This window comes from Azoarcus indigens, assembly GCF_004361735.1.
In the GTDB taxonomy this organism is placed as follows: domain Bacteria; phylum Pseudomonadota; class Gammaproteobacteria; order Burkholderiales; family Rhodocyclaceae; genus Azoarcus; species Azoarcus indigens.
The window spans coordinates 1-54,799 of the sequence record NZ_SNVV01000031.1 but is presented as its reverse complement, the minus strand read 5'-3'; the positions used below and the strand labels follow the sequence as shown (position 1 = coordinate 54,799).

Here is a 54,799-nt window from a genome sequence, read left to right as displayed (position 1 = left end):
CCGAAACCGCGAAATCTGGAGAAAGGGGGGCGTCTACGGCCCGTCCCTCTACAGATCAAGTTCATTAAAAATCGGCTGGAGAGAAACATACAAGGGGCCGGGGGAGAGGGGGCCGCCCCGCGGGACCACAACGTAGCCGCCCCTTGCAGGAGAAGCCGTGCTTCGCTTTTTCCGCCTACGCCCCGCGAGGGGAGAAGCAGTCCGCCTCGCCGCTGGTCCGCGGTTCAATTCAGCTGCGCCCAGGCACCTCGAAGGCCTCCCCGGTGACAAAGAAATGCCCCCCGGCCACATGGTGGATGGTGCGCTGCGCCGGGCTGGGAAATTGCCAGTGGCTGTCGGGGAAGACCTCCGCTTCGGCCCAGGCGGCGATCACTTCGCCGAGGAAGAGGTCGTAACGCTGCTGGATGTGCGGTTCGGGAATGAGCCTGCATTCCAGCCAGGCGACGCAGCCGGCCACCAGCGGCGCGGCCACCTTGGCGGCCGGGTAGCTCTCCAGCCCGAGTTCGGCGAACTTGTCGCCGTCGTGGCCGGTGGTGGAGCCTACCTTCACCACGGTGGCGGCCATCGCCCGCGACGGCAGGCCGATGACGAATTCGCCGGAGGCTTCCAGCAACTCGCGGGTGTAGGTGCTGCGGTCTATCACCACCGCGATCTTGGGCGGCTCGAAGTCCAGGGTCATGTTCCAGGCCGCCGCCATGACGTTGCGGCGGCCGCCGTGGGCGCTGGAGACCAGCACCGTGGGGCCGTGGTTGAGCAGGCGATGGGCCTTGGGCAGGGGAACCGGAACGATGTTGGAGGGAAGCGACATGGGCGTGGCCTCGGACGGGGGTGACGAGAGCGGATTATCAGCGGAAAGCGTGCCCGGCGCGGCGCTCGCGGGGGGCTGCCCATGAGGCGCAAGCGCGGGCGCTGGATAGGCGCCTGGTTCGATCTCGCCCGCAGCGGCGCACGCGCCGCCGAGCAGCTGAGCCGCGTTGGCGGGCGGGCCAGCGCCAGCCGGGGAAAGGCCTTGCGCAAGGCGGCCACGCAACTCGCCAGCGGGGTGGTGACGCCGGCCGCGCCGGCGCCCGCCACCGCCAAGGTGCGCGGCGGCGGCCGCTGGGTGGAGGGCCGCTGGGGCCTGGGGCCGCTGGCGATGCGCCATTACCGCCTCTACCTGCCGCCCGGCGCCAGCCTGCGCCGGCCGCTGCCCCTGCTGATGCTGCTGCACGGCTGCGGCCAGGATGCCGCCAGCTTCGCCATCGCCACCGGCGTGGCGGCGGTGGCGCGCGCCGCCGGTTTCGCCGCGCTGCTGCCGGAGCAGGCGCGGGAGGCGAATCCGCAGCGCTGCTGGAACTGGTTCCGCGGCGAGGCGGTGCTGCGCACCGAGGAGGCGACGCTGATGGCCATCGTCGACCACGTCTGCAACTTGCATCCGCTGCGGCGCGACCGCCTGTTCGTGCTCGGCCTCTCCGCCGGTGGCGCGATGGCGGCCAGCCTGGCGCTGGCCTACCCCGGGCGCATCGTCGCCGCCGGCAGCCATTCCGGCGCGGTGCCCTGCGCCGCCAGCAATTCCACTGAAGGCCTGCAGGCGATGCGCGGCCGCCGCGCGCCGGACCTCGCCCGCGCCCGCCGCCAGCTCGCCGGCAAGCTGCCGCCGCCGCTGATCCTGATCCACGGCGAGTCCGACCACAGCGTGGCGCCCGCCAGTGCCGAGGCCACCGCCCAGCTGTGGCGGGAGCTGGCAGCGGCGCAACGGCTGAAGGTGAGCGCGCCGCGCATCGCCCGCAGCGGCCGCCGCCACCCTGCCACCGTGGCCGACTGGGGCTGTGCCGGCCGGCCCTACCTGCGGCTGGTGCGCATCGCCGGCCTGGGCCATGCCTGGAGCGGCGGCCACCGCCGGCAGGCATTTTCCGATCCGCAGGGGCCGGATGCGCTGAAGCTGGCCTGGCGGTTCTTCCTGCGCTGCGTGGACTGAGGCGCTGGGCCGGGCGGCCTGATCTGCCGCCGGTTTGCATCGTCGGCGGGTGACGTCTGGCGCTGTGCGAGCCAATTGCCCGCGGGCGATCACCAGCGGCAGGTGGCTGCCGGGACATCCCCGGCTCCCCGCGGGTGGAGGGCGCGGCCGGCCTGCCAACCCGCATGAGGCACAGCCCGCCGCTCGGGGCGCTGGCAGGGCGCAGGCGCATGGGCCGCGATGCCATCCGGATGGCCGCGGCTGCGCTGCGCTTTCCCGGCGGGCGGCAGGCATTGTTCCCGCCGGACCCGGCGCGTAGAGTTGCGCCCTTTGTCGCAGCGGCGGGCGGTAGCGGTCATGGCGGAGTTCTTCGGCGTCCTGGGTTTTTCCTTCACCGTCACCGGGCCCATCTTCGTGCTGCTGGGGCTGGGCGTGCTGCTGATGCGCACTGGCATGCTCACCGATGCCTTCGTCGCCGTCGGCTCGCGGCTGGTGTTCACCATCGCCCTGCCGACGCTGATGTTCCTCGCCATCGCCCGTACCCGCATCGAGGATTCCGCCAACCCGGCGCTGATCGCCTTCGGCCTGGGAATGACGCTGGCGGTTTATCTGTTCATGGAGTGGGTGGCCAGGGTGTTCGTGCAGCCGGCGCGCGACCGCGGCGTGGTGGTGCAGGGCGCCTTCCGCTCCAACATGGGCATCATCGGCCTGGCCTACTGCGTGAATGCCTATGGCGAGGCCGGGCTGGCGGCGGCCTCGCTGTACATGGGCATGGTTACCATCCTGTTCAACGTGCTGGCGGTGGTCACCCTCAGCCGCTCGCTGCACAAGAGCCAGGGGGCGGGGCGCATGCTCAAGGGCATCGTCACCAATCCGCTGATCATCGGCATCGTGCTGGCGCTGCCGGTGTCCTGGCTGCAACTGCCGCTGCCGAAGGTGATGATGCAGGCCGGCAAATACGTGGGCGACCTCTCGCTGCCGCTGGCGCTGCTGTGCACCGGCGCCTCGCTGGACTTCAAGAGCCTGCGCGCCGAGATGGGCAATACGTTGATCTCCACCCTGGGCAAGTTGGTGCTGGTGCCGCTGCTGTTCACCCTGGGCGCGATGGCGCTGGGTTTCCGCGGCATCGAGCTGGGCATCGTCATGTTGATGGCCTCGGCGCCCACCGCCGCCGCCAGCTATGTGATGGTGCGCGCCATGGGCGGCAATGCCACGCTGGCGGCCAACACCATCGCCCTCACCACGCTGGGTTCGCTGCTGTGTACCAGCGTGGGGGTGATGGTGCTGCGCGGGCTGGGGATGATGTGAAGGCGGCGCGCTAGAGCGGAAACAGCCACGGCAGCACCAGGATGCTCACCGCCATCACCAGCGCGGTGAAGGGCACGCCCACCTTCACGTAGTCCATGAAGTGGTACTTGCCTGGCCCCAGCACCAGGGTGTTCACCGGCGAGGACACCGGCGTCATGAAGGCGGCGGAGGCGGCGATGGCGACCGTCATCGCGAAGGGCAGCGGCGAGGCGCCGACCTGGGTGGCGGTGGCAACCGCGATGGGCGCCATGAGCACCGCGGTGGCGGTGTTGGAGATGAACAGGCCGACCACTGCGGTGAGCAGAAACAGCGCCGTCAGCAGCATGCGCGGCGAGCCGTCGCCGGCGACCTCCAGCAGGCCGCCGACGATGAGGTCTATGCCGCCCGTCTTCTGCAGCGCGGTGGCGAAGGGCAGCATGCCGACGATGAGGATGAGGCTCTGCCAGTTGATGGCGCGGTAGGCGCTGTCCAGGTCGATGCAGCGGAAGGCGCCCATCAGCAGGCAGCCGAGGAAGGCGGCGATGACGTTGGGCACCGCGCCGCTGATCATCAGCGCCACGGTGAAGGCCAGCGTGGCCAGGGCGAAGGGCGCGCGGCGGGTGGCGGGGGCGGCCTCGTCGATTTCCGCCGGCAGGCTGAGCACCAGGAAGTCGTGGCCCTGCGCCTGCAGCAGGCGGATGGCCTTCCAGGTGCCGGCCACCAGCAGGGTGTCGCCGATGCGCAGTTTCTTGTTGAGGAAATCCGCCACCGCGCCGCGGCGCCGGCGCAGGCCGACGACGTTGAGGCCGTGCTGGGAGCGGAAGCCCAGCTCCAGCACCGTCTTGCCGATGAGGCTGGAGTCCGGCGGCACCGAGACTTCGGCCAGGCCGAGGTCGCGGGACTGGTCGGTGAAATAGTCACCCTTGAAGGCGCGCGGCTGCAGATGCATGGACTCGCAGAAGTGGCTGAGGTCGGTGTCGGCCTGCAGGAAGTCCACCAGGATGACGTCGCCGGCCAGGATCTCGCGGCTGGCGCCGGGGTTGAGCAGGATGGGGCGGAAGTGGCGCTGACGCTCCACGCCGACCACGTTGGCGCCGAAGCGGCTGCGCAGGTGCAGCTCGCCCAGCGTGTGGCCGACCAGCGGCGAGCCGTGGCCCACGTGCAGCCGGCGGGCGCGGCCGGCGAGGCCGTAGTCGCGCACCAGGTCGCGCAGGCGGCGGCGCGGGCGGGCGGCGGCGCCTGCGCCGTGGCGGCTGCCGTCCAGCCAGCGCCGCGCCACCAGCATGTAGCCCACGCCCATCGCCAGCACCAGCAGGCCCATCGGGGTGAAGGAGAAGAAGCCGAAGCCGCTGTGGCCGGTGCGCGCCAGCTCGCTGTTCACCACCAGGTTGGGCGGCGTGGCGACCAGGGTGAGCATGCCGCTGATGAGGCCGGCGAAGGAGAGCGGCATCATCAGCCGGCCGGGGGAGATGTCCAGCCGGGCGGCGACGCTGAGCGCCACCGGGATGAAGATGGCGACCACGCCGGTGGAGCTCATGATCGAACCCAGCCCGGCCACCGCCAGCATCAGCAGCACCAGCAGCCGGGTTTCGTCGCTGCCGGCGCGCGCCACCAGCCAGTCGCCCACCCGGTAGGCGATGCCGGTGCGCACCAGCCCTTCGCCGATGACGAAGAAGGCAGCGATCAGCAGCACGCTGGGCTCGCTGAAGCCGGCCAGCGCTTCCGGCACGGTCAGGATGCCGCCCAGCACCAGCGCCACCAGCGCGATCATCGCCACCACGTCCATGCGCGGCCGGTTGACGATGAAGGCGAGCACGCAGGCCGCCAGCAGGCCGAAAACGAGCAGGATGTCGGTGCTCATGCGGCTCTCCGCCACCGCGCGCGCGGCGCCGGCAGGGGGGTGGATGCCCGATTGCCGAGGTGGTGCGCGGCCCGCCTTCCACCCACGCTGGGCAGACAGGCGGGGATGTGGCCGGCGCGGCGGGCGCCGGCAGGGGAGCGGGGCGAAAGCAGGGCGCGGTGCAGCGTCATCGGGAGCGGTATCGGTGGCAGAAGGGGCAAGGCTGGCGAGGCGGGACGCCGCATATTGCCGGCCCGCCGGGCGCCCAGGCAATGCCTGGCGCATCCACTGCCGGTGGCGCGGCGGCCGGCTGCGCTCCAATGCGAGCATGGCGGCAATCGGTTACGGTAGGAATCTTTTCCGCCCCGCGGGCTCTGACTCCTTACATTTTTTCAACGCAGCGCTGACGCTGCCGCAAGGAATCTCATGTATTCACAGCACAGAAACGCTTTCTACGAACGCCTCTCCCGCCCCCAGGGCGGCCCGCCCAGCCTGCTGCAGAAGATCGTCGCGGTGCTGAGCACGCTGGCCTTGTTCGCGGTGTCGCTGATGTTCTCGGTGGTCTTCTTCGCCATCGTCCTCACCCTGGGCGCTGTCGCCTGGGGCTACCTGTGGTGGAAGACCCGCGCGGTGCGCCGCCAGATGCGCGAACGCGCCGCGGCGGGTGCAGGTGCCGGCGGCACCCAGCGCGGCCGTGGCCCGGCGGGCGGTGCCGGTGGCGGCATGGTGATCGAGGGCGAGGTGATCCGGGAGGTGAGGGAGGATGAGCGGCGCTGAGGCGGGCGCCGGCTTCGCATCCTGTCCTGACGCACCCCGCTGAGCGCCGCGCCCGCGGCGCTTGTCTTTTTCCCGAACGAAGCTTCTCTGCCCCTCCGGCTTTGCCGGTGCGCTGCTTCTTCCGCCGGCTGCGTATACGGAACAGCCGGACGCGGTGAAACCGGCGACGGCGCCTCCCGCTCGCCGCGCTATTGCTGAGCAGTTCTTCCACAGCCGCCGCGCCGCTACGCGGTATAGTCCGCCCCTCGCCGCGCCGGCCCGGGCTCGCACGGCGCCTTTTTCTCCCGCCTTTTCCTCATCTTCCCGCTTCGCCATGCCGCTGCCCCAGATAGACCCCGCGAACTACGCCGCCCAACTCGCCGACAAGGTGTCCCGCTACAAGCAGGATTTCGCCGCCTGCGGGCTGCCGGAGCCGGAGGTGTTCGCCTCCGCGCCGCTGCACTACCGGCTGCGGGCGGAGTTCCGCATCTGGCATCACGATGGCCGCATCGACTACGCGATGTTCGACCCCGCCGCGCCCAAGACGCCGGTGCTGCTGGCGGACTTCCCGCCCGCGGCGGCGCCGATCGCGCGCGCCATGCCCCTGCTGCGCGACGCGGTGCAGGGCGTGGAAGCGCTCAAGCGCAAGCTGTTCCAGGTGGAGTTCCTGGCGACGCTGAGCGGCGAGCTGCTGGTGAGCCTGGTCTATCACCGGCCGCTGGACGAGGCCTGGGAAGCGGCGGCGCGGGCGCTGGCGGCGCAGCTGGGCGTGCTCATCATCGGCCGCAGCCGCAAGCAGAAGATCGTGCTGGAGCGGGATTGGCTGCTGGAGTCCTTCGAGCTGGATGGCCGCCAGCTGCGCTACCAGCAGTTCGAAGGCAGTTTCACCCAGCCCAACGGCGAGGTGAACCGCCACATGCTGCGCTGGGCGCGCGCGCAGGCGGCGAACCTGGGCGGTGATCTGCTGGAGCTGTACTGCGGCAACGGCAACTTCACCGTGGCGCTGGCGCCGCTGTTCGGCCGCGTGCTGGCGACCGAGATGAGCAAGACCTCGGTGGCGGCGGCGCGCTACAACCTGGAAGCCAACGGCGTGGACAACGTCACCCTGGTGCGGATGGCGAGCGAGGAGCTGAGCGACGCCTTCGCCGGCGGCCGCGAGTACCGCCGCATGCAGGGCGTGGAGCTGGCCGGCTACCGCTTCTCCACGCTGTTCGTCGATCCGCCGCGCAGCGGGCTGGACGCGGCCACGCTGGCGCTGGCGGCCGGCTTCGACCGCATCCTCTACATTTCCTGCAATCCGCAGACGCTGCGCGACAACGTCGCCGCGCTGCAGGCCAGCCACCGCATCGCCGCCGCCGCCGCCTTCGACCAGTTCCCCTACACCCACCACCTGGAGTGCGGCGTGCTGCTGGCGCGGCGCTGAGCCGGGCTTTTTCTCCGCCAACGGGCGCCGGCTTCTCCCTGTTTTTCCGCCCCGGCACGGGCCGGTACGCCTCTTGCGATGACCGGCTGGCAGACGCAGCCGGTCGAACGCCGACGCGCGCAGGCACTGGCCCTGCCTGGCTTTGCAGCCGGCGGCGGGGCGCCCGCGCATGTGCGGCACGCGACAAAGCCGCCGGCGTGGTCGCATCCGCAACCCTGCGTCCTGCACCCGACCACTCAAGGGACGCCCATGACCATGGACAAGATCGGCATCTTCTTCGGCACCGAAACCGGCACCACCCGCCTCATCGCCAAGAAAATCCACAAGAAGCTGGGCGACGAGATCGCCGCCAAGCCGCTCAACGTGACCCGCATCGAACCGGCCGAGATGCTGCAGTACGACGCCCTCATCCTCGGCACGCCCAGCTACGGCAACGAGCAGATTCCCGGCCTCGCCGCCGGCTGCCTGGAGCCGAACTGGCAGGAGTTCCTGGTGAAGCTGGACAAGAACACCGACTTCTCCGGCAAGCGCATCGCCCTCTTCGGCCTGGGCGCGCAGGAGCGCTACTCGGAGCGCTTCTGCAGCTCGCTGATGCGGCTGTACGAGGTGTTCAAGGGCTACGGCGCCGAGATCATCGCCGATGACTGGCCCACCGAGGGCTACACCTTCCAGCAGTCGGCCGCGGTGAAGGACGGCCGCTTCGTCGGCCTGGTGATCGACGAGCGCACCCAGGGCATGTACACCAACGACCGCATCGACACCTGGGTGGCGAAGGTGAAGCCGCTGCTGCTGGAGAAGGTGGCGGCCTGAGCGCGGCCTGAGCCTGCCGCCGTGGCGGGCCCGGCGTCGCCCAGGCTCAAGCGCTTCCCCCCTGTTCCCGCGGCGGCCTTGCAGCTGCCGCCGAGTTGTCGTCTCAGAACGGCGCCGGGCTGCCGAACTGCATCGGCGTGCGTTTTTCCGGGTGGATGAAGCTGATCGCCGCCGCATGCAGGCACATCCGCCCGGCTTGCGCTGCGAGCTCGGGCGGGGCGTAGAGCGGGTCGCCGACGATGGGGTGGCCGAGGGCCTGCAGATGCACCCGCAGCTGGTGGGAGCGGCCGGTGAGGGGCTTCAGCGTGAGGCGGGTGGTGGCGGTTTCGCCCGCGCCTTCGCGGCTGTCCACCGTGTAGCGGGTGAGGGCGGAGCGGCCGGCGGCGTGGTCCACCCGCTGGCGGGGGCGATTGTCCGGGTCGGGCCCCAGCGGCAGGGCGATATCGCCGCTGTCCGTGGCGACATGGCCGTAGACGCGGGCGATGTAAGTCTTGCCTATTACCCGTTGTTCGAAAGCGAGGCTGAGCCGGCGCAGCATCTCCATCCCGCGCGCCAGTAGCACCAGGCCGGAGGTGGCGGCGTCCAGGCGGTGGACGATGAGCGCGTCCGGGTACAACGCTTGCACCAGTGTCACCAGGCTGTCGCGTTGGGCGGCAGCGCCGCCGGCCGGCACCGACAGCAGCCCGGCGGGCTTGTCGGCGACGATCAGGGCATCGTCGACGTGGAGGAGGGTGAGGTGGGGCATGGGCGGGAAGAGGGAACGTGGCGGCGGATTCTATGCCGCGCCGACGGCGGTGGGCGTCGCGGCTGGCCTCTCCGCGGTTCGCAGGCTGGAAAGGGAAAGTGCTTTCCGGATGAGGGGCCGCAGGCGCGTGGCGTTCGAACCGGGAGTCCCGCTCCGCTTATTCGTCCGCCTGCGGAAATGCAATTCGCCAGCTCCGGATCGGGTTCGGGTTTCATTCGGTTTTTCATTTCCGGCTTATATGGATCTTTGGCGCGGCGGATTTGCCTGAATCGGCCTGCTCCGCGTCGGATTGGATTGAAGAATCCGTTTTTTTCCTTGCGGCACATGACTTTGCCCGGGATGGGCTGAATCGCGGAGGAATTGCCGGTAAATGCCGGATTAACCCTATATCCGCAAGCGTTTAATGGTTTTCCGCACTCCATTGCGGGAAACCGCATTCGGAAAATACGAGTCCCAATTCCCGGCGCCGGGGCGGAGAATTGCCGCCCCAACCCCAATCCAATCAAAAGTTCGCCACAAGCGACCAAGCGTTATTCGTTGAATAACGACGGAGAGAGTTATGTCCAAGAACGCTCCAGCCATTGGCATGGGAGCGCGTTTGTTCACCGGCTATTCGATTCTGATCGGCCTGGTGGGCGCCGCGCTCGCATACCAAGGCGGACAACTGGCCGCCGTTGGCGGCTCCTGGTATTACCTGCTGGCGGGCTTTGCCCTGCTGCTGGCCGGCGTGCTGATGGCCGTGGGCCGGCGTGCCGGCTTCTGGCTGTTCGGGGCCACCCTGGCCGCGACCATCGTATGGGCGCTGGCGGAAGTCGGCCTGAACGGCTGGGCGCTGATTCCGCGCCTGGCGTGGATCTCGGTGCTCGGGCTGGTGCTGCTGCCGCTGTGGAAGGGGGCGCGGCAACGCCTGGCGCCGATGTCCCGCCGGGGCTATGCGCTGGTGGCCGGCGTGCTGCCGGTGCTGGGCGCGGCGCTGATCCTGGGGCCGCTGCTGTTCCCCACCAATGTGGAGTTGGCGCAAGCCGGCACGGCGGCGGACATGCAGCCCTTCAGCCGCACGACGGTGCCCAGCCCCGACGGCAACGTCGGCGCCAGCCACGACGCCAGCAACTGGACGGCCTACGCCGGCTCCAACCTGTCCAACCACTACACCGCGGGCGACCAGATCACGCCGGAGAACGTGAAGGGCCTGAAGGTGGCCTGGGAGTTCCACACCGGCGACCTGAAGCCGGCCGACTCCAAGCTGGGCTACGCCTTCCAGAACACGCCGCTGAAGGTGGGCGAGCTGCTCTATGTGTGCACGCCGACGCAGAAGGTGATCGCGGTGGATGCCGCCACCGGGCAGGAGCGCTGGCGCTTCGACCCCAGGACCAACGAGAAGGCGATGGCCGGCGTGGCCGCCACGACCTGCCGCGGCGTGTCCTACTACCAGGCGCCGCAGGCCACGGGCGAGTGCGCCAGCCGCATCTTCTGGCCAATGGTCGATGGCCGCCTGGGCGCGCTCGACGCGCAGACCGGCAAGCTGTGCGAAGGCTTCGGCGACCACGGCTATGTGGACCTGAACAAGGGCACCGGCAACACCAAGCCCGGCTTCGTCGGCCCGACCTCGCCGCCGGTGGTGATGCGCGGCGTGGTGATCCAGCCCACCGGCCAGGTCCGCGATGGCCAGGAACGCGACGCGCCTTCCGGCGTGGTGCGCGCCTACGACGCCATCACCGGCGAGCTGCGCTGGGCCTGGGACCTGGGCAATCCGGCGATCACCGCTGAGCCGCCCGAAGGCCAGACCTACACCCGCTCCACGCCCAACGTCTGGTCGCTGATGGCCGCCGACGACGAGCTGGGCCTGGTCTATCTGCCCACCGGCAACGCCGCCGGCGACTTCTTCGGCAAGGAACGCACCGCCGCCGAGGAGGAATACACCGCCGCGCTGGTCGCGGTGGACGCGGTGACCGGCAAGGAGCGCTGGCACTTCCGCACGGTGAATCACGACTTGTGGGACTACGACATCGGCCCACAGCCCAACCTGGTCGACTGGCCGATGCCGGATGGCAGCCGCCGCCCGGCGGTGATCCAGGCCACCAAGTCCGGCCAGGTGTTCGTGCTCGACCGCGCGACCGGCGAGCCCATCATGCCGGTGCAGCAGATCGCGGTGCCGCAGGGTACCGACCACGGCGACTGGACGGCCGCGACCCAGCCGGTGTCGCCCGGCATGCCCAACACCGTGGGCCCGCCGAGCAAGGACTACGAAACGCTGAAGGAGTCCGACGCCTGGGGCATCACCCCCTTCGACCAGCTGGCTTGCCGCATCCAGTTCAAGCAGCTGCGCTACGAAGGCATGTTCACCCCGCCCAGCCTGCAAGGTTCGCTCTCCTACGCCGGCAACCATGGCGGCATCAACTGGGGCGGCGTGGCGGTGGACCTGCAGCGCGGCATCATGGTGATGAACAGCAACCGTCTGCCCTACACCGAGCATGTGTATCCGCGCGAAGTGATGAACGAGATGGGCGTGGTGTCGGTGTTCAACGGCAAGAGCAAGGTCAAGGGCTACATGGCGCAGGAAGGCCTGGCCTACGGCGCGCGCAAGGAGCCGTGGATGTCGCCGCTCAACACGCCGTGCATCGCGCCGCCGTGGGGCTACATCTCCGGCGTCGACCTGCGCACCCAGGAAGTGATCTGGCGCCGTCCGCTGGGCACCGGCTACGACCAGGGCCCGATGGGCATCCCGTCCAGGATGAAGTTCGAGCTGGGCACGCCGAACAACAGCGGCTCGCTGGTGACCGCCGGCGGCCTCACCTTCATCGGCGCCTCGCTGGACAACTTCCTGCGCGGTTTCGACACCCGCACCGGCAAGCTCGTCTGGGAAACCCGCGTGCCCGCCGGCCCGCAGGCCGCGCCCATGAGCTATACGGTGGATGGCAAGCAGTACATCGTCGCCGCCATCGGCGGCCACGACCGCATGGACACCAAGGCCGGCGACAGCGTCATCGCCTGGACCCTGGACGACGGCGCGGCGGCCAGGCACTAAGCTGCAGCTGCAACATTGGGGATGGAGAAACGGCCACCGCGAGGTGGCCGTTTTTGCTTTGGAAGGCGGCGGGTCAGCCCCCGGCCCGGAGCCCGGTGCCTGGCCCTCGCGGCTGCCGCGGCCGCGCAGGTGGGCCGCCGCCTTTGCTCCCCGTCGCCATCCCGTCGCACAATGCCGGCCCCGCCCGCGCAATACCGGCGGCTTCCACTCCACACGCACACAAGGCGCGCCATGCATATCTGGGTCGATGCCGACGCCTGCCCCGGCGTCATCAAGGACATCCTGTTCCGCTCCGCCGAGCGCACCGGCTACCCGCTGACGCTGGTCGCCAACCAGTTCCTGCGCGTGCCCTCCTTTCCCCACGTCCGCATGATCCAGGTGCCCGGCGGCTTCGACGAAGCGGACAAATACATCGTCGCCAACGTGCAGGCCGGCGAGCTGGTGATCACCGCCGACATCCCGCTGGCTGCCGACGTCGTCGCCAGGGATGCCCACGCCCTCTCCCCGCGCGGCGAGCTCTACGGCAAGGAGAACATCCGCGAGCTGCTGGACATGCGCAACTTCATGGACACCCTGCGCAGCAGCGGCATGGAAACCGGCGGCCCGCCCAAGTTCTCCACCGCCGACCGCCAGGCCTTCGCCAACCGCCTGGACGGCCTGCTGCGCAAGACCGCCCGGCGCTGAGCCGCTGCCCCGGCTGCCATTCGCCAGAAAGCCATGTTCATCCGCAAGGCCACGCCCGCCGACATCCCCGCGCTGTTCGAGATCCGTACCGGCGTGAGGGAAAACCACCTGTCCCTGGCCGAGCTCGCCGCCCTCGGCATCACGCCCGCCACGCTGGCGGACATGCTGGACGGCGACGGCCGCGGCTGGGTGGCGGAAGCGTCCGGCCAAGTCCTCGCCTTCGCCATGGCCAACGCCGCCGAAGCCACCGTATTCGCCCTCTTCGTCCGCCCCGACCACGAAGGCCGCGGCCTGGGCCGCCGGTTGATGGAAGAGGCGGAGCGCTGGCTGTTCGCGCGCGGCTGCGCGGAAATCTGGCTGGTGACCGACAGCAACCGGGAGGTGCGCGCGAACGGCTTCTATCGGCGGCTGGGCTGGCTGGAGGGCGGGGTGGAGGAGGATGGGCAGGTGAGGTTTATCAAGCGTCGGCCGGCGATGGGTTTATGTGCGGGCTGGTGAGCTCGCGCGGGCCTTGAGCGATTCATAGAGTTGTGCTGGCCCGAGCAGGATGTCTTTCAGCCCCTCGCGTATGCGTTCCGAGCCCAGTGCCTGAGTGCTCATCGTGGTGTGCGCGTCCAATGCGTCCATGATGGCGTGCAGCAGCGCATCCTTCAGGTCCGGGGAGTTGGCGAACTGTTCCTTGCTGTTGCTTGTTGCCTGTTTCACCAGCGTCTCGTTTTCCAGCAACTTGCCCTTGATGACGCCATTTACGTAGACGAGCTGGTCGTCATCGGTGAGCTCACCTTCGAACAGTCCATTCACCTTCTCGATGATGTCGAACAGGTAGGCCTCTTCCTTCTCCTGTACCGAACCACTGCCCATTGCATCCATTGCCTGCAGTTTGTAGCTGCCGTCTGTGTTCAGGCTCATTGCCTGCTTGCCGCGGTTCTTCAGGGCGTGGTGGGTCAGCACGACCTTGCTGAGGTCTACCGTGTCGCGCTCGCGGCCGAACTCCAGCAATGGAATGAGGCGCTTGTAGAACAGGGAGCGCTTCTCGATGACGGTATTGCCGTAGTCGAATATCTGGCCCAGGAAGGCGTACAGGCGCACGTAGGCGCCCATGTCGTTCTTGAACAGGATGAGCGCTTCCTGTGTGTCCTTGGCGGACTTCGCGACTTTCTCGTCGCCGTGCGCTTCGGCGGCGGCCTTGTCCTGCTGCGCGGCCTTGTAGCGCTTGAGCAGGCGATCGGCGACTGGCGCGATAGCAGCATCGAGCTGTTTCTGGGTGCCGTTCGGGTCGAGGTCGACCTTGGCCACGCAATCCACTTCGAACTCGTCGTAATAGCCGGTGGCGTCGAGCTTGGCGCGCAGGTCGTAGACCGCGTGCGGGTCCGTCGTCGCCTGAAGCTCTGCGGTCTCGTAGTAGGTCTTGAAGGCCTTGAGCACTTCCGCCGGCTCGTTCACGAAGTCGAGGATGTAGGTCGTGTCCTTGCCCGGGTGCGCACGGTTCAGGCGCGAGAGCGTCTGCACCGCCTGGATGCCGCCCAGCATCTTGTCGACGTACATGCCGCACAGCAGCGGCGCATCGAAGCCGATCTGGAACTTGTTCGCCACCAGCAGCAGGTGGAAGTCCGGCTCCTTGAACACCTCGCGGATGTCGCGCCCCTTGAGGCCGGGGTTGAGCTGGGCGTCCGTTTCGGTCACCGGTTCCGGGAAGCTTTCGGCGTCATTCACCTCGCCGGAGAAGGCCACCAGCACGCCCAGCGGATAGTTCTGCCTGGCGATGTAGGCGCGGATGGCCTTCTGCCAGCGCACCGCTTCGCGGCGTGAGCCGACCACCACCATGGCCTTGGCCCGGCCCTGCAGCAGCGGCTGCACGTTCTCGCGGTAGTGCTCGACCACCACCTGCACCTTCTGCGCGATGTTGTAGGGGTGCAGGCGGACCCACTGCATGATGCCCTTCATCGCGGCGCTGCGTTCCACCTCTTTCTCGTCGTATTCCTGGCCATCGTGGGCGAGCTTGAAGGCCAGCTTGTAGCTGGTGTAGTTCTTCAGCACATCGAGGATGAAACCCTCCTCGATGGCCTGGCGCATGGAATAGACGTGGAAGGGGCGGGGCAGTGCGTCCTCACCCTTGCGGCCGAACAATTCCAACGTCTTGCCCTTGGGCGTGGCGGTGAAGGCGATGTAGGTGAGCCCCTTGGTTGCGCCGGCCTTCGCTTCCATCTGCGCTGCGAGCAAGGCTTCGGTATCCACCTCGCCGCCATCCTGCAGCTCGGCCCATTCCTCGGCGGACAGGAGTTGCTTGAGCTTGGCGGCGGCTTCGCCGGTCTGCGAGCTGTGGGCCTCGTCGGCAATCACCGCGAAGCGCTTGCCCTCGGTCGCGGCCAGCTCCTGTACCGCCTGCAGCGCGAAGGGGAAGGTCTGGATGGTGCAGACGATGATCTTCTTGCCGTCTTTGAGCGCCTGGCCGAGCTGGGCGCTCTTGCTGCCGTGCTCGTTGGTGATGGTGGCCACCACGCCGGTGGTGCGCTCGAAGTCGAAGATGGCCTCCTGCAGCTGTGCATCGAGCACGTTGCGGTCGCTCACCACCAGCACGCTGTCGAAGAGCTTGGTGTGCTGGGCGTCGTGCAGGTCGGCGAGGAAGTGCGCGGTCCAGGCGATCGAGTTGGTCTTGCCCGAACCGGCCGAATGCTGAATCAGATAGCGCTCGCCGGCACCGTTCCGCAGCACGTCGGCGACCAGCTTCCGCGTGGCATCGAGCTGGTGATAGCGCGGGAAGATGAGGCTCTTCAACTGCTTCTTGTCGTCGCGCTTGCCGATGACGTAGCGATGCAGGATGTCCAGCCAGCTCTCGCGCGCCCACACCTCTTCCCACAGGTAGGCGGTGGCGAAGCCCTGCGGGTTCGGCGCATTGCCCGCCCCGCCGGCGTTGCCACGGTTGAAGGGCAGGAAGAAGCTGTCCTTGCCGGCGAGCCGGGTGCTCATCATCACCTCGGACTGGCTCACCGCGAAATGCACCAGCGCCCCGCCGGGGAAGCCCAGCAGCGGTTCCGGCACGCCGCCTTTGGGCTGGGGATGGCGGTCGTAGCGGTACTGGTCGACCGCATCCTGCACGCTCTGGGTGAAATTGCTCTTCAGTTCGGCCGTGGCCACCGCGATGCCGTTGAGGAAGAGCACCAGGTCCAACTCTTCCTTTGGATTGTTCGGCGAGTGGCACACCTGGCGCACCACGCGCAGGCGGTTGGCGGCGTATTTCGCCTGGGTGGCCGGGTTGATGGCCAGTGCGGGCTTGAACTGCGCCAGCATCAGCGGCTCCTTGAGCCCCAGCATCTCCACGCCGCGGCGCAGCACATCCAGCGTGCCGCGCTCCGGCAGGTTCAGGCTCTTGCGCACGCGCTCGGCCAGCACCTGCGGCAGGGCCGCGCCGTGGGTCTTGGTGAGGCGCTGGAAGCTCTCGGGCTGCGTCTCTTCCACCCAGGCCAGAAGGTCGGGCAGGAAGAGGCCGATGGCGCGGTCGAAGAGCGCCGCATCGCCTTCGGCGTACAGCCAACCGTTGGCCGCGAGGTGGGCGCAGATTTCGGCTTCGAAGTGGTGTTCCTGGTGCAGACTCATCAACACATCTCCCTCAAGCGTGCCGACACTACGTCGGCACGCTCCGGCTCTGCAATCAGGCCGGGCAAGACATTCGTAAAGTTGGGCTGGCCCAGCAGGCCCGCAAAAGTGCGTGCAACGAATACCCTCAGTGCCTCCGGTGCGCCGGCCATTTCCTCGGCCAGCTGCTCACGGCCATCCACCACGTTCAGCACATCCTCCAGAGCGCGACTGGCCCTAAAGTCGCCATTGCCCCCACTGGCGAAGGCCTCCAGCTTGGTGCCCACGAAGGCGACGGCGCTCAGCACGCGAATGGACACACCCTCGGCAATCTCGAGCGATTCAGCGGTCTGGACGGCGTAGGCGTACCAGGGGTTGGTAAAGCCCAGCACTGCGTCATCCACCGGCATGAGGTCGAACAGCAGGCCGGATTCGCGATGCACCCAGCGGCAAATCACCTCGCTCGTCATGTCGCGCATGAAACCTCGGTCGGACAACTCACTTTCCAGTTGATGGAAAGCAGCGCGACCGGCCTCGACGATGGCATCCACGTCCGTGGTCGCCCGCACGCCCTCGGCCAAGGGGTCGGTCAGCAGCAAACCCGCCACCGAACCACCGACGAACACAAGCTGCTCCCGCAACTCGCCCAGTGCGCCGGCGATGCACCGCAGTTGCGGCAGGTTAGGATCCTTGGGATTCATCCGCCTCGCCTCCCAGCGCCGTCGTCAGCAGGTCTGTGGCCAGGGCCCGTTCGCGCGCGCGTCCCATGCGCAGGGCATCGAGCAGGGCCAGCAGGCGATGCAGGGCCGGGTCGGCGAGCGCCGCCTCGGGGGCCGTGCGATACAGCGGGGAAAGCGTGGGCCCCTTGGCGCTGCCCTTGGCATGCGCCCACACCGGCGCCTCGCCGGGCGCGGCGTTCAGCAGGCTGGCCAGCGGCTCCGTGCCGAAGGCGGTCGGCACGCCGCGCTTGGCGGGGCCGCTGATGGCCGGCCACACATAGCGCGCGCCGTGCAGCACGAACTCCAGCAAAGCCGGGCGCACCGGCTGCCAGCCTTCACGCCCCTGCGATACCGCCAGCCCGGCGGCGATCGCGCGCTTCACGCAGGCGTGGGTTTCCGAAGCGCTCATGGTCAGCGCTTCGCCCAGCGTGGCGTAGGTCCAGCGCTGCGGCGGGTGTGCTGCCACCTTCAACAGCACCAGCAAATCCTGCGGTTTGAGTTCCATCGCCTCGCCTCATTCGCTATTCGCGAATTGCGAATATGCCTGCGGGGAAGGGTTTGGCAATTCATGCCGTTCGGGTGAAGCGCAGCAATCCGGCCTGCTTCTTCCCTTAACTCCCAACTTATCCAAGTTAAGGAAAAGTCGTTTCCCTTAACTTACAAACAGTCTGAGGTAACGATGAAACACAAAAACCCGGCCTTTCTGCCGTCCGGTGCTCTCGCGCAGAATGCCCAGACGCTCGAAATCCTTGATCAGGGCATTGGCAGTCGGCGTGCTGATCGCCAAGCCTGTTGCCAGATCGCCGGCACTGACCACCGGATTCCGGTAGAGCAGGTTAAGGCCTTGGCGCGCGGTTGGTGCTCGCTTGCCCAGAGAGAGGATTTGCTGCTCTGCTTCGGTACGCAAATGCAGAATCTGGCCGAACACATCGCGGCCCTTGCTCGCCGTCTCGGCCACGCCTTTCAGGAAGAAGCGCACCCAGTGAATCATGTCGTTACCGACACGCACCCGCATCAGGGCGTCGTAATAGCTGGCGCGGTTACGCTCGAAGAAATCCGACAGATACAAGGCCGGTTTGCTCAGCGCACCGCAGCTCACCAGATACAGCGGGATCATCAGCCGACCGATGCGACCATTCCCGTCCAGGAAGGGGTGAATAGTCTCGAACTGATAATGCGCGATGGCAATGCGCACCAGGTTGGGCACGGCAATCTGGTCGTTATGCAGAAACTTTTCCAGATCGCTCATCAAGGCCGCCACGCCATCCTGATGCGGCGGCACAAACGCCGCATCCTGCAGGCTGGAGCCACCGATCCAGTTCTGGCTGATGCGGAACTCGCCCGGCTGCTTGTGCTCGCCGCGCACACCCTGCAACAGGGTCGCGTGGGTCTGCCGCAGCAGGCGGTTCGACAGTGGCAGCGTGGCCAGCGCCTCGATGGCCTCGTTCACGGCATCGATGTAGTTGCGCACTTCGCGCCAGTCGTCGCGCTTCTCCGGCAGCACCTGCTCCTCGGGCAGCAAGGCCTCGTCGATCTCGGTCTGGGTACCCTCGATCCGGCTGGAGGTTTGCGCCTCCTTCACCACGTGCATCTGGATGAACAGATCGATATCCGGCACGATCAGCGAAAACGCATTCAGCTCGCCCAGCGCCCGGTTGCTCAACACCTGGGTGCGCGTGACCGGGCAGTACGAATCGACAGCGGACGGCCGCCCGCGCCTGCTTCAGGTCGACTCCGTGCGCGACGAGCCCGTCCCGAGGAATGGCGAACTCTTCCCTTCCGATGACCTCTGACCGGAAGCAGGACACGATATCCAGCCGGATATCATTGCTATACTTCGCGGCCACTACGAGAGACCGACTTGACGATGAACATCACGCCCCTGCACGACACGCACGCAATCGAGAGCGTTTCGTTCGGCGTCGAATGGCAGCAGCCGCTGCCGCCCGCCGTTATGGGCGCGCTCGAGTCGGTGTATGAGGCCGCCCTCAAAAACGAGCTTCCGAGCAAGAAGCCGGTTCAGCAAATCGCGTTCGAATTCAATCTCGAAAGCGGCGGTAAGTCCATACAGCCCGCCCACGCGGTGGGCTGGACGTTCGAACGGTTTGCACCGGACGGGCGCATTGAACGCAATCTGATGCTCACGCCCAACACGCTGGCCGTGACGCTTCACACCTACACCCGCTGGGAAGAGGTGTACGCCACTGCGGCGGACCTGATGCACCCCCTTTTGCCGCTCATTGCCGTCAGTTCGGGGGGCTTCACCGTTTTCGGCCTGCAGTACCAGGATATCTTCAGAATCACCGGAGACGATGTCGCTCAATTCCGCGCGAACATGCTGCTGCGGCAGAACTCGGCCATGCTCCCGGCGTCAGTTTTCCAGCAAAAGAGTCTTTGGCACGCGCACCATGGGTACTTTACCGAGATGCCCGACGAGCCCGAGCGCCGGAAGCTGACGGTGGTTAACACGGACCTGATCGACGAGAACGGAAACCGCCAAGTGCGCATTCTGAGCGTGCACAAGACCCTCTTCAACGCACCGCTCTCCGACACCGAGCAGCTTTACGCGGGGGACAATCCTCCGTTGCACGCCGCGATGCACGGCATGCACAGCGAGAACAAGGCTGTGCTGCGCGAGCTTCTCAACGATGACATGCTCGCACGCATCCATTTGAACGCAGAGGAAGGGACCGACTCATGACCGCCGCCACCTTCGAATTCGTCAGCTATCTGCCCCAGCCCGCACCGACCCGATCCGTCGGTGCTGCCCGGACCGACCGCACCGCCACCCCTGCGCGCGGATGGTTTTCGCAAGATAACGTATTGCGCAAGATGTCCACTGCGCTCGTTCCGCTGCTCGGACTCGCTGGAGCCCCCGCCAATGCGGCGCCGGTTCCGAGCGCTAACGAACTGGTCATAACCGCCGCGCAGAACGGGCGGGCGGAGCAGATGATGGCGCTGCTGCGCACTCTGATCGACTACCAGTTTTTGCCCCACGACTGGGACGGCTACGACGGCCAGCCGGCGAAGGCGGCCGCGCTGCTCGACGCATTGGAATTCCTGGGGCAGCTGCCGCGCACGCTTCCTGTCCCGTCCCCGATGCTGTCCGGATCGGGGACCATAGGCTTGTACTGGGATCGCGGCACACACTATGCAAGCTTGGAGTTCGAAGGCGATGGCACCTACACGTCGCTGACCGACGGCCCGGACGGTTACGGCGGCGCCGAGGGGGTCGCAGCGCGCACGTTGCCGGCTGCGCTGCGGCACTTCCTCGCGAGCCTGCCCATCGCCGGATGAGCTGCGAGGAACTGTTCGCCAGCGTCGCGAAAGACCCCAAGAAGGCCGAGAAGATCGACGCGCAGTCACCGGACTGCGCGTGCGAGGCGCATTCGGTGTCGCCGCACTCCCCCGGCCCGGTGATGGACGACGAGACCCTGTGGCGCCTGATCCTTTCCCCGGTGCATTACGACGTCGCGACTGGGAAAGTGACGGAAGCCGCTTTCGGCGATGCGTCGAACAAGGGTATGTCGGTACAGCGGTTGGTCATCACCGGCAGTGAAGGCGACATTCGCCAACTCGGCCACGCCCGCGCCGCCGCCAAGCCCGGTCGAACGTTCGAATGCGCCGTCGGCGCCACCGCCGCCGGCATTCGCGCCCTGCGCGGCCCGGAGGACGGCGGCCGCTTCTGCATCTACGACACCGCCGACGCCGCCGATCCCGGCCACGCCGACGTGTGCCAGACGCGACAGGGCAGCAGGCACACGCGCGCGCAGCTGCGGCGCGAACTCCAGAAGCAGTTCTCGCTGCTGATCCACCCCGCTTGATCCCCTTCGACGCCCCTGACCAGGCTAGCAAACAACACGTTTGGGGCTAACCGATTTGCAAATCGGTGTTTGTGCTCGACTCAAATATCTCCTAGGGGAGTTGTACCTGTATGAGAGTTTTCTTATCTCGTCGAATCGCAATCGCGCTACACAGTCGATGGCGGAGGCGGAATATGGGTGCTCGGGCAGGCTCGTTTTTCCGGGGGCAGGGATTGGTTTGGCTCGGCAGCTTCTCCAAAATGAAAGCCTCCGTTCAGGTCCGAGGCGCGCCCAGCAGCTACATTTGAGTAGATTGCAGCCGGTCGGTCAGCGGTACCTCACCGACCGACCCTCACCGACCGTTCCGGCCCAAGAAAGACCAGCTGATGAGAGTGCCAGGCCGCGGTTGAAATGGAATGAGTGGGCAGCACAGTTCGATATGGGACGGTGCAGAAACGACAAAAGCTCCCTAGGGAGCTTTTCGTCATTATCTGTGTCAGCGATTTCGCACTAACTTGGCAGGAAATTCACTTTCCTTGTCATCCGACACCTCACACATCGATGTTCTGCGCATACAGCGCATTGCTCTCGATGAACGCCCGGCGCGGTTCCACGTTGTCGCCCATCAGCGTGGTGAAGATTTCGTCGGCGGCGATGGCGTCGTCGATCTGCACGCGCAGCAGGCGGCGCACGGCGGGGTCCATGGTGGTTTCCCACAGCTGCTCGGGGTTCATTTCGCCCAGGCCTTTGTAGCGCTGCTTGCTGAGGCCGCGTTCGACTTCGTTGAGCAGCCAGCCGATGGCGTCGGCGAAGCGGGTGACGGGCTGGCGCTTTTCGCCGCGGCGGATTTCGGCGCCGCCGCCGATGAGGCCGGCGATGGAGGCGCTGGCGGTGCGGATGCTGCGGTAGTCGCCGGAGACGAGGAAGGCTTGTTCGACCCAGCCGAACTTGAGGTTGCCGTGGTGCAGGCGCTCGACGGTGAGGCGCCAGCCTTCGGTTTCCTCGTGGTACTCGGCGTAGATGCGCAGGCCTTCCGGCAGGTGTGGCTGGATGCGCCCGGCGGAGGCGCGGGCGGCGGCTTCGTCGTCCAGGCTGATCTCGATGTCGTGGGCGAGCATGGCCTGCAGCACTTCGGGGTCGATGTAGCTGGCGAGGCGGCGGATGACGGCTTCGGCGAGCAGGTAGCTGCGGGCGAGGCCGCCCAGAGCTTCGTCGACGATGGGGGCGGCGCCTTCGCGCGGGGTGAGGGCGGCGCCGTCCAGGGCGAGCTTGAGCAGGTGGCTGTTGAGCTCGTGGTCGTCCTTGATGTAGATCTCGGTCTTGCCGTGCTTGATCTTGTACAGCGGCGGCTGGGCGATGTAGATGTGGCCGCGCTCCACCAGCTCGGGCATCTGGCGGTAGAAGAAGGTGAGCAGCAGGGTGCGGATGTGGGCGCCGTCGACGTCGGCGTCGGTCATCAGGATGATGCGGTGGTAGCGCAGCTTCTCGGGCTTGTAGTCGTCCTTGCCGATGCTGGTGCCGAGCGCGGTGATGAGGGTGGCGATTTCCTGGCTCTGCAGCAGCTTGTCGAAGCGGGCCTTCTCGACGTTGAGGATCTTGCCCTTGAGCGGCAGGATGGCCTGGAACTTGCGGTCGCGGCCCTGCTTGGCGGAGCCGCCGGCGGAGTCACCCTCGACCAGGTAGAGCTCGCACAGGGAGGGGTCCTTCTCCTGGCAGTCGGCGAGCTTGCCGGGCAGGCCGACGCCGTCGAGCACGCCCTTGCGGCGGGTCATTTCGCGGGCCTTGCGGGCGGCGTCGCGGGCGCGGGCGGCTTCGACGATCTTGTTGCAGATGGTCTTGGCGTCGATGGGGTTTTCGAGCAGGAAGTCGGAGAGCTTGTTGGCGACGACTTCTTCGACCGCCGGCCGGGCTTCGGAAGAGACCAGCTTCATCTTGGTCTGGCTGGCGAACTTGGGGTCCGGCATCTTCACCGACAGCACGCAGGCCAGGCCCTCGCGCATGTCGTCGCCGGTGATGTCCACCTTGGCCTTCTTGGCGATCTCGTTTTCTTCGATGTACTTGTTGATGACGCGGGTCATCGCGGCGCGCAGGCCGGTGAGGTGGGTGCCGCCGTCGGCCTGCGGGATGTTGTTGGTGTAGCAAAGCACCTGTTCGGCGTAGGAGTCGTTCCACTGCATGGCGACTTCGACCGAGAGTTCGGCTTCGCCGGCGCCGGTGGGGATGCGGGTGTTGCCGGCCGCATAGAAGACGTTGGGATGCAGGACGGTCTTGGTGCGGTTGATGTACTCGACGAAGCCTCTCACGCCGCCGGCGAAGGCGAAGTCTTCTTCCTTGCCGGTGCGCTGGTCGACCAGGCGGATCTTGACGCCGTTGTTGAGGAAGGAGAGTTCGCGCAGGCGCTTGGCGAGGATTTCGTAATGGTATTCGACGGTGCCGAAGATCTCCTCGTCGGCGAGGTAATGCACTTCAGTGCCGCGCTTGCTGGTTTCGCCGAGCACCTTGAGCGGGCTGACTTCGACGCCGTCCACCACGTCGATGACGCGGTCCTGCGGCGCGCCGCGGTTGAACTCCATGAAGTGCTTCTTGCCGTCGCGGCGGATGGTGAGGCGCAGCCACTTGGAGAGCGCGTTCACGCAGGAGACACCGACGCCGTGCAGGCCGCCGGAAACCTTGTAGCTGTTCTGGTTGAACTTGCCGCCGGCGTGCAGCACGCACATGACGATTTCGGCGGCGGAGCGCTTGGGCTCGTGCTTGTCGTCCATCTTGACGCCGACCGGGATGCCGCGGCCGTTGTCGGTGACGGAGATGGAGTTGTCGGCGTGGATGGTGATGACGATGTCGTCGCAGTGGCCGGCCAGGGCTTCGTCGATGGCGTTGTCCACCACTTCGAACACCATGTGGTGCAGGCCGGTACCGTCGGAGGTGTCGCCGATGTACATGCCGGGGCGTTTCCGCACCGCTTCCAGGCCTTCGAGCTGCTGAATGCTGGATTCGTCGTAGTCGTTGCCGGCGGGGGCGGGCGTGTTTTGCGGTTCGGACATGGTCATCTCGGGTAATTCAAAAAGAACGCTTGCTGCTGGGACAACAAACTTGCGGCGGGAAGGGGCGCAGAAACCGTGGCGAGCCCGCCCTGGCCGGCCGGCGCAGCCCAGCCGTGCTGTCGTACGGCGGGCAATGCAGGGACGGGCGGGCGCAGGTTTATGCGCGTCTTCCTCAGATGCGCATCGGCATCACGACGTACTTGAACTGCTCGTTGCCGGGCAGGGTGATGAGCGCGCTGGAGTTGCCGTCGTTGAAGCGCCATTCCACCGTTTCGGAGGAAAGGTTGTTCAGCACGTCGAGCAGGTAGGTGACGTTGAAGCCGATGTCCAGCGTGTCGCCGTGGTAGTCGATCTCCAGCTCGTCCTGTGCTTCTTCCTGCTCGGAGTTGGAGCTGATGACCTTGAGCGCGCCTTCGCCCAGCACCAGGCGCACGCCGCGGAATTTCTCGTTGGTGAGGATGGCGGCGCGCTGCAGCGAGGCCAGCAGCGGCAGGCGCTCGAAGGTGACGAGCTTGGGATGGTTCTGCGGGATCACGCGCTCGTAGTCGGGGAACTTGCCGTCGATGAGCTTGGTGACGAGTTCGATGGGGCCGAAGCGGAACACCGCCTGGTTGCCGGCGAGGATGATTTCCAGCGGGTCGTCGCTGTCGGCGAGCTGGCGGGCCAGCTCCAGCACGGTCTTGCGCGGCAGGATGGCTTCGGTGCGCTGGCCTTCGGGCGCCGGCACGGCGAGGTCGCTGGCGGCGTAGGCGAGGCGGTGGCCGTCGGTGGCGACCATGCGCAGCTCGCTGCCATCGGCGATCAGCAGCAGGCCGTTCAGGTAGTAGCGGATGTCCTGCTGCGCCATGGAGTAGGACACTTGGGCGAGCTGGCGCTTGAAGGTGCGCTGCGGCACGGTGAGGCGCACGGCGTCGCCGTCGGGCAGGTTCATGCGCGGATAGTCGGCCGCCGGCAGGGTCTGCAGCTGGAAGCGGCTCTTGCCGGCCTTCACCGTGAGGCGCTTGTCGTCCAGGGTGAGGTTGATGTCGGTGTCCGGCAGAGCGCGCAGGATGTCCTGCAGCTTGCGCGCGCCGACGGTGATGGCGATGTCTTCGCCGCCGATGTGGCCGCCGGTGGTGGTGCGGATCTGGATTTCGATGTCGGTGGCCAGCAGGGTGAGCTGGTCGCCGTGCTTCTCGATCAGCACGTTGGACAGGATGGGCAGGGTGTGGCGCTTTTCGACGATGCCGGCAACCGACTGCAGCGGAGCGAGGAGCGCATCGCGGGTAGTGTTGAGCAGGAGCATGGCGTCAGGTGGAAAAGTGGTTGATCGGGAAGTCGTGAGGCTCAGCCGCGCAGCACCTGGGTGAGCACGTGTACATCGTGGTTCAGCTGGTGGTCGGCCAGGCGCAGATCGGTAATGGTGCGGCAGGCGTGCAGCACGGTGGTGTGATCGCGGCCGCCGAAGGCTTCGCCGATGGCGGGTAGCGACATCGGCGTGAGCTCCTTGGCCAGCCACATGGCTACCTGACGCGGCCGCGCGATGACGCGGGTGCGCTTCTTGGAGTGCATGTCGGCGACCTTGATCTTGTAGTAGTCGGCCACCGTCTTCTGGATGTGCTCGATGGAGAGCTGGCGGTTGTGGGCGTTGAGCAGATCCTTCAGCGCGTCCTTGGCCACTTCCAGCGAGATGCCGCGGCCGTGGAAGCGGGCGTAGGCCACCACCTTGTTCAGCGCGCCTTCCAGCTCGCGCACGTTGGAGCGCAGGTTCTTGGCGATGAGGAAGGCGACGTCGTCGTCCACTTCCACTCGCAGCGCTTCAGCCTTTTTCTTCAGGATGGCCACCCGCATTTCCAGCTCGGGCGGCTCGATCTGCACGGTGAGGCCCCAGTCGAAGCGGGAGATCAGGCGGTCTTCCAGGCCCTGGATGTCCTTGGGGTAGGTGTCGCAGGTGATGACGATCTGCTTGCGCGCCTCGGTGAGGGCGTTGAAGGCGTGGAAGAACTCTTCCTGGGTCCGGTTCTTGTTGTTGAAGAACTGGATGTCGTCGATCAGCAGCAGGTCCAGCGAGCGGTAGTAGCGCTTGAAGGCGTCGAAGCTCTTCTGCTGGTAGGCGCGCACCACGTCGGCGTAGTAGTCCTCGACGTGTACATAGCGGATCACCGCGCGCGGGTTCTGCCGGTACACCGCGTTGCCGATGGCGTGGATCAGGTGGGTCTTGCCGAGGCCGACGCCGCCATAGACGAACAGCGGGTTGTAGGAGGTGCCGGGGTTTTGCGCCACTTGCATGGCCGCCGCGCGGGCGAGGTCGTTGGCGCGGCCGGTGACCAGGGTGTCGAAGGTGAAGTCGGCGTTGAGGCGGGTCTTGTCGTAGGCGAGGTCGGCCGCGGAGGCGGGTTCCGGCTCGCTGGGACGGATCACGACCGCCGGTGCGGCGGGGGGCGGCATTCCGGTGGCGGCGCTGCGGCTTTCCCGCTGCGGAGCTTCAGTGCCGGCCGCGGCTGTGCCGGCGGGGGCATGGATACCATTGCTTCCGCCGCCGTTCATCGGCGCGGCGGTGGCCGGCTTCACCGTGCGCGCGGCACCCGGCGCCGGCAGCTGCAGATCCAGCTGCAGCGGCACGGCGTGGAATTCCTCGCCCAGTTCGCTGATGCGGCGCAGGTAGCGCTCGCGCACCCATTGCAGGACGAAACGGTTCGGCGCGGTGAGGGTGAGGGCGGGGCCGTCGTCGCACTGGCCCTCGCTGGCATGCAGCGTCTTGATCCAGGTGTTGAACTGCTGTTGCGGCAGTTCCTGTTCAAGGCGCGACAGGCAGAAGGACCAGAAATCTTGATTCACGGAGCGGACGGTTTGTGTTTGCGACACGATACTCGAAAAACACGCCCGCCCCGCGCCGATGGGGCGCTGGACAGGCGGGCTGGCAGCCGGGTGGCCTGTTGTCGGATGTGCTCGCCGGGCGGCGGTGTGGGCTCGTGGCCCGATCGCCCCTCCTTGCATCGGCGAAGCGCGCAAGAAGGGGATTCTACCTCCGGGGGGCGGACTTATCCACAGCCCCGGGGAAAAATTGTTCTTGACAAACATGGGATTATCAAATTAAATCCCGCGTTTGACCTCACACCGGTAGCCGATCATGAAACGCACTTACCAACCCTCCGTCGTCCGTCGCAAGCGCACTCACGGTTTCCTGGTCCGCATGAAGACCCGTGGCGGTCGTGCGGTGATCCGTGCCCGTCGTGCCAAGGGCCGTCATCGCCTCGCCGTCTGAGGTGACGGAACCGGCGGGCGCCGACGAGCGATTCCGCAGCGCGTACAGATTGCACAAAACGGATGAGTTCTCATCCGTTTTTGCTTTTCGGCGGGCCCTGCGCGGCAAGTACTACATGCTGCACTACCGGCCCAACGATCTCGGCACCGCCCGCCTGGCGGTGGTGGTTGCCAAGAAGCTGGCCAAGCGCGCCAATGTGCGCAATCTGGTGAAACGCATCGCGCGCGAGATCTTCCGCCGCGAACGCGTCAACCTGCCGGCCGCCGACCTCATCGCCCGCCTGCATGCGCCGGTGGCGCTGGCGACGCGGGCCGACCTCAACCGCGATCTGCGGCAATTGCTGGAGCGGCTGCCACGGCCATGAAGACTGTGCTGCTCGGTTTCCTGCGCTTCTATCGCTACGCCATCAGCCCGATGCTGGGGCGCAACTGCCGTTTCCATCCGAGCTGCTCCGAATACGCCATCGAAGCCGTACAGCGCCACGGCGCGCTGCGCGGCGGCTGGCTGGCCGCGCGCCGGGTGGGGCGATGCCATCCTTTCCACCCAGGCGGGTATGATCCCGTTCCCTGACCAACGTCCGCACGAACACGACCCCGATGGATCAACGTCGCCTCATCCTCTTCCTCGTCTTTGCCTTCTCCATCGTGATGCTGTGGGAAGGCTGGATCAAGCATAACCAGCCTGCACCCGTCGCCCAAACCCCGGCAGCGTCCACGGCAGGAGACATCGGCGCGGTGCCGACGCCCAGCGCCGGCCTGGGTGCGACGCCCACGCCAGCCGTGCCGGGCGAGCAGGCCGCGCCCTCCGGCGCGCCGCGCATGCTGGTCGTCACCGACATGCTGCGTGCCGAGATCTCCGCCAACGGCGGCGACATCGTCCGCCTAGAGCTGGAGCACCACAAGGCGAGCGACGACAAGACGCGCAACTTCGTGCTGCTGGACGACGGCGGCCGCCACCTCTACAACGCCCAGACCGGCCTGATCGGCGACGGCCTGCCCAACCACAAGACGGTGTTCGCGCTGCCTGCCGCCGAACTGGCGCTGAAAGACGGCGAGGACAGCCTGGTGGTGCGCCTGCAGGCGCCGGAGCAGAACGGCGTCAAGGTTACGAAGGTGATGACCTTCCGCCGTGGCAGCTACCTGGTGGACGTGGCCTACGAGATCGACAACGGCAGCGCCCAGGCGCTGGCGCCGCATGCCTACTTCCAGCTCACCCGCGACGGCCAGCCGGCCGAGCAGGTGCAGGCCTTCGGCGTGCATACCTTCACCGGCCCGGCCTTCTATACCGAGGCGGAGAAGTTCCACAAGGTCCAGTTCGAGGACATCGAGAAGAACAAGGCCAAGTTTCCCAAGAACGCCAGCGATGGCTGGGTGGCCATGGTGCAGCACTACTTCGTCGGCGCCTGGCTGCCGGCGGTTGGCGTGGAGCGCGAGTTCTTCGCCCGCAAGGTGGGTACCGACCTCTACTCCGCCGGCGTGATCCTGCCGGTGGCCGAGATCGCTCCGGGCGCCAGCGGCAAGGTGGATGCCCATCTTTATATCGGTCCGCAGGAGCAGGACAAGCTGCAGGACATCGCGCCCGGCCTGGAGCGGGTGGTGGACTATGGCCTGCTGACCGTGATCGCCGCGCCGCTGTTCTGGGTGCTGTCCTGGTTCCACCAGCTGACCGGCAACTGGGGCTGGGCCATCATCCTGGTCACCGTCACCATCAAGCTGCTGTTCTTCCCGCTGTCGGCCGCGAGCTACAAGTCCATGGCCAAGATGCGGGTGCTGGCGCCGCGCCTGCAGCGCATGAAGGAGCTGTACGGCAACGACAAGGCCAAGATGCAGCAGGAGATGATGAGTCTCTACCGCAACGAGAAGATCAACCCGCTCGGCGGCTGTCTGCCCATCCTGGTCCAGATCCCGGTGTTCATCGCCCTGTACTGGGTGCTGCTGGGCAGCGTCGAGATGCGCCACGCACCGTGGCTGGGCTGGATTCAGGATTTGGCCGCGAAGGACCCCTACTTCATCCTGCCTATCATCATGGGCGTCTCCATGCTGGTGCAGATGAAGCTCAACCCGACGCCGCCCGATCCCATCCAGGCCAAGGTGATGATGGCCATGCCCATCGTCTTCACCTTCATGTTCCTGTGGTTCCCGTCCGGCCTCGTGCTGTACTGGGTGGTGAACAACTGCCTGTCCATTGCCCAGCAATGGCAGATCACGCGGATGATCGAGGGTGGCAAGTCCGGCACCGGCAAGCCCGCCTGACACCATCGCCGCCATCGCGACGGCACCGGGCCGGGGAGGCATCGGCGTCGTTCGCGTTTCGGGCACCGGCCTGGCCGGTTTCGCCCGCGCGCTCACCGGGCGCGAACCCCGGCCGCGCATCGCCGCCTTCGCCCGCTTCCTGGATGGCGAAGGCGAAGCGATGGACGAAGGCCTGCTGCTCTACTTCCCGGGGCCCGCCTCCTTCACCGGCGAGGACGTCATCGAACTCCAGGGCCACGGTGGCCCGGTGGTCATGCAGATGCTGCTGGAGCGCTGCCTCGCCCTTGGCGCCCGCCTCGCCCAGCCGGGCGAATTCACCCGCCGCGCCTTCCTCAACGGCAAGCTGGACCTCGCCCAGGCTGAAGGCGTTGCCGACCTGATCGAGGCCTCCACCGCCGCCGCCGCGCGTTCCGCGCTGCGTTCCCTGACCGGCCGTTTCTCGGAAGAGGTGCACCGCATCCGCGACGGCCTGATAGACCTGCGCATGCTGGTCGAGGCGACGCTGGATTTTCCGGAAGAGGAAATCGACTTCCTCGAGAAGGCGAGGGCGCTGCCCCGCCTGGCCGCCATCCGCGCCGACCTCGAAGGCGTGCTAGACCGCGCCCGCCAGGGCGCGCTGCTGCGCAGCGGCCTCAACGTGGTGCTGGTGGGCGAGCCCAACGTCGGCAAATCCAGCCTGCTCAACCAGCTCGCCGGCGAGGAGCGCGCCATCGTCACCGACGTTGCCGGTACGACCCGCGACGCGCTGCGTGAAACCATCCAGATCGAAGGCATTCCGCTGCACATCATCGACACCGCCGGCCTGCGCGATACCAGCGACGTGGTGGAGCAGATCGGCATCGCCCGCACCTGGCAGGAGATCGGCCGGGCCGACGTGATCCTGCGGCTTGTGGAGGCGGACGGTGCGCTGGGCGGCGAGGATATCGATGCCCGCCTGCCGGCCGGCGTGGAACGCATCGTCGTCGAGAACAAGATAGACCTGCATGGCCGCCAGCCCGGCCGGCGGGAGCAGGATGGCCGGGTGTGGCTGTCGCTTTCGGCCAAGCGCGGCGAAGGCGTGGAACTGCTGCGCCGCGAGTTGCTGCGGGTGGCTGGCTGGCATGCCCACGGCGAGGACGTGATCCTCGCCCGGGAGCGTCATCTCGGCGCCCTGCGCAGTGCGCTGGCCCATGTGGAGACCGCGCAGGGCCAGGTGATGGCGCTGGAGCTGTTTGCAGAGGAACTGCGGCTGGCCCACGACGCGTTGTCCGAGATCACCGGCGAGTTCACCGCCGACGATCTGCTGGGCGTGATCTTCTCCCGCTTCTGCATCGGCAAGTGAGCGCCTGGGTGGCGGTGCCGGCCATCCCTTCCGCCTACAGCATCTCCGGCTTGAACAGTCCCCTGCGGCTGATGATCTTGCCGGCGACCATGAACACGCCGTCGCCGGTGTAGTGCAGCGTTTCGGGATGGGCCGGGGTTTCGGCGACGTGGGCCCGTACCACTTCGAAGATGAAGAAGTTGTACTTCTCCACCAGTACATCGTCATGAATCCGGCATTCGAAGCAGGCGTGGCATTCCTGGATCAGTGGCGCGCCGACCTTCTCCGCCGGCGCGGGAGTGAGGCCGAACTGGGCGAACTTGTCGATCTGCGCGCCCGAGCTGTTGCCTATCTTCACCACGACGTCGGTGAGTGCGGTGGTGGGCAGGTTGATCACGCATTCGCCGCTGTCGCGGATCATCCGGTGGCTATGGTTGCCGGCGGAGATCATGCAGCCGACCAGGGAAGGGGAGAACTCCAGCACCGTATGCCAGCCCAGGGTCATGACATTGGTCTGGTCACCGAGGCGGGAGGAGAGCAGCACGATGGGGCCGGGTTCGAGGTAGCGTCGGACTTCGCTGACCGGAAAATCCTTCTTGCGCGGGTAAGGGCTCATGGACGTTCTCCTGGCAGGGCGGCGGCTGTGGTGGCGCCGGCAAAGGGGGGCTGGCGGGCCTCCAGGCGGCCTTGCTGCCGCCCCAGCGTCCAGCCCACGCCGGCCCACAGCAAGGCCAGCACGGCGCCCATGGACATGGCCAGCGAAGGGTGCTCGGCAAGCAGGTCCAGCCCGCGCTTCAGCCAGCCGCTGAGGGCGTCTCCGCCGCGATAGACCACGGTGTCGATGAAGCTCTTGCCCTTGTACTTCTCCTCGGGCGTGGTCACGGTGTAGAGCATTTCCCGCCCCGGCCGCACCAGTGCATATTCGCCGGCGCGGCGTACCACCATCACCACCACGAAGGCGGCAAATACGGGCGCGGCCGCCAGCCACAGGAAGCCGGCGGCGATGACCAGCGGCACTGCGGTGAGCAGCATGCCTATGCCCAGCCTGCGGGCGATGCGGCCGGTAAGGAAGAGCTGGGTGAGGATGGCCAGCGTCTGCACCGTCGCGTCGATCAGGCCGAAGACCTGGGTCTGGCGGTTGCGGTCGGGGAAGGCCTCCGCGACGAGTCGCGCCTGCTCGAAGTAAAGGAAGGTGCTGACGCTGGAGAGCAGCAGCACGAATACCGAGATGCCGAGCAGATAGGGCGAGCGCAGCACCTCGGTCGCGCCGGCGAAGGGATTGCCGCCGAGTGGGCGGTCGCGGGCCGGGTCCGCGCCTGCCTGGCTCCCGGCCTGCTCGCCGGAGTGGAAGGGGTGGTGGTCGCGCCAGCGATGCAGCCAACCAGCGGCGCCGGCCGAAGCTGCAAGCAGGAGGGCGGAGAGCAGCAGCAGGCCGGCGTGGTCGAGGTGGGGGACTAGCAGGGTGCCGAGCAGCGGCCCGGTGAGTCCGCCCAGGCTGGCGCCGCCGGCGATGAGGGCGAACAGGCGTTTGGCCTGGTGGCTGCTGAAGACGTCCGCCATCACGCTCCAGGCCAGCGACACCGCCATCAGGTTGAACACGGACAGCCAGATGTAGAAGCCGCGGGCCAGCCACAGCGAGTCCGGCCAGCGGGCGAGGCCGGCGGCAAAGGCCAGCAGGTTGAGCACGAAGAAGCCGTAGGTCCAGCGTGCGATCCGGCGGCGGGAAACGCGGGAGGCGAGCCAGCCGAACAGCGGCAGGGCGGCGAGGGTGGCGAGGAAGGTGCCGGTGAAGAGCCACTGCAGGTTATCCACGCCGCCGGCCACTCCCATGGTTTCGCGCACCGGCCGCAACATGAAGTAGGCGGTGAAGAGCAGGAAGAACAGCAGCAGCCCGGCGAGCACTGCCGGCGTTTCGGCGGGCTCCAGGTTGAAGAGGCGGGCGAGCGCGGGGACGCGCTGGGCGGGCGGGGGCATTGGTGGACCTCGGCGGTTCTCTGGCTGACCGGCTGCTGCGGCAGCGGTTCCGCGGCAGGAATGGCCTGATGAGCGCCAGGCTTACGAAGCCGCCCGCCGCGCCGGGGGTCATGGCCGTGGCCAATCGCCTGCGGCGAGAGTTGCCTTGTCGCGGGCCGGCCTAGTCCTGGCGCGCCTGCGCTTCCCGCGTCAGCAAGGCCTGCTTGCGTTCCACGCCCCAGCGATAGCCGGAGAGCTGGCCATCATGGCGGACCACGCGGTGGCAGGGAATGGCGACCGCCAGCATGTTGCTGGCACAGGCGCGTGCCACTGCGCGCACCGCCTTGGGGGCGCCGATGCGGGCGGCGATCTCCGCATAACTGGCGGTACTGCCGGGTGGGATCTGCTGCAGCGCCTGCCACACCCGGTGCTGGAAGGCGGTGCCTTGTATATCCAGGGGCAGGCGCAGGCCCAGCGCCGGCTGTTCGACGAAGCCGACGACTTCGGCCACCAGGCGCTCGAACTCGCCATCGCCGCCAATCAGCCTGGCTTTGGGGAAGCGATCCTGCAACTGGTGCGCGAGCAGCTCCGGGTCGTCACCCAGCAGGATGGCGCACAGCCCGCGCTGGCTTTGCGCAACCAGAATGGCGCCCAGGCTGCACTGGCCGATGGCGAAGCGGATCTCCGCCTGGCGGCCGCCTTCGCGGTAGTCCAGCGGGCGCATGCCGAGGAGGGCCTCGGCCTGATCGTAGAAGCGGCTGCTGGAGTTGAAGCCGGCGGCGTAAAGGGCCTGGGTGATGCTGGCGCCGGCCGGGCTGGCGAGTCCGGCGCGCAACTTGCGGGCCCGGGCGGCTTGGGCATAGGCGCGCGGGGTGAGGCCAGTCTCCGCCTTGAACTGGCGGTGGAAATGGAAAGGGCTGAGGCCGGCGCGGGCGGCGAGGGCGTCCAGCCGGGGCGGCGTCTCGGCGGCATCCATCAGCCGGCAGGCTTCGGCGATCAGCGCGGAGCGGCGAGCCTCCGCCATGCTGCGGTCCGCGCTGGGGCGGCGGCTGGGGCGGTAGCCGGCCGCTTCGGCCTCCGCTGCGCTGGTGAAGAAGACGACGTTCTCCCGGCGCGGCAGGCGGGCGGAGGCGCTGGGGCGGGCATAGACGCCGGTGGTCTTCACCGCATAAACGAAGTGGCCGTCCGCCGCCGCGTCGCGTGCCTGTACCGCGGCCCAGCGGCTGTCTTCGCTGGCGTAGCGCGGGGCGGGAGGGAGTGAGGGAAGGGGCTTCATCGCGGGCACCTGGCGTTTGTGTCCATGGGCTTATCCTGCCGGCCCGGGCGGCGGCGTGCCACCGGCTTCTTGCTGTTGAATTCCGACGGTTTTGGGGACGCGCCACAGATACCAGGCAGCGGTGCTGCGGTGCGGATGCCAGGCCAGGCCGATGTCGCGTAGCTGGCGGGGCGTAGGCGCCTTCTCCAGGCCTTTTAGCCGGCGATAGCCTTCGCGCACGCCGTAGTCGTCCACCGGCAGCACATCCGGCCGTTCCAGGGTGAAGATCAGCATCATCTCCACCGTCCACCGGCCCACGCCCCGCAGGGGGACCAACTGCTGGATCAAGGCCTCGTCCGATAGCTGGCGTGCGCTGGCAAGGTCCGGGACGCGCCCTTCCAGCGCGGCCTGGGCAATGCCGCGTATGGTGGCCAGCTTGCTGGCGGAAAGGCCGCAGCGGCGCTGCAACTCGGGGTCGGTGGCGAGCAGGGCGGCGGGGCTGGGGAATGCCCCGTCCGGGTAGAGGGCGATGAGCCGGCCGAGTATGGCTTCCGCCGCGCGGGCGTGGAGTTGCTGGTAGGCGATGGCGCGCACCAGCGCTTCGTAAGGCTCGCGGGTGGCGGTGGCCTGCAGCTCGCAGGGGCCCACGGTCGCTATCAGGCCGGCCCAGTCGGCATCCAATGCCGCGAGGTAGTTGCTGGCTTCGAGGTAGGCGGGCTTGGGCGACATGATGAATTGGCCGTTTCAGCCGGCTTTGCGGAAAGTAAGGTTGTAGCGCAGGCTGCCGGTGGCCGGGTGAGGCTGGTCCTTCAGCGGCAGGATGCCGTGGTAGCGCAGGCGGTCTTCCCCGCCCCAGACGGCGACGTCGCCGTGCAGCAGGGAGACGCGCGTGGTTCTGTCGCTGCGTGCGTGGCCGCCGAAAAGGAAAATGGCCCCCATGCCGAGGGAGACGGAGACGATGGGCGCGGAGAAGTCCCGCTCGTTGCGATCTTGATGCAGGGACAGACGGCTGCCCGGCAGGTAGCGATTGAGCAGGCAGGCATCCGGCATGAACTCGGGGAAGCCGGCAGCTTCGGCCGCCTCCGCGGCCAAGGACAGCAGGGGGGCGGGCATGGAAGGCCAGGGCAGATCGGTGAGCGGGTCCCGCGGGGTGTAGCGATAGCCGTGGCTATCCGAGGTCCAGCCCAGCGCCCCGCAGTTGCTCAGCCCGACCGACATGGTGAGGCCGCCGGGTGTGGACATCTGGCGGAAGGGGGATTGCGCGGTAATGCGGGCGATGGCGGTGAGGAGCACATCCGCCCGCGATAGTGCAAAGCCGCGCAACAGCCAGGCGTGCGTGCCCAGCTGCTCGCGGCTGGCCTGGGGGGCGTCGTCGAAGAGCGGGAGGGTCTGGCCGGAGCTCATGGGGCTTGGCGCTCCCGTTCCAGCAGCATCGCCTTGCGCGCCGGCCCCCAGCGATAGCCGCTGATGCTGCTGTCGCTGCGCAGCACCCGGTGGCACGGCACCACCACTGCCAGCCGGTTCGCGGCGCAAGCGTTCGCGACCGCCCGTACCGCATTTCCCATCCCGAGGCTCTCGGCAAGCTGGGCGTAGCTGCGAGTCTGGCCCGCGGGGATGGCGCTCAAGGCTTGCCAGACGCGATGCTGTAGCGGCGTGCCGGCAGCTTCCAGCCGCAGCTTCAGCGGTGTCCACGGTTGCGCCAGATGTGCCGCAAGCTGCGGGAGTGTGTCGACGAAGTCGACGGGCCTCGCCTCTGGCAGCGCCTGGGGAAAGTAGGTTCGCAGTTCGACGAGCAGGGCCGCCTCGTCTTCTCCAAGCAGCAGTGCGCACAACCCGTTCTTTCCCTGCGCGGCAAGAAAGCGCCCGAGCGCGCTCTGCCCGCAGGCGTAGGGCAGGGGGCCGGCGTGGCGGGCCGAGGGTGGGAGCAGGTGCAGCCAGGATGTGGACATATGGGTGTTGGCGAAACGGAGCTTCTTGAAGTCTAGCGCGTGGGCGCGCCATGGGAACGCCATTGCTTGCGGTCAAATTCGGGTGATCAGCATGGAAGGTGGAGTAGGTCGGCGTCCGCGACATTCGCCTGTCGGCCATCCCGTCTGATGCCGCTTGCTATAGTTCGGGAAAGCCCTGTTCTTGGGCGTGCCCTGTTAGGGAGGAGGATTTTTCATGGCATGGGATCCGGAGCGCTACCTGCAGTTCGACAACCTGCGCCTGCGCCCGGCCCTGGATCTGATTGCGCGTATTCCGGCCGTCCAACCGCTGCAAGTGGTGGATCTTGGCTGCGGACCGGGTAATGTGACCATGCTGTTGAAGGAGCGCTGGCCGGCGGCGAATGTGCTGGGTATAGACAACTCCACCGAAATGCTGGCCCGGGCTGGCGCGGAGCATGCCGGTGTGCGCTGGGAGCAGGCGGATGCGCGCTTGTGGCAGGCAGACAGCGAAGTGGATGTTCTCTTCTCCAACGCGGCGCTGCACTGGCTGGACGACCATGCGACGCTGTTCGCCCACCTTGCCTCCCAACTAGGCATGCGGGGCATTCTGGCAGTGCAGATGCCGGCCAATTTCGACGCGCCGTCGCACCAGGCGATCCGGAATCTGGCGGGCTCCCGTGCCTGGCGGGAGCGGTTGGCGGACAGTCGCATGGGCGCGGTGGAGGGGGCCGGTTTCTACTACTCGCTGCTCGGCGCCCGTTTCCATATCGTCGACGTGTGGGAAACGGTTTATTGGCAGCGGCTGACGGGCGATAATCCCATCTTGAGCTGGTTGAGCGGCACGACGCTCGTGCCTTATTTTTCCCGGCTCGGCGAGGACGATCGGCGGGCTTTCAGCGCCGAGCTCGGCGAGATGCTGAAAGCTGCCTACCCTATGAGCCCGGATGGCAGCGTGCTTTTCCCCTTCCGCCGCCTGTTCATGGTGGCGCGCAATCCGCAGCGCTGAGTCGCTGTTTCACGTGGAACAAGGATGGACCCGGATTTTCTTTTGTTTGCGCTGGGGCTGGCCGCCTTCTGCGCTGGTTTTGTCGATGCCGTCGTTGGGGGCGGTGGCCTGATCCAGATACCTGCGCTGTTCGCCGCCTTCCCTAACGCCTCGCCGGCAACGCTATTCGGCACCAACAAGCTCGCCAGCATCGTCGGTACAAGTAGCGCGGCGGTTCAGTACGCCCGGCGGGTGAGCATTCCCTGGCGGGTAGCGGTGCCCGGCGCGCTCGCCGCACTGCTCGGCTCCTGGTATGGCGCCAAGGCGGTCGCCTACCTGCCGCCCACCGTACTGCGCCCGTTGATCTTGGTGCTACTGGTGTTGGTGGCCATCTACACCTTCATGCGCAAGGACCTGGGTACGGTTTCGACGGAACCGGCGCACGGCGGGCGCTCCGCAGCGATCGCCCTCGGCATCGGTGGCGTGATCGGTTTCTATGACGGCTTTTTCGGGCCGGGTACAGGAAGCTTCCTCATCTTCCTCTTCATCCGCCTGTTGGGAATGGATTTCCTGCGGGCGTCGGTTACCGCCAAGATCCTCAACGTCGCAACCAACCTGGCGGCCATTGCTTACTTCGTCAATAACGTAAGCCTGCTATGGAAGGTGGCTACTGTAATGGCGGTGTGCAATCTCAGCGGGGCTGTGACGGGCTCGCGGGCTGCGCTCAAGCACGGCTCAGGCTTCGTGCGGAGGATGTTCCTGTGTGTGGTCAGCGTGCTGATCGCCAAGCTGGCTTACGATACCTTCAGGTGAATCCCTTTGGCCGTTCCACGTGGAACAAGGGGTGACGATATATTCGGGCAAATGTGAGGGCGATGCTAGAATCGACGGCTTTCCGTGACCGTACCGAACCTGGCAATGAATGGACTTCATCTGATTGCCGATCTCTACCGTTGCGGCGGCGAAGCAGTCGCACTCAGCGAGCGAGAGGCGCTTGAAACCCTATGCGTGAAGGAATGCCGCGACGCCGGCCTGACGCCACTGGGAGCTTACTTCTACCAGTTCCTGGATGATGAAGGTGAGCCGGCGGGTGTGACCGGCACGGTGGTGCTCGCGGAGTCCCACCTGGCGATCCACACCTGGCCGGAGACCGGCGACGTCACGCTGGACGTCTACGTCTGCAACTATTCCCGCGACAATAGCGATCGCGCCCGTAGCGTCTATCGCCGGGTAATAGAGGCGATGCAGCCGGAGGACATCGCCGAGCACGCGGTGAATCGTGGCCGCGAGCCGGTGGAGATCGAGGCGTGAGCGCGCTCCTGCCCCACATAGACGGCGTACTGGCCGAGTACCTGGCGGACGACGCCGGCTACTTCATCGCCGGTGGCCGCTTGCTGGAGCACGGCCGCTCCGAGTTCCAGGACTACGAAGTGTGGGACACCCCTCGCTTCGGCAAGCTGTTCAGGCTGGACGGCTGCTTCATGACCTCGGAGCGAGACGAGTTCTACTACCACGAGAACCTGATCCAGGTACCGGCCCTGGCCCATCCCGGACCGCGCAGCGCGCTCATCATTGGCGGCGGCGACGGTGGCTCGGCCGAGGAGTTGTTCAAGCACCCAGGCATGGAACGGGTGCTGATGGTGGAGCTGGACGGCAAGGTGGTGGACATCGCCCGCCGCTATCTCGGCGAGGTGCATCATGGCGCGCTGGACGATCCCCGGCTGGAGATCCGAATCGGCGATGGCCTCGCCTACGTGGAGCGTGAAGGGCCGGCGAGCGGCGAGCGCTTCGACCTCGTCGTGCTGGACCTCACCGACCCGGTCGGGCCGGCGGAAGCGCTCTACAGCGAAGCCTTCTTCCATGGTTGCCGCAACCTGCTGGCGCCCGGTGGCGCCCTGACCCTGCACATCGGCGCCCCGGTCTTCCAGCCGGAGCGGGTAGCCGGACTGGTGCGCGGCCTGCGGCAGGTCTTCGCCCATGTGAGCCCGTATTTCCTCTACATCCCGCTCTACGGCAGCCTGTGGGGCATGGCTTGCGCCTCGGACGCGGTGCAGCCGGCGGCATTGAGCGCCGCGCAGGTCGATGCGGGTATCGCCCAACGGCAGCTGGGCCGTCTTCAGCACTACAATGGCGCCGTCCACTGCGCCCAGTTCGCGCTTCCCAATCACTTGCGTACGCTGCTCGCCGAATGAAGCGGGGAGGGCGGATGCAGCCAGCTTTCCCAGTCTCCATCGTGCCTTCTTCCTCCGCTCCACGCGGCAGCGCCCAGCGTGGCAGCCGCAATTCCCCGCCCCGGCGGCAAGCGCCCGCGCTGCCGCCGCAGGACAGTCTGGCCTACGCCATGCTGCAGGCTGCCCAACTGGTCGCCGGCGTGCTCGAAGGCGCCAACCTCACCGATGCCTATGAAAAGCTGCTGAAGGCCCAGCCCGGGTGGAGCGACGCCACTCGCGGTGCGGTGCGCGATCTTGCCTGGAGCACCCTGCGGGATTACGGCCGTGGCGACGCGGTGCTCAGCCAGCTGGTGCCCAGGCTGCCGCCGCCCTTCATCCATGGCCTGTTGCTGGTGGCGCTGTGCCGGCTGGCGCAACGGCCGGAGCAGGCGCATACCGTGGTCGATCAGGCGGTGAGCGCCGCGGCGGCGCTGATGCCCGGTCTGAAGGGCATGGTCAATGGCGTGCTGCGCAATGTGCTGCGCCAGACGGACGCCGTGCGCGGCTGGCAGGCGGAGGACGAGGAGTCCCGCTACGCCCATCCGCGCTGGTGGATCGCCGAAGTCCGCGCTGCCCATCCCCAGAACTGGGAGGCGGTGCTGGCCGCTGGCTGCAGCCACCCGCCTATGTCTCTGCGCATCAACCGCCGTCGCGCCGAGGCGCAGGCGGAAGCGGCTCGGCTTGCCGCTGCCGGGCTGCCCGGCCGTCTGCTGGCGCATGGCGCGCTGCTGCTGGAACGGCCGGTGGCGGTGGGCCGCCTGCCGGGCTATGCCGAGGGCCGACTGTCGGTTCAGGATGCCGGCGCCCAGTGGGCTGCCCGCCTGCTGGCGCCGCGCGCCGGCGAGCGGGTGCTGGATGCCTGCGCCGCACCCGGCGGCAAGACGGCGCACCTTCTGGAAAGCGCCGACATCGACCTGCTGGCGCTGGAACTGGACCCGCAGCGCGCCGCCCGCATCCAGAGCAACCTGGAGCGCCTCGGCCTGCGGGCCAGGGTGAAGACCGCCGATTGCCGCGACGTGGACGGCTGGTGGGACGGCCGCCCTTTCGACCGCATCCTGGCCGACGTACCCTGCTCCGCCTCCGGCGTGGTGCGTCGGCACCCTGACATCAAGTGGCTGCGGCGCAAGGAAGACATCGCCACCTTCGCCGAGCAGCAGGCGGCCATCCTGGATGCGCTTTGGCGCACGTTGGCCCCCGGTGGCACAATGCTCTACGTCACCTGCTCGGTCTTCGACGCCGAAAACGGCGCCCAGGTCGAGCGTTTCCTTGCCCGCCACATGGATGCCGAACGCCTGCCCATAGACGGGCGCCCAGCATTCCAGCTGCTACCGAACGCCGAACATGACGGCTTCTATTACGCCTTGCTGCGCAAGTCGGCCTGATCGTCTGCGCGGTCGCCTGCGGGCGGCCCTCGCTGCGCTGCTGCTCGTCGTCCTCGCCCTCGCCAGCCCGCTCGCCGCGGCGGATGACGCCACCATCACCGGCGCCGAGATCGTCGCCGACGATGGCAGCTACGTGCTCAACGCCGACATCGACTTCGAACTCAACCCCCGGCTGGCGGACGCGGTGACGCGCGGCGTGTCGCTCTACTTCGTCGCCGAAGTGCAGATCGAGCGGCCGCGCTGGTACTGGTTCAATGCCACCGTGGTGGATCGCCAGCTCAATTACCGCCTCTACTACCACGCCATCACCCGCAGCTACCGCCTCTCCATCGGCCGCTTCCACCAGAACTTCGATTCGCTGGAAGCCGCGGTGCGCACCATGCAGCGCATCCGCAACTGGCAGGTGGCCAACGGCGACGAACTGCAGGCCGGCGTTTCCCACCAGGTTTCGCTGCGCTTCCGCCTGGACACCAGCCAGCTGCCCAAGCCCTTCCAGGTGACCGCGCTGGGCAGCCGTGACTGGACCTTGGCCTCAGACTGGGTGCGTTGGACCTTCCTGCCCGGAATCCCCGCCTTCCGATGAAACGCATCGCGCTCGTCATCATCGCCGCGCTGGCCGGGATCTCGCTGTTCCTGCTCACCACCGCGAGCGCGAACACCGAGCTCTTCGCCAGCGGCTACCCCTATCTGCTCGCCCTCAATGGCGTGCTCACGGTGGCGCTCGCCGGCCTGGTGGCGGTGCAACTGCGTTCGCTGTGGCGCGAGTACCGCAGCCGCCAGTTCGGCTCCCGTCTCAAGTACCGGCTGATGCTGATGTTCGCGCTGATGGCGCTGGTGCCGGGCGTGCTGGTGTATGCGGTATCGCTGCAGTTCGTGGTGCGCAGCATCGAATCCTGGTTCGACGTGCGGGTGGACTCCGCGCTGGAGGGCGGCATCGCCCTCGGCCAGAACGCGCTGGACTACCTCGTCAGCCAGGTGGACGCCAAGGCTGCCGACATGGCGCTGGACCTGGAAGACGCCGAGATGGTCGCGCCCACCCGGCTCAACCGCCTGCGCGAGTTCGCCCAGGTCGGCAGCGCCACCGTGATCTCGGCCACCGGCCAGATCATCGCCACCGCCTCGGATGGCGCCGCCGTCGACGGCGTGCCCCAGCTGGTGCCGGATCTCCCCACCTCCGCGCAGCTGCGCCAGGCGCGCCAGAGCCGCTCCTTCCATGCGGTGGATACCCGCGCCGACGGCCGCCTGGTGATCCGGGTGCTGGTGCCGATTCCCACCCGCTCGCTGGCCGGCGAGCCGCACCTGCTGCAGCTCACCCAACCGGTGCCGGAAACTTTCGCCCGCCACGCCGAAGCGGTGCAGGACGCCTACCGCGACTATCAGCAACTCACCCTCAGCCGCACTGGCCTCAAGCGCATCTACACGCTGACGCTGACGCTCACCCTGCTGCTGGCGTTGCTCACCGCCGTCGCCGTCGCCTTCATCCTCGCCCGCCGGCTGGCGGCACCGCTGCTCATCCTCGCCGAGGGCACCCAGGCGGTGGCGCAGGGCGACTACAGCCCGCGCCAGGCGCTGCCGGCACGCGACGAACTGGGTGTGCTCACCCAGTCCTTCAACCAGATGACGCGCCAGCTGGAAGACGCCCGCGCGGTGGCCGACCGCAACCGTGCGGCGGTGGAAGCGGCACGCGCCTACCTGGAGAGCGTGCTCGCCAACCTCTCCACCGGTGTGCTCGCCTTCGCCGCCGATGGCTCGCTGCGCGCCGCCAACCGGGGCGCGATGGAAATCCTCGCCGACGACCTCGCCGGCTTCGAAGACATTCCGCTGGCCGAATGGCCGCGCCACGCCGCCTTCCGCGATGCGCTGCTGGCGGGCTTCGCTGGCCACGATAGCGACTGGCACGAGCAGATCGAAGTCTCGGTCAAGGACTGCCAGCCGCTCACCCTGTTGATCCACGGCTCCCGCCTGCCGGCCAATGGCGGCCTCGTCGTGGTGTTCGACGACATCTCCCGCCTCGTCGCCGCCCAGCGCACCGCTGCCTGGGGGGAAGTGGCGCGGCGGCTGGCGCACGAGATCAAGAACCCGCTCACGCCCATCCAGCTCTCCGCCGAGCGCCTGGCCTTCAAACTGGCCGACCGGCTGGACCCGGAAGGGCGGGAGATGCTGGAGCGTTCCACCCAGACCATCGTCAACCAGGTGGAGTCGATGAAAAACCTGGTGAACGCCTTCCGCGACTACGCCCGCCTGCCGGTGCCCATGCTGGGCGAGCTGGACCTGAACGCCCTGCTGCGCGAAGTGCTGGGCCTGTACGAGAGCGCCGCCATCCGCCTGCGGCTGGAGCTGGCGGTGGACCTGCCGCGTGTGCAGGGCGACGCCGCCCAGATGCGGCAGGTGATCCACAATATGCTGCAGAATGCCCAGGACGCGCTCGCCGGCCAGGAAGGCGAGAAGGCGGAGGTGATGGTCATCACCCGGCGCGACGGCCCGCAGCAGGTCCAACTCATCTTCCGCGACAACGGCCCCGGCTTCCCTGAAGAGGTCCTGGCCCGCGCCTTCGAACCCTACTTCACCACCAAGTCCCGCGGCACCGGCCTCGGGCTCGCCATGGTGAAGAAGATCGTGGACGAGCATGGCGGCGACGTCCGGCTCGCCAATCGCGACAGCGGCGGCGCCGAAGTGCGCATCCGCCTGCGCGTTGCAGCAACCCGTGGTGACAATTGAACAATGGCAAAGATACTCATCGTTGACGACGAAATCGGCATCCGCGAACTCCTGTCGGAGATCCTGCGCGACGAGGGCCACGACATCCAGCTCGCCGAGAACGCCGCCGCCGCCCGCGCTGCGCGCCACGCCAGCCGGCCGGACATGGTGCTGCTCGACATCTGGATGCCGGACACCGACGGCATCACCTTGCTGAAGGAATGGTCCGCCGCCGGCCAGCTCACCATGCCGGTGGTGATGATGTCCGGCCACGGCACCATAGACACTGCGGTGGAGGCAACCCGCATCGGCGCCATCGACTACCTGGAAAAGCCGATCGCGCTGCAGAAGCTGCTGGCGGCGGTGAAGCGCGGCCTGCAGCGGCCGACCACCGCCGGCAGCGCCGCGCCGCTGACGCTGGCCGCCTTCGCCCGCTCGCTGCCGCTGCGCGAACTCAAGCGCCGGGTGGACCAGATCGCCGACAGCTCGCGGGTGCTGCTGCTGCGGGTGGCCGCCGGCAGCCTCGCCGAACTCATCGCTCGCAGCGTGCAGCCGGCCGGCTCGGCCTGGCTGGACCTGGCGGCGGTTACCGCGCCGCTGGACATCTCCCAGCTGCAGGGTTGCGGCGGCGGCGTGCTCTACGTCGGCGAGCTGGGCCGGCTCTCCCGCGCCCAGCAGAAGAATCTCGCCTTCGCTGTCGAACGCCTGGAGCGCTACGACCTGCGGCTGGTGGCCGCCACCGACCGCAGCGCCGAGGCCCTGCTGGCGGAAGGCTGGGACGAGGCGCTGCTCGCCCGCCTGTTCGAAGTCAGCCTGGCGCCGCCCTCGCTGGCTGATGTGCGCGACGACCTGCCGGAGCTGGCATCGCAGATCCTGGTGCATCTGGCCGAAGGCGGCGAGGTGCCATTGCGCCGCTTCTCCAGCGCCGCGCTGAACCATTTGCGCACCCTGCCGTGGCCAGGCGGTTACCTGGAGCTGCGCGCGGCGGTGAAGTCGCTGGCGCTGGGCACGCTGGAAGAGGAGATCGGGCCGGCGGAGGTGCGTCGCCTGCTGGCGCCGATGCCGGACAGCAGTGCCGCCGGCATCCAGTTCGACCAGCCCCTGCGCGAGGCCCGCGAGGCCTTCGAACGCATGTACTTCGAACACCACCTGCGGCTGGAGGGCGGCAACATGACCCGCCTGGCCGAGAAGACCGGGCTGGAGCGTACCCACCTCTACCGCAAGCTGAAGCAGCTCGGCCTGCAGGCCGGGCGACGGCACGAAGAGGTTTGAAGGCGGCCTGAACACCGCGGGGCTGGAGACCGCCCCGCGCTCATTTCAGCGTGAGGCGACCGCTTTGCGCGCGCTGTACGGCAGCTCCGTCACCGGCTTGCCGCCCTCGGTGCGCAGCACGGCTTCCTCCACCGCGGGCGCGGCAAAGCCGGCGGCCTGCAAGGCGCGGCTGACATAGCCGGGGGCGTGGGTGTAGCGGCCGCTGGGCTCCAGCCGGTAGCCGGGCGCATCCGCCGCAGCCGCCATCTTTTCCACGGTGAAGACGAGGTGGCCGCCCATGCCAGCGCCGCCGCCGCCGCGGCGCAGACCGTTTCCAGCGCGCCGAAGCAGCACAGCGTATCCGCGACACCACCAGGTCGTAGCTGCCCAGCGTGGCATCCTGCAGGCAGCGGGTGAGCTCGGCCTTCACCAGACGGTCGTAGGCGCCGGGGCCCTGGGCCTGGGTCAGCATCGGACCGGAGAGGTCGATGCCGGTGAGTTCGCGCGCATAAGGCGCGCAGCGGCCCGCACAAGCCGGTGCCGCAGCCGGCGTCCAGCACCGCAAGCCCGCGCCTACCCTCGCCGCAGGCGGCCGCCACCTCCTTCGCCACCAACTCGGGCCCCTTGTAGGTCTGCGCCGCAAGCTTGGCGTCTAAGCCGTCGGCGAAGTTGTCGAACACCGGCAAGCGCCAGCGCCATGCCGGTACGCTGCCACCCGCTCATGGCCTGCTGGAGGGAGTTGGCGAGGTATTTCTTCTGCTCGCGCTGGAAGATCTCGTCGTCCGCCCGCAGCAGGGCACGCGCGGCGATCCTGGTATGCACCCGGGGGCGTTGAAGTCGTCGCTTGGCCACTGCAGAAAGGTATTCGGCAAGGACAGCAGCCAGGTCTTGCGGCTGCCGGAGCGTTCAGCAGAGAGACATGGCGCAGCAGCTTGAGTGCAGCCAGGCGCATCTCGGTCTGCGCATCCATAGGATGGCCGCCATTGTCGGTCCAGGCGCCAACGGCGCCCAGCATGCCCTTGTCTTCGGATACCGCATCATGCCCGATCAGCTTGCCCTTGCCGCCGCCCTGCTTGCGCAACTCGTCCAGGCTGGCGTGGCCCGGGTCGCAGCCTTCGTCGGACATCCGATTGCGCGGCCGCGCTTCGCCAGCGGTTGCCATTCATCCTGATAAGCCTCCAGGCTGTTCAGTCAGCGCTTGGCGTAGTCGTTTGAATTTCTGGTTCCAGCCGGTCATGTCGCTGTGGTGTTTCCCTTGACGCTGAGCGGTGGTGGCGAATCACCCGCCAAAATAGGCCAGGCGGTCCCTGATGCTTTGCAGAAGGCCCTTCTCCGCTGGAGTGATGGGGCGAGCGGGTTGGAGGGGTGCAGTCCCCGACTGCGGTGGATGAGCCCTTCATCCTGCTATTCCTTTTGCATGGAACTTCGGCGGCCGTCGTGCTGCTTGCCCTTGCTTGAGGGTCTCGGCTCGCGGGTGGCGAGGTCCAGCGTGTAGCGGCGCCCCAGCTCATCCACGATCTCCAGCGTCTTGCCCCCGGGCCCGGCTCTCAAGCGGCGGATGAAGACATCCTGGACGTCCTCTTCCAGCGCCGGGTCGTAGCGCGTCTCGTAGATGCGCTGCAGCCACAGCTCCTGACCGCTTCCGGCGTCGATCGCGGCAACATAGCCCCCTTCCTGGGGGAGGGAACGGGCGCGGGTGCCGAGCGCCGCTTCGTAGCGGATTCCGGCGATGGTGACCGGCCGTACCGGCGCCGGGGCGACGCGCTTGGCTGCTGGTGCGCCAGCGTTGTCGGCCGCTGGCATTCCGGCCAGGGCGGCCTGGCCGCCAGCCAGCATGGCGAGCAGGCCGAGGAGCATGAGTGGAGGACGAGGGGTGCGCATCGTGGCCCTCAACGGCTGGCCACGCTGCGTGTGGCCACGCTGCGGGTGGCCGGGGCGAGCATCAAGCGTCGGCCGTTTTCGTCGGTCACCGTCAGCTTGCCCTTGGGGCCGGCTTTGAGTTCTTCGATGAAGACATCCTGCACATCCTCGTCCAGTTCGTCCTGGTAGCTGATCCGGTACACCTGCAACAGCCACAGGGCGCGGCCGCTGCCGGCGTCGAAGGCTTCGATGTAGCCGCCGTTCTGGCCCAGGCCGCGTTCGCGTCCCCAATGCACCGCCTCCAAACGCAGGCCGTCCAGCGTCACCGCGTCCACCTCGAGTGGGCCGGTGCGCTTGGGAGCGGGCGGGGCGAAATCGTCGTCTGTCATGGTGGGTTCGTCCTTGGGCGGCGGCTAGTAGAGCACCTTCGTGCGGTGGCCCGCCGACAGGTAGCCGGCGAGGTCGAGGGCGAAATAGCCCCAGCTGTCGGCGTTCTCGATGGCTTTCGCGTAGGCCAGGGTGGCCGTGGCGGCTTGCGGCTGCGGTTCGAGGTAAGGGCCGATGCGGCCGAGGACCCCGGCCGGGCCGGCGGCGCCCGCCGGCAGTAGCAGCACGCTGTCGCCCACTTCCAGCGGTTTGCCTTCCAGGCACAGGCAGCGGCAGGGCGCGCGCGCCTGCATATAGGCCTTGCACCACTTGGACGTGTAGAGGTTCCATGCCCAGGCCGAGCCATTGACGTACTGGCGGAAGCGGCTGGACAGTCCGTCGAGTCGGGCGACGAGGTCGGCTGGTGGCGGATAACCCTTTTCAGCCCATTTCTGGCGGGTCTTGAGACATTTCGGGCAGGGGCTGCTGAGTTTCTCTCGCGCCCTGTACTGCCTCGCCAGATTGGCTGCGACCGCGTCGAGCTTCAGCTGGACCTCCCGGCTGTAATCGGCATGATGGTCGTGGAACTGCCCAGGTGCGAGCAGCATGGCTTGTTCGACGTACCGCCACTTTGGCGTGCTTGCGGTGATGCTGCCGGGCTCGCTGGTGAGATAGGCGGAAGTATCCGCATCCGCCGAGTTCTCGGGCAGATCCTCGTCTTCCTCATCCGCTTCGTCAGCGGTGCTCCAGACACGCAAGCCGCCCCGGCCGCCACCGACGGCGTACGAGCCGGGCGGATGGACGCCGTTTTCGCTGCCCTGTCGGACGACTTGCCGATGTTGGGGTAGGGAATGGGGATGGGGCCGCCCGGCGAGGGGGTATTGCAGACGTCGGGGAAGACCATGCTCATCCCGCCACTGCTCTTGTGCGCGAAACCCTGGATGTTATGGATGCATGGCATGAGGAACTCCGGGGGTCAGCCTGCGGGAGTATTGAGCAGGAGTGCGGCACGGTCGCCAAGGTCTGAAGAAGCATAGACCAGGCAGGGGCTGGGCCGATAGCCGCCGGCCAGGGCGTGGGCGGCAAGGGCCGCGAGGAAGGGGCCGAGATCGAGCGCGTCATTGTTGCCTATCGTGACGCTGCGATCCTGCCCGACCGTGACCGTCTCGTTCCCGCCGACAGACTCGCTGCGGTTGGCGCCGATGGAGATCGTTTCGTTCTTCTCCACCGACTCATTGCGGTTGGTACCGATATTGATCGTTTCGTTGTTGCCCACCGATTCGGTGCGGTCGTTGCCGACCGTCACGCTCTCGTTGTGGTCGATGTTCTTGCTGTCCTGGTTCTTCTCGGCGTGGATGAAGAGCTGTTCCGAGCCCTTCTTGTCCTCGAAGCGGATCTCGTTGAAGTTCTCGGTGCCGCCGTCCTTGGTGGAGCGCGTCTTGATGCCGGTCTGGGTCATGTTGGCCGGCAGTTCGTAGGGCGGCGACGTGGCCGGTGAAGTAGCGCTTGCCGCCATCCGGCTGCAGCACGCGCAGGCTGATGGGCTTGCCGAGCAGGGCGTATACCGGCCGTGTTCCGCGGCGCAGGGCGCACGCGTAGAATCCGCCTTCCTGAATGCGTCTGGGGCATCGCCCGGTGAAAATCATCATCCTCGGCGCCGGGCAGGTCGGCGCCTCGGTGGCCGAAAACCTGGTGTCGGAAGAGAACGACATCACGCTGGTGGACACCAATCCGGACCAGCTTGCGAACCTGCGGGAACGGCTGGAGGTGCGCACCGTGTTCGGCAACGCGGCTTCGCCCTCGGTGCTGCGCGAGGCGGGCGCCGATGATGCCGATCTGCTGATCGCGGTGACGCAGTCCGACCAGACCAATCTGTGCGCCTGCCGCATCGCCCGCACGCTGTTCAACCTGCCCACGCGCATCGCCCGGCTGCGCTCCACCGACTACGTGGATCACCCGGAACTGCTGAACGACGAAAACTTCGCCGTCGACTTCTCGATCTGCCCGGAGCAGATCGTCACCGACTACATCAAACGCCTCATCGCTTTCCCGGAGGCGCTGCAGGTGCTGGACTTCGCCGACGGCGTGGTGAGCCTGATCGGCGTGCGCGCCTTCGAGGGCGGGCCGCTGGTGGGGCATCCGCTGAAGGCGCTGCGCTTCCACCTGCCCAACGTGGAGGTGCGCATTGCCGCCATCTACCGCAACGGCGAGCCCATCCTGCCGGAGGGCGACACGGTGATCGTGCCGGGCGACGAGGTGTTCTGCCTCGCCGCCACGGTGCACATCCGCCAAGTGATGCGCGAGCTGCGCCGCACCGACCGGCCGATGCGCCGGGTGCTGATCGCCGGCGGCGGCAACATCGGCTGCCGCCTCGCCCGCTCCATTGAGCAGGACTACATCGTCAAGATCCTCGAGGTGGACGCCCGCCGCGCCGAGTCGCTCGCCTCCCAGCTGCCGAAGACGCTGGTGTTGCGCGGCGACACCACCGACGAGAAGCTGCTGGAGAACGAGGGCATCGACGAGATGGACCTCTTCGTTGCGCTGACCAACGACGACGAAGACAACATCATGTCCGCCTCGCTGGCCAAGCGCATGGGCGCGCGCCGCACGCTGGCGCTGATCAACCGCAAGAGCTACGTGGACCTGGTGCAGGGCGGGCCGATCGACATCGCCATCTCGCCGGCCCACACCTCCATCGGCTCGCTGCTCGCCCATGTGCGCCGTGGCGACGTGGTGGCGGTGCACAGCCTGCGCCGCGGCGCGGCCGAGGCGCTGGAGATCATCGCCCACGGCAATTCCCGGGATTCCAAGGTGGTCGGCCGCCGCATCGAGGAGATACCGCTGCCCAAGGGCGCCAGCATCGGCGCCCTGGTCCGCGACGAGAAGCGCGGCGACGGCAAGGTGATACGCCGCGCGGTCATCATTCCGCACCACGACACCTTGGTCGAGCAGGGCGACCACGTCATCATCTTCTGTACCCACAAGCAGCTGGTACGCAAGGTGGAGAAGCTGTTCCAGGTCGGCTTCACCTTCCTCTGACGCCACGCCCGATGCCGTATTCGCCCCTGCGCCCCTACGCTCCCGCGCTCAACGCTCTCGGCATGATCGTGATGATCTTCGGCCTGCTGATGCTGTTCCCGCTGGCGGTGTCCGCCTGGCTGGACGATGGCGCCGCGCTGGCCTACGACCAGGCCATCCTGGTCACCTTCGTCAGCGGCCTGTTGCTGTGGTCCTTCACCCGCAGCCCGCGGCGCGACCTGCGGGTGCACGACGGCTTCCTGCTGGTGGCCGCCGCCTGGGTGGTGCTGCCGGTGTTCGGCGCGCTGCCGCTGCTCGCCTACCTGCCTGAGCTGAGCTTCACCGAAGCCTATTTCGAGGCCACCTCCGGCCTCACCGCCACTGGCGGCACCGTGCTCACCGGGCTGGATGCGCTGCCCACCTCCATCAACCTGTGGCGCACCTTCATGCACTGGATAGGCGGCATGGGCGTGCTGGTGCTGGTGGTGGCCATCCTGCCGCTGCTGGGCATCGGCGGCCGCCAGTTGTTCAAGGCGGAAGTGCCGACGCCGATGAAGGAGACCAGCCTCACCCCGCGCATCACCGAAACCGCCAAGGGGTTGTGGCTCACCTATAGCCTGCTCACCCTGGGCTGCGGCTTCAGCCTATGGCTCGCTGGCCTATCGCCGTGGGACGCGGTAATCCACGCCTTCTCCATCACCGGCCTGGGCGGCTTCTCCAACAAGGACGAATCCCTGGGCTACTTCCACAACTTCAACGTGGAGATGGTGGCCATCGTCTTCGCCCTCGCCTCGGCGCTGAACTTCGCCACCCACTACATGGCCCTGTCGCGGCGCAGCCTGAAGCCCTACCTGTACGACCCGGAGATTCCCTTCTTCTTCGGCGTGCTCGCTTTCAGCATCGCCATGCTCACGCTCTACCTGTACAACTACGGTGCCCACACCGACCTCGCCACCACGCTGCGCTACGTTGCTTTCCACGTGGTCTCCATCTCCACCTCGCTCGGCCTGGCGACCTATGACTACACCCAGTGGCCGATGTTCGCCCAGCTGTGGATCCTCTTCCTCGGTAGCTTCATCGCCTGCTCCGGCTCCGCTGGCGGCGGCATCAAGATGATGCGCGCCATCATCCTGTACAAGCAGGTGCTGCGCGAGATCGTGCGCTCCCTGCACCCCAACGCGGTGCGGCCGGTGCGGCTGGGCCGGCAGCCGGTGTCGGAGAGCGTGCTGCACGCGGTGCTCGGCTTCAGCTTCATGTACATGGTCAGCATCGTCACCCTGACGCTGATCCTGTCCGCCACCGGGCTGGAGCTCATCACCGCCTTCTCGGCGGTGGTCGCCTGCCTCAACAACACCGGCCCCGGCCTGGATGCGGTCGGCCCAGCCTTCAATTACCAGTCCATGACCGCTTTCCAGACCTGGCTGCTGTCCTTCACCATGATCCTCGGCCGGCTGGAGATCTTCACCCTGCTGGTGGTGATGACGCCGACCTTCTGGCGGCGCTGAGGCGGGCGGCCGGCCCCGCTTTTGCGCTTGTCCTCGCCCGGGCGGCCGGGGCAGGCGATAATCCCCCTTTTCCGGTACGGCCTAAAAGGACTCGACGTGAGCCGCCTTCAGAACGACACCTTCCTGCGCGCCCTGCTGCGCCAGCCCACCGACTACACCCCCGTCTGGCTGATGCGCCAGGCCGGCCGCTACCTGCCGGAGTACTGCGAAACCCGCAAGCGCGCCGGAAGCTTCCTGCAGCTGTGCAAGAGCCCGGCGATGGCCTGCGAAGTCACCCTGCAGCCGCTGGCCCGCTACGATCTGGATGCCGCCATCCTGTTCTCCGACATCCTCACCGTGCCGGACGCCATGGGCCTGGGCCTGTACTTCGCCGAAGGCGAAGGCCCGCGCTTCGAGCGCCCGCTGCGCGACGAATGGGAGATCCGCAATCTGGCCGTGCCGGATCCGCATGCCGAGCTGCAGTATGTGATGGACGCCGTCGCCGAAATCCGCAGCGCCCTTGACGGCAGCGTGCCGCTGATCGGCTTTTCCGGCAGCCCGTGGACGCTGGCCTGCTACATGGTGGAAGGCGGCTCTTCCGACGACTACCGCAAGGTCAAGACCCTGGCCTACAGCCGGCCGGACCTGATGCACCACATCCTCGGCGTGACCGCCGACGCGGTGGTCGCCTACCTCAACGCCCAGATCGAAGCCGGCGCCCAGGCCGTCATGGTGTTCGACTCCTGGGGCGGCGTACTGTCCGAGGCCGCCTATCGCGAGTTCTCGCTGCGCTACCTGGAGCGGGTGAATGCAGGCTTGATCCGCGAGCGCGAAGGCCGCCGCGTGCCCAGCATCGTGTTCACCAAGGGTGGCGGCCTGTGGCTGGAGCGCATCGCCGCCATCGGCTACGACGCCGTCGGCCTGGACTGGACCATGGACATCGGCCGCGCCCGCCAGCTGGTGGGCGACCGCGTGGCGCTGCAGGGCAACCTGGACCCCAACATCCTGTTCGCGCCGCCGGACGTCGTCGCCGACGAAGCCCGCCGCGTGCTGGATTCCTATGGTCCGCACGCCGGCCACGTCTTCAACCTCGGCCACGGCATCTCCCAGTTCACCCCGCCGGACCATGTGGAAGTGCTGGTGGATACGGTGCATCAGCACAGCCGCTTGATCCGTCAGGGCGCTTGAGCGCATCTCGGAAAAGGGGCGGCCTCGCCGCCTCTGTCAAGCAAAAAATAATACCGATCGGGCTTGACTTATACACATCCAGGCGTTCTTGGCGGGTCTGACGCACGAAGCTGGTGCGTTATGCACATGATTTTGTAGATATTTGATTTTTAAAGATAAAAACTTTGCGCAATGTTAAGGCAAAGTGACAGAAACGCTTATGCCACACCGGGTTGGCGGCGATTCACCCAGCTTTCCCACAAAGTTATCCACAGCTTTTGTGGACAAGCCTGGCGCCGTTTTTCCCGGCAAGTGCTTACCGCCCTTTCGTGCAGCTTAATCTCACAAAAGAGCGGTAACTGACTGATAAATATAAGAACAAGCAAACATCTCCTTGCTCCTCATGCCCATCGTCCGCGTCGCCCTGCCAGTCCCGCTTCCGCAACTCTTTGATTACACGGCTGAAGATGCGGATGGCAGCGATGTCGGCCGGTGCGTGCGAGTACCCTTTGGCCGCGGGGACAAAAGCGGCGTGATTGTCGCCCTGCCCGGCGATGCCGAGGTAGCGAGCGCCAGACTGAAGCCGGTGCACCACATCCAGCGCGACGTGCCGCCGCTGCCGGCCGATTGGCTGGAACTGGTCGGCTTCGTCGCCCGCTATTACCACGCCCGCCTTGGTGAGGTGGTCGCGCTGGCGCTGCCGCCGGGGCTGCGCCGCGCGGATGGCGTCAGTGGCGAGGATGTGGACCCGCCACTGGACCTGACCGCCGCCGGGCAGGCTGCGCTGGCCGAGGCCCGCCGCGAAAGCCGCGCCCTGGCATTGCTGAGCGAGGCGGTCGCTGCCGGCCTTCCCGCCCGGCGCAGCGTGGTCCGGGCCCTGCCCGCTGGCGCCGCAGTGGGCGATGCACTCAAGCGCGGGTGGCTAGCCATCTCTGCCCAAAGCCAGCCTCGCCACCTTGCTGTCGGCCTGCCCACGCTCACCGAGGACCAGGCCGCCGCAGTGGCCGCCTTCGACGCGGCGGAGGACGGCTTCCGCTGCTGGCTGCTTCACGGCGTGACCGGCAGCGGCAAGACCGAGGTCTATCTGCGCCTGGCCGAACGCGCGCTGGCCGCTGGCGGGCAGGTATTGATGCTGGTGCCGGAGATCGCCCTCACGCCCCAGCTGGAAGGCCGCGTCGCCAGCCGTTTCCCGGCCGCCAACGTGGTGGCCTTGCACTCCGGCTTGGCGGAAGGCGCGCGCTCGCGCGGCTTCGTGCAAGCCCTGACCGGCCAGGCGGACATCGTGCTCGGCACCCGGCTGTCGGTATTCGCGCCGCTGCCGCGGCTGGGCTTGATCCTGGTGGACGAGGAGCACGACGCCTCCTACAAGCAGCAGGAGGGGGTGCGCTATTCCGCCCGCGACGTCGCCGTATGGCGGGCGCGCCAGCGCAAGGTGCCGGTGGTGCTAGGTTCGGCCACGCCTTCGCTGGAGAGCTGGCTGCACGCCCGCAACGGGCGCTATGCCACGCTGAACCTCAGCCGCCGGGCGGTGGCATCCTCCTTGCCCAAGGTGCGCTGCATAGACACCAGCCGGTTGCGCCTGGACGAGGGGTTGAGCCCGGCGCTGCACAAGGCGTTGGAGGAAAGGCTGGCGCGCGGCGAGCAGAGCCTGGTCTTCCTCAATCGCCGTGGTTACGCGCCGGTGCTGTCCTGCCCCTCCTGCGGCTGGATCAGCACTTGCCCCAACTGCTCCGCCAACTTGGTGGTCCATCTCGCCGACCGCCGTCTGCGCTGCCACCATTGCGGCTGCGACGGCCCGGTGCCGGCGGCCTGCCCCAGCTGCGGCAACCAGGACATCCAGCCCTTCGGCCGCGGCACCCAGCGGGTGGAGGCGCGCCTGGCCGAGCTCTTCCCCGCAGCCAGGGTGCTGCGGGTAGACCGCGATGCCGCCCGCACCCGTAGCCAGTGGGAAGCGCTGCTCGCCACCATCGCCAATGGCGGGGCGGACATCCTGGTCGGCACCCAGATGATGGCCAAGGGGCATGACTTCCCGCGGCTGACGCTGGTCGGTGTCATCGGCGCCGACTCCTCGCTGCACGCCGCAGACTTCCGTGCGCCGGAACGCCTGTTCCAGCAACTGATGCAGGTCGGTGGCCGCGCCGGCCGCGGCACCCTGCCCGGCGAAGTACTGATCCAGACCGAGTACCCCGCCCACCCGCTATACCAGCATCTCTCCCGCCAGGATTTCGACGCCTTCGCCCGCATGGCACTGGACGAGCGCCGCCAGGCCGGTTTCCCGCCCTACACCCACCAAGCCATGCTGCGGGCGGATGCGCCGCTGCTGCACGACGCGGTGGCCTTTCTCAAGGAGGCCAGGGCATTGGGCGAGGAGCTTGCCGGGGATGCGGTGCGTCTGTTCGACCCGGTGCCGATGCGCCTCACCCGGCTGGCGCGCCGTGAGCGGGCGCAGCTGCTGGTGGAGGCGGACCAGCGTGGTCCCCTGCAGGCCTTCCTGCTGGCGTGGATGGAGGCTCTGTACCGCCAGCGTGCGCCGCGCGATCTGCGCTGGCAGGTGGATGTGGATCCGCTGGACGTCTGAACCCGGCGAGAGGGCAGGCGGGAGATTGCGGCGCGCAAGGGTGAAGCGGCGCACCAAAGAAAAAGGTTCTTCGCGCAATCTGGGGGAAGTAGTGGTTGACGGTTCGGAGGTTGGTAGATTGGCAGTCGCCAGACAAACCGATCCCCTTCCTCTTCCCCGTCATGCGCGATGCTATGTTGGGCGTGGTCTTCTGGGAAGGCCACGTCGTCGATTCATCTCAGGAGCAA

At 67.4% G+C, this 54,799-nt stretch carries 51 protein-coding genes and 1 pseudogene; 30 read left to right on the top strand and 22 right to left on the bottom strand.

The window, feature by feature from the left end:
• Window positions 1-229 precede the first annotated feature (229 nt).
• A complete protein-coding gene (locus tag C7389_RS22780; protein WP_133594964.1) occupies window positions 230-808 on the bottom strand; it encodes a flavin reductase family protein in 579 nt (192 codons plus the stop codon).
• Between the two features lie 81 nt (window positions 809-889).
• On the opposite strand from C7389_RS22780, the gene C7389_RS22775 reads away from it, so the two are divergent.
• Both C7389_RS22775 and C7389_RS22770 read left to right on the top strand, forming a co-directional pair.
• Window positions 890-1,957 carry an extracellular catalytic domain type 1 short-chain-length polyhydroxyalkanoate depolymerase gene (locus C7389_RS22775; RefSeq protein WP_133594963.1) on the top strand — a complete coding sequence of 356 codons (1,068 nt, stop codon included), beginning with the start codon at window positions 890-892 and terminating at the stop codon, window positions 1,955-1,957.
• Between the two features lie 336 nt (window positions 1,958-2,293).
• Window positions 2,294-3,244 (top strand): AEC family transporter, encoded by a 951-nt coding sequence (locus C7389_RS22770; protein WP_133594962.1) that lies wholly within the window; start codon window positions 2,294-2,296, stop codon window positions 3,242-3,244.
• A 10-nt stretch (window positions 3,245-3,254) separates the two neighbouring features.
• Here C7389_RS22770 and C7389_RS22765 read toward each other — a convergent pair whose 3' ends face one another.
• Window positions 3,255-5,084 (bottom strand): SLC13 family permease, encoded by a 1,830-nt coding sequence (locus tag C7389_RS22765; protein ID WP_133594961.1) that lies wholly within the window; start codon window positions 5,082-5,084, stop codon window positions 3,255-3,257.
• A 405-nt stretch (window positions 5,085-5,489) separates the two neighbouring features.
• Between C7389_RS22765 and C7389_RS22760 the strand changes: the two genes are divergently transcribed.
• From C7389_RS22760 to C7389_RS22750, 3 genes are all read left to right on the top strand, one after another.
• Entirely contained in the window at window positions 5,490-5,840 is a 351-nt protein-coding gene (locus tag C7389_RS22760) for a hypothetical protein (RefSeq protein ID WP_133594960.1), read from the top strand.
• Between the two features lie 313 nt (window positions 5,841-6,153).
• Window positions 6,154-7,242 carry a tRNA (uridine(54)-C5)-methyltransferase TrmA gene (gene trmA, locus C7389_RS22755; RefSeq protein WP_133594959.1) on the top strand — a complete coding sequence of 363 codons (1,089 nt, stop codon included), beginning with the start codon at window positions 6,154-6,156 and terminating at the stop codon, window positions 7,240-7,242.
• A gap of 249 nt (window positions 7,243-7,491) precedes the next feature.
• Entirely contained in the window at window positions 7,492-8,052 is a 561-nt protein-coding gene (locus C7389_RS22750) for a flavodoxin (RefSeq protein WP_246034937.1), read from the top strand.
• A 103-nt stretch (window positions 8,053-8,155) separates the two neighbouring features.
• On the opposite strand, the gene C7389_RS22745 is transcribed toward C7389_RS22750, so the two are convergent.
• Window positions 8,156-8,797: an RluA family pseudouridine synthase gene (locus C7389_RS22745; protein WP_133594958.1), complete on the bottom strand. Its 642-nt coding sequence runs from the start codon at window positions 8,795-8,797 to the stop codon at window positions 8,156-8,158.
• Window positions 8,798-9,356: 559 nt separating this feature from the next.
• On the opposite strand from C7389_RS22745, the gene C7389_RS22740 reads away from it, so the two are divergent.
• The 3 genes from C7389_RS22740 to C7389_RS22730 all read left to right on the top strand — a co-directional run bounded on the left by C7389_RS22740 (window position 9,357) and on the right by C7389_RS22730 (window position 13,004).
• Complete coding sequence (locus C7389_RS22740; RefSeq protein ID WP_133594957.1) at window positions 9,357-11,822, top strand: membrane-bound PQQ-dependent dehydrogenase, glucose/quinate/shikimate family; 2,466 nt, start codon at window positions 9,357-9,359, stop codon at window positions 11,820-11,822.
• A 231-nt stretch (window positions 11,823-12,053) separates the two neighbouring features.
• Complete coding sequence (locus C7389_RS22735; RefSeq protein ID WP_133594956.1) at window positions 12,054-12,506, top strand: YaiI/YqxD family protein; 453 nt, start codon at window positions 12,054-12,056, stop codon at window positions 12,504-12,506.
• Window positions 12,507-12,539: 33 nt separating this feature from the next.
• Complete coding sequence (locus C7389_RS22730) at window positions 12,540-13,004, top strand: GNAT family N-acetyltransferase (RefSeq protein ID WP_133594955.1); 465 nt, start codon at window positions 12,540-12,542, stop codon at window positions 13,002-13,004.
• Here C7389_RS22730 and C7389_RS22725 read toward each other — a convergent pair.
• From C7389_RS22725 to C7389_RS22710, 4 genes are all read right to left on the bottom strand, one after another.
• A complete protein-coding gene (locus tag C7389_RS22725; protein WP_162851812.1) occupies window positions 12,987-16,100 on the bottom strand; it encodes a type I restriction endonuclease subunit R in 3,114 nt (1,037 codons plus the stop codon). The genes C7389_RS22730 and C7389_RS22725 overlap by 18 nt on opposite strands.
• Entirely contained in the window at window positions 16,100-16,780 is a 681-nt protein-coding gene (locus C7389_RS22720) for a hypothetical protein (RefSeq protein ID WP_133594953.1), read from the bottom strand. Before C7389_RS22720 ends, C7389_RS22725 begins: the two co-directional genes overlap by 1 nt.
• Entirely contained in the window at window positions 16,761-17,303 is a 543-nt protein-coding gene (locus tag C7389_RS22715) for a MarR family transcriptional regulator (RefSeq protein WP_133594952.1), read from the bottom strand. Before C7389_RS22715 ends, C7389_RS22720 begins: the two co-directional genes overlap by 20 nt.
• A gap of 147 nt (window positions 17,304-17,450) precedes the next feature.
• On the bottom strand, window positions 17,451-18,461 hold the full coding sequence (locus C7389_RS22710) for a Fic family protein (protein ID WP_246034936.1): 1,011 nt from the start codon (window positions 18,459-18,461) through the stop codon (window positions 17,451-17,453).
• Window positions 18,462-18,665: 204 nt separating this feature from the next.
• Between C7389_RS22710 and C7389_RS22705 the strand changes: the two genes are divergently transcribed.
• The 3 genes from C7389_RS22705 to C7389_RS22695 are packed head-to-tail and all read left to right on the top strand — an operon-like array spanning window position 18,666 to window position 20,622.
• A complete protein-coding gene (locus C7389_RS22705) occupies window positions 18,666-19,499 on the top strand; it encodes a TIGR04255 family protein (protein WP_246034939.1) in 834 nt (277 codons plus the stop codon).
• Window positions 19,496-20,095: a hypothetical protein gene (locus C7389_RS22700; protein ID WP_133594950.1), complete on the top strand. Its 600-nt coding sequence runs from the start codon at window positions 19,496-19,498 to the stop codon at window positions 20,093-20,095. The genes C7389_RS22705 and C7389_RS22700 overlap by 4 nt, the downstream gene beginning before the upstream one ends.
• Entirely contained in the window at window positions 20,092-20,622 is a 531-nt protein-coding gene (locus C7389_RS22695; RefSeq protein ID WP_133594949.1) for a hypothetical protein, read from the top strand. The genes C7389_RS22700 and C7389_RS22695 overlap by 4 nt, the downstream gene beginning before the upstream one ends.
• Before the next feature lie 530 nt (window positions 20,623-21,152).
• Here the strand turns inward: C7389_RS22695 and gyrB are convergent.
• The 3 genes from gyrB to dnaA all read right to left on the bottom strand — a co-directional run bounded on the left by gyrB (window position 21,153) and on the right by dnaA (window position 26,459).
• On the bottom strand, window positions 21,153-23,642 hold the full coding sequence (gene gyrB, locus C7389_RS22690; RefSeq protein WP_133594948.1) for a DNA topoisomerase (ATP-hydrolyzing) subunit B: 2,490 nt from the start codon (window positions 23,640-23,642) through the stop codon (window positions 21,153-21,155).
• 172 nt (window positions 23,643-23,814) lie between these two features.
• On the bottom strand, window positions 23,815-24,927 hold the full coding sequence (dnaN, locus tag C7389_RS22685; protein WP_133594947.1) for a DNA polymerase III subunit beta: 1,113 nt from the start codon (window positions 24,925-24,927) through the stop codon (window positions 23,815-23,817).
• Between the two features lie 41 nt (window positions 24,928-24,968).
• Window positions 24,969-26,459 carry a chromosomal replication initiator protein DnaA gene (gene dnaA / locus C7389_RS22680; RefSeq protein WP_246034935.1) on the bottom strand — a complete coding sequence of 497 codons (1,491 nt, stop codon included), beginning with the start codon at window positions 26,457-26,459 and terminating at the stop codon, window positions 24,969-24,971.
• Window positions 26,460-26,751: 292 nt separating this feature from the next.
• Between dnaA and rpmH the strand changes: the two genes are divergently transcribed.
• Genes rpmH through mnmE form a run of 5 tightly spaced genes read left to right on the top strand, consistent with a single transcriptional unit; the run spans window position 26,752 to window position 30,459 of the window.
• Window positions 26,752-26,886 carry a 50S ribosomal protein L34 gene (gene rpmH, locus C7389_RS22675; RefSeq protein WP_002926183.1) on the top strand — a complete coding sequence of 45 codons (135 nt, stop codon included), beginning with the start codon at window positions 26,752-26,754 and terminating at the stop codon, window positions 26,884-26,886.
• Window positions 26,846-27,250, top strand: a complete 405-nt coding sequence (rnpA, locus tag C7389_RS22670; RefSeq protein WP_342773529.1) for a ribonuclease P protein component — start codon at window positions 26,846-26,848, stop codon at window positions 27,248-27,250. The genes rpmH and rnpA overlap by 41 nt, the downstream gene beginning before the upstream one ends.
• Complete coding sequence (yidD, locus tag C7389_RS22665; protein ID WP_133594944.1) at window positions 27,247-27,456, top strand: membrane protein insertion efficiency factor YidD; 210 nt, start codon at window positions 27,247-27,249, stop codon at window positions 27,454-27,456. Before rnpA ends, yidD begins: the two co-directional genes overlap by 4 nt.
• Before the next feature lie 26 nt (window positions 27,457-27,482).
• A complete protein-coding gene (gene yidC, locus C7389_RS22660; protein WP_133594943.1) occupies window positions 27,483-29,138 on the top strand; it encodes a membrane protein insertase YidC in 1,656 nt (551 codons plus the stop codon).
• Complete coding sequence (mnmE, locus tag C7389_RS22655; protein ID WP_133594942.1) at window positions 29,107-30,459, top strand: tRNA uridine-5-carboxymethylaminomethyl(34) synthesis GTPase MnmE; 1,353 nt, start codon at window positions 29,107-29,109, stop codon at window positions 30,457-30,459. Before yidC ends, mnmE begins: the two co-directional genes overlap by 32 nt.
• Before the next feature lie 34 nt (window positions 30,460-30,493).
• On the opposite strand, the gene C7389_RS22650 is transcribed toward mnmE, so the two are convergent.
• From C7389_RS22650 to C7389_RS22625, 6 genes are all read right to left on the bottom strand, one after another.
• Window positions 30,494-31,054, bottom strand: coding sequence for a flavin reductase family protein (locus tag C7389_RS22650; RefSeq protein WP_133594941.1), 561 nt, complete (start codon window positions 31,052-31,054; stop codon window positions 30,494-30,496).
• Window positions 31,051-32,412 carry an NTP/NDP exchange transporter gene (locus C7389_RS22645; RefSeq protein ID WP_133594940.1) on the bottom strand — a complete coding sequence of 454 codons (1,362 nt, stop codon included), beginning with the start codon at window positions 32,410-32,412 and terminating at the stop codon, window positions 31,051-31,053. The genes C7389_RS22650 and C7389_RS22645 overlap by 4 nt, the downstream gene beginning before the upstream one ends.
• 160 nt (window positions 32,413-32,572) lie before the next feature.
• Window positions 32,573-33,667, bottom strand: coding sequence for a bifunctional DNA-binding transcriptional regulator/O6-methylguanine-DNA methyltransferase Ada (gene ada, locus C7389_RS22640; RefSeq protein WP_133594939.1), 1,095 nt, complete (start codon window positions 33,665-33,667; stop codon window positions 32,573-32,575).
• A 30-nt stretch (window positions 33,668-33,697) separates the two neighbouring features.
• Window positions 33,698-34,375: a DNA-3-methyladenine glycosylase family protein gene (locus tag C7389_RS22635; protein WP_133594938.1), complete on the bottom strand. Its 678-nt coding sequence runs from the start codon at window positions 34,373-34,375 to the stop codon at window positions 33,698-33,700.
• Window positions 34,376-34,390: 15 nt separating this feature from the next.
• Window positions 34,391-35,050 carry a DNA oxidative demethylase AlkB gene (gene alkB / locus C7389_RS22630; protein ID WP_133594937.1) on the bottom strand — a complete coding sequence of 220 codons (660 nt, stop codon included), beginning with the start codon at window positions 35,048-35,050 and terminating at the stop codon, window positions 34,391-34,393.
• Window positions 35,047-35,658 carry a methylated-DNA--[protein]-cysteine S-methyltransferase gene (locus tag C7389_RS22625; RefSeq protein WP_133594936.1) on the bottom strand — a complete coding sequence of 204 codons (612 nt, stop codon included), beginning with the start codon at window positions 35,656-35,658 and terminating at the stop codon, window positions 35,047-35,049. Before C7389_RS22625 ends, alkB begins: the two co-directional genes overlap by 4 nt.
• A gap of 151 nt (window positions 35,659-35,809) precedes the next feature.
• Between C7389_RS22625 and C7389_RS22620 the strand changes: the two genes are divergently transcribed.
• The 8 genes from C7389_RS22620 (at window position 35,810) to C7389_RS22585 (ending at window position 44,120) form a co-directional block, all read left to right on the top strand.
• Entirely contained in the window at window positions 35,810-36,580 is a 771-nt protein-coding gene (locus C7389_RS22620; protein WP_133594935.1) for a methyltransferase domain-containing protein, read from the top strand.
• Window positions 36,581-36,604: 24 nt separating this feature from the next.
• On the top strand, window positions 36,605-37,372 hold the full coding sequence (locus tag C7389_RS22615; protein WP_133594934.1) for a sulfite exporter TauE/SafE family protein: 768 nt from the start codon (window positions 36,605-36,607) through the stop codon (window positions 37,370-37,372).
• A 105-nt stretch (window positions 37,373-37,477) separates the two neighbouring features.
• Window positions 37,478-37,870 carry an adenosylmethionine decarboxylase gene (speD, locus tag C7389_RS22610; RefSeq protein WP_133594933.1) on the top strand — a complete coding sequence of 131 codons (393 nt, stop codon included), beginning with the start codon at window positions 37,478-37,480 and terminating at the stop codon, window positions 37,868-37,870.
• Entirely contained in the window at window positions 37,867-38,751 is an 885-nt protein-coding gene (gene speE, locus C7389_RS22605) for a polyamine aminopropyltransferase (RefSeq protein WP_133594932.1), read from the top strand. The genes speD and speE overlap by 4 nt, the downstream gene beginning before the upstream one ends.
• Window positions 38,752-38,900: 149 nt before the next feature.
• Window positions 38,901-40,151 (top strand): 16S rRNA (cytosine(967)-C(5))-methyltransferase RsmB, encoded by a 1,251-nt coding sequence (gene rsmB / locus C7389_RS22600; RefSeq protein WP_246034938.1) that lies wholly within the window; start codon window positions 38,901-38,903, stop codon window positions 40,149-40,151.
• A complete protein-coding gene (locus C7389_RS22595) occupies window positions 40,111-40,734 on the top strand; it encodes a DUF4390 domain-containing protein (RefSeq protein ID WP_133594930.1) in 624 nt (207 codons plus the stop codon). Before rsmB ends, C7389_RS22595 begins: the two co-directional genes overlap by 41 nt.
• Window positions 40,731-42,869 carry a sensor histidine kinase gene (locus C7389_RS22590; RefSeq protein WP_133594929.1) on the top strand — a complete coding sequence of 713 codons (2,139 nt, stop codon included), beginning with the start codon at window positions 40,731-40,733 and terminating at the stop codon, window positions 42,867-42,869. Before C7389_RS22595 ends, C7389_RS22590 begins: the two co-directional genes overlap by 4 nt.
• A 3-nt stretch (window positions 42,870-42,872) precedes the next feature.
• Complete coding sequence (locus C7389_RS22585) at window positions 42,873-44,120, top strand: sigma-54-dependent transcriptional regulator (protein ID WP_133594928.1); 1,248 nt, start codon at window positions 42,873-42,875, stop codon at window positions 44,118-44,120.
• A 45-nt stretch (window positions 44,121-44,165) separates the two neighbouring features.
• On the opposite strand, the gene C7389_RS22580 is transcribed toward C7389_RS22585, so the two are convergent.
• Complete coding sequence (locus C7389_RS22580; protein WP_133594927.1) at window positions 44,166-44,399, bottom strand: hypothetical protein; 234 nt, start codon at window positions 44,397-44,399, stop codon at window positions 44,166-44,168.
• Window positions 44,400-44,768: 369 nt separating this feature from the next.
• On the opposite strand from C7389_RS22580, the gene C7389_RS22575 reads away from it, so the two are divergent.
• Window positions 44,769-45,035, top strand: coding sequence for a hypothetical protein (locus tag C7389_RS22575; RefSeq protein ID WP_133594926.1), 267 nt, complete (start codon window positions 44,769-44,771; stop codon window positions 45,033-45,035).
• Window positions 45,019-45,270, top strand: coding sequence for a hypothetical protein (locus C7389_RS22570; RefSeq protein ID WP_133594925.1), 252 nt, complete (start codon window positions 45,019-45,021; stop codon window positions 45,268-45,270). Before C7389_RS22575 ends, C7389_RS22570 begins: the two co-directional genes overlap by 17 nt.
• A gap of 233 nt (window positions 45,271-45,503) precedes the next feature.
• Here the strand turns inward: C7389_RS22570 and C7389_RS22565 are convergent, their stop codons facing one another.
• The 5 genes and pseudogenes from C7389_RS22565 to C7389_RS22545 form a co-directional block, all read right to left on the bottom strand.
• Window positions 45,504-45,980 (bottom strand): hypothetical protein, encoded by a 477-nt coding sequence (locus C7389_RS22565; RefSeq protein ID WP_133594924.1) that lies wholly within the window; start codon window positions 45,978-45,980, stop codon window positions 45,504-45,506.
• Window positions 45,981-45,988: 8 nt separating this feature from the next.
• Window positions 45,989-46,348: a hypothetical protein gene (locus C7389_RS22560; protein ID WP_133594923.1), complete on the bottom strand. Its 360-nt coding sequence runs from the start codon at window positions 46,346-46,348 to the stop codon at window positions 45,989-45,991.
• 24 nt (window positions 46,349-46,372) lie between these two features.
• Window positions 46,373-47,083: a hypothetical protein gene (locus C7389_RS25210; RefSeq protein WP_246034940.1), complete on the bottom strand. Its 711-nt coding sequence runs from the start codon at window positions 47,081-47,083 to the stop codon at window positions 46,373-46,375.
• A gap of 77 nt (window positions 47,084-47,160) precedes the next feature.
• A pseudogene (locus C7389_RS25905) lies at window positions 47,161-47,229 on the bottom strand (PAAR-like domain-containing protein); the annotation flags it as partial.
• A gap of 72 nt (window positions 47,230-47,301) precedes the next feature.
• Window positions 47,302-47,841, bottom strand: coding sequence for a bacteriophage T4 gp5 trimerisation domain-containing protein (locus tag C7389_RS22545; protein ID WP_133594920.1), 540 nt, complete (start codon window positions 47,839-47,841; stop codon window positions 47,302-47,304).
• 119 nt (window positions 47,842-47,960) lie between these two features.
• Here C7389_RS22545 and trkA point away from each other — a divergent pair, with 119 nt between their 5' ends.
• The 4 genes from trkA (at window position 47,961) to C7389_RS22525 (ending at window position 54,572) form a co-directional block, all read left to right on the top strand.
• Entirely contained in the window at window positions 47,961-49,364 is a 1,404-nt protein-coding gene (gene trkA / locus C7389_RS22540; RefSeq protein ID WP_133594919.1) for a Trk system potassium transporter TrkA, read from the top strand.
• Window positions 49,365-49,390: 26 nt separating this feature from the next.
• Window positions 49,391-50,848, top strand: coding sequence for a TrkH family potassium uptake protein (locus tag C7389_RS22535; RefSeq protein ID WP_133594966.1), 1,458 nt, complete (start codon window positions 49,391-49,393; stop codon window positions 50,846-50,848).
• Window positions 50,849-50,944: 96 nt separating this feature from the next.
• A complete protein-coding gene (gene hemE, locus C7389_RS22530; RefSeq protein ID WP_133594918.1) occupies window positions 50,945-52,015 on the top strand; it encodes a uroporphyrinogen decarboxylase in 1,071 nt (356 codons plus the stop codon).
• 382 nt (window positions 52,016-52,397) lie between these two features.
• On the top strand, window positions 52,398-54,572 hold the full coding sequence (locus C7389_RS22525; RefSeq protein WP_133594965.1) for a primosomal protein N': 2,175 nt from the start codon (window positions 52,398-52,400) through the stop codon (window positions 54,570-54,572).
• Window positions 54,573-54,799: the final 227 nt, after the last annotated feature.

Bases quoted from the DNA above. Each gene is read 5' to 3' on its own strand.
- C7389_RS22560 (WP_133594923.1), bottom strand. From the start codon at position 46,348: ATGACAGACGACGATTTCGCCCCGCCCGCTCCCAAGCGCACCGGCCCA.
- yidC (WP_133594943.1), top strand. From the start codon at position 27,483: ATGGATCAACGTCGCCTCATCCTCTTCCTCGTCTTTGCCTTCTCCATC.
- speD (WP_133594933.1), top strand. From the start codon at position 37,478: ATGAATGGACTTCATCTGATTGCCGATCTCTACCGTTGCGGCGGCGAA.
- C7389_RS22580 (WP_133594927.1), bottom strand. From the start codon at position 44,399: ATGGGCGGCCACCTCGTCTTCACCGTGGAAAAGATGGCGGCTGCGGCG.
- C7389_RS22770 (WP_133594962.1), top strand. From the start codon at position 2,294: ATGGCGGAGTTCTTCGGCGTCCTGGGTTTTTCCTTCACCGTCACCGGG.
- rsmB (WP_246034938.1), top strand. From the start codon at position 38,901: ATGCTGCAGGCTGCCCAACTGGTCGCCGGCGTGCTCGAAGGCGCCAAC.
- C7389_RS22620 (WP_133594935.1), top strand. From the start codon at position 35,810: ATGGCATGGGATCCGGAGCGCTACCTGCAGTTCGACAACCTGCGCCTG.
- C7389_RS22775 (WP_133594963.1), top strand. From the start codon at position 890: ATGAGGCGCAAGCGCGGGCGCTGGATAGGCGCCTGGTTCGATCTCGCC.
- C7389_RS22735 (WP_133594956.1), top strand. From the start codon at position 12,054: ATGCATATCTGGGTCGATGCCGACGCCTGCCCCGGCGTCATCAAGGAC.
- C7389_RS22725 (WP_162851812.1), bottom strand. From the start codon at position 16,100: ATGAGTCTGCACCAGGAACACCACTTCGAAGCCGAAATCTGCGCCCAC.
- C7389_RS22700 (WP_133594950.1), top strand. From the start codon at position 19,496: ATGACCGCCGCCACCTTCGAATTCGTCAGCTATCTGCCCCAGCCCGCA.
- C7389_RS22590 (WP_133594929.1), top strand. From the start codon at position 40,731: ATGAAACGCATCGCGCTCGTCATCATCGCCGCGCTGGCCGGGATCTCG.
- C7389_RS22545 (WP_133594920.1), bottom strand. From the start codon at position 47,841: ATGGCGGCAAGCGCTACTTCACCGGCCACGTCGCCGCCCTACGAACTG.
- C7389_RS22585 (WP_133594928.1), top strand. From the start codon at position 42,873: ATGGCAAAGATACTCATCGTTGACGACGAAATCGGCATCCGCGAACTC.
- C7389_RS22570 (WP_133594925.1), top strand. From the start codon at position 45,019: ATGGCGCAGCAGCTTGAGTGCAGCCAGGCGCATCTCGGTCTGCGCATC.
- C7389_RS22615 (WP_133594934.1), top strand. From the start codon at position 36,605: ATGGACCCGGATTTTCTTTTGTTTGCGCTGGGGCTGGCCGCCTTCTGC.
- C7389_RS22525 (WP_133594965.1), top strand. From the start codon at position 52,398: ATGCCCATCGTCCGCGTCGCCCTGCCAGTCCCGCTTCCGCAACTCTTT.
- gyrB (WP_133594948.1), bottom strand. From the start codon at position 23,642: ATGTCCGAACCGCAAAACACGCCCGCCCCCGCCGGCAACGACTACGAC.
- C7389_RS22625 (WP_133594936.1), bottom strand. From the start codon at position 35,658: ATGGCGTTCCCATGGCGCGCCCACGCGCTAGACTTCAAGAAGCTCCGT.
- C7389_RS22705 (WP_246034939.1), top strand. From the start codon at position 18,666: ATGAACATCACGCCCCTGCACGACACGCACGCAATCGAGAGCGTTTCG.
- C7389_RS22765 (WP_133594961.1), bottom strand. From the start codon at position 5,084: ATGAGCACCGACATCCTGCTCGTTTTCGGCCTGCTGGCGGCCTGCGTG.
- C7389_RS22595 (WP_133594930.1), top strand. From the start codon at position 40,111: ATGACGGCTTCTATTACGCCTTGCTGCGCAAGTCGGCCTGATCGTCTG.
- C7389_RS22750 (WP_246034937.1), top strand. From the start codon at position 7,492: ATGACCATGGACAAGATCGGCATCTTCTTCGGCACCGAAACCGGCACC.
- C7389_RS22650 (WP_133594941.1), bottom strand. From the start codon at position 31,054: ATGAGCCCTTACCCGCGCAAGAAGGATTTTCCGGTCAGCGAAGTCCGA.
- C7389_RS22635 (WP_133594938.1), bottom strand. From the start codon at position 34,375: ATGTCGCCCAAGCCCGCCTACCTCGAAGCCAGCAACTACCTCGCGGCA.
- C7389_RS22645 (WP_133594940.1), bottom strand. From the start codon at position 32,412: ATGCCCCCGCCCGCCCAGCGCGTCCCCGCGCTCGCCCGCCTCTTCAAC.
- rpmH (WP_002926183.1), top strand. From the start codon at position 26,752: ATGAAACGCACTTACCAACCCTCCGTCGTCCGTCGCAAGCGCACTCAC.
- C7389_RS22780 (WP_133594964.1), bottom strand. From the start codon at position 808: ATGTCGCTTCCCTCCAACATCGTTCCGGTTCCCCTGCCCAAGGCCCAT.
- C7389_RS22760 (WP_133594960.1), top strand. From the start codon at position 5,490: ATGTATTCACAGCACAGAAACGCTTTCTACGAACGCCTCTCCCGCCCC.
- C7389_RS22745 (WP_133594958.1), bottom strand. From the start codon at position 8,797: ATGCCCCACCTCACCCTCCTCCACGTCGACGATGCCCTGATCGTCGCC.
- dnaN (WP_133594947.1), bottom strand. From the start codon at position 24,927: ATGCTCCTGCTCAACACTACCCGCGATGCGCTCCTCGCTCCGCTGCAG.
- C7389_RS22695 (WP_133594949.1), top strand. From the start codon at position 20,092: ATGAGCTGCGAGGAACTGTTCGCCAGCGTCGCGAAAGACCCCAAGAAG.
- C7389_RS22715 (WP_133594952.1), bottom strand. From the start codon at position 17,303: ATGGAACTCAAACCGCAGGATTTGCTGGTGCTGTTGAAGGTGGCAGCA.
- C7389_RS22730 (WP_133594955.1), top strand. From the start codon at position 12,540: ATGTTCATCCGCAAGGCCACGCCCGCCGACATCCCCGCGCTGTTCGAG.
- alkB (WP_133594937.1), bottom strand. From the start codon at position 35,050: ATGAGCTCCGGCCAGACCCTCCCGCTCTTCGACGACGCCCCCCAGGCC.
- C7389_RS22720 (WP_133594953.1), bottom strand. From the start codon at position 16,780: ATGAATCCCAAGGATCCTAACCTGCCGCAACTGCGGTGCATCGCCGGC.
- trmA (WP_133594959.1), top strand. From the start codon at position 6,154: ATGCCGCTGCCCCAGATAGACCCCGCGAACTACGCCGCCCAACTCGCC.
- yidD (WP_133594944.1), top strand. From the start codon at position 27,247: ATGAAGACTGTGCTGCTCGGTTTCCTGCGCTTCTATCGCTACGCCATC.
- C7389_RS22565 (WP_133594924.1), bottom strand. From the start codon at position 45,980: ATGCGCACCCCTCGTCCTCCACTCATGCTCCTCGGCCTGCTCGCCATG.
- C7389_RS22740 (WP_133594957.1), top strand. From the start codon at position 9,357: ATGTCCAAGAACGCTCCAGCCATTGGCATGGGAGCGCGTTTGTTCACC.
- ada (WP_133594939.1), bottom strand. From the start codon at position 33,667: ATGAAGCCCCTTCCCTCACTCCCTCCCGCCCCGCGCTACGCCAGCGAA.